The organism is Pseudomonas syringae pv. cilantro (assembly GCF_001293775.1).
Classification (GTDB): Bacteria; Pseudomonadota; Gammaproteobacteria; order Pseudomonadales; family Pseudomonadaceae; genus Aquipseudomonas; species Aquipseudomonas syringae_P.
The window spans coordinates 364534-420156 of the sequence record NZ_LGLN01000013.1 but is presented as its reverse complement, the minus strand read 5'-3'; the positions used below and the strand labels follow the sequence as shown (position 1 = coordinate 420156).

55 protein-coding genes, 1 other RNA gene and 3 pseudogenes are annotated in these 55623 nt (G+C 59.1%); 29 read left to right on the top strand and 30 right to left on the bottom strand.

Annotated elements, in window-relative coordinates; translation table 11 throughout:
* Nucleotides 1–17: 17 nt before the first annotated feature.
* Both ABJ99_RS03280 and ABJ99_RS03275 read right to left on the bottom strand, forming a co-directional pair.
* Nucleotides 18–1406 carry a GTPase/DUF3482 domain-containing protein gene (locus ABJ99_RS03280; protein ID WP_054084589.1) on the bottom strand — a complete coding sequence of 463 codons (1389 nt, stop codon included), beginning with the start codon at nt 1404–1406 and terminating at the stop codon, nt 18–20.
* Entirely contained in the window at nt 1399–2778 is a 1380-nt protein-coding gene (locus ABJ99_RS03275) for a DUF2868 domain-containing protein (protein ID WP_054084588.1), read from the bottom strand. Before ABJ99_RS03275 ends, ABJ99_RS03280 begins: the two co-directional genes overlap by 8 nt.
* A gap of 109 nt (nt 2779–2887) precedes the next feature.
* Between ABJ99_RS03275 and ABJ99_RS03270 the strand changes: the two genes are divergently transcribed.
* Both ABJ99_RS03270 and ABJ99_RS03265 read left to right on the top strand, forming a co-directional pair.
* Entirely contained in the window at nt 2888–3442 is a 555-nt protein-coding gene (locus tag ABJ99_RS03270; RefSeq protein ID WP_054084587.1) for a dihydrofolate reductase, read from the top strand.
* A gap of 145 nt (nt 3443–3587) precedes the next feature.
* Nucleotides 3588–4646 carry an HAD family hydrolase gene (locus tag ABJ99_RS03265; protein WP_054084586.1) on the top strand — a complete coding sequence of 353 codons (1059 nt, stop codon included), beginning with the start codon at nt 3588–3590 and terminating at the stop codon, nt 4644–4646.
* 61 nt (nt 4647–4707) lie between these two features.
* On the opposite strand, the gene trmB is transcribed toward ABJ99_RS03265, so the two are convergent.
* From trmB to ABJ99_RS03245, 4 genes are all read right to left on the bottom strand, one after another.
* A complete protein-coding gene (gene trmB / locus ABJ99_RS03260; RefSeq protein ID WP_217997719.1) occupies nt 4708–5355 on the bottom strand; it encodes a tRNA (guanosine(46)-N7)-methyltransferase TrmB in 648 nt (215 codons plus the stop codon).
* A gap of 97 nt (nt 5356–5452) precedes the next feature.
* Nucleotides 5453–6247, bottom strand: coding sequence for a thiazole synthase (locus ABJ99_RS03255; RefSeq protein ID WP_005896373.1), 795 nt, complete (start codon nt 6245–6247; stop codon nt 5453–5455).
* A gap of 51 nt (nt 6248–6298) precedes the next feature.
* Nucleotides 6299–6499: a sulfur carrier protein ThiS gene (gene thiS / locus ABJ99_RS03250; RefSeq protein WP_007248095.1), complete on the bottom strand. Its 201-nt coding sequence runs from the start codon at nt 6497–6499 to the stop codon at nt 6299–6301.
* A gap of 98 nt (nt 6500–6597) precedes the next feature.
* Complete coding sequence (locus ABJ99_RS03245; RefSeq protein ID WP_054084584.1) at nt 6598–6978, bottom strand: DUF423 domain-containing protein; 381 nt, start codon at nt 6976–6978, stop codon at nt 6598–6600.
* Between the two features lie 80 nt (nt 6979–7058).
* On the opposite strand from ABJ99_RS03245, the gene mtgA reads away from it, so the two are divergent.
* The gene (mtgA, locus tag ABJ99_RS03240) at nt 7059–7769 is read left to right on the top strand and encodes a monofunctional biosynthetic peptidoglycan transglycosylase (protein ID WP_054084583.1); all 711 of its coding nucleotides are present in this window, start codon (nt 7059–7061) and stop codon (nt 7767–7769) included.
* Nucleotides 7770–8015: 246 nt separating this feature from the next.
* Here the strand turns inward: mtgA and rpoH are convergent, their stop codons facing one another.
* From rpoH to ftsY, 4 genes are all read right to left on the bottom strand, one after another.
* Nucleotides 8016–8870: an RNA polymerase sigma factor RpoH gene (gene rpoH, locus ABJ99_RS03235; protein ID WP_003402233.1), complete on the bottom strand. Its 855-nt coding sequence runs from the start codon at nt 8868–8870 to the stop codon at nt 8016–8018.
* Between the two features lie 119 nt (nt 8871–8989).
* Nucleotides 8990–10024 (bottom strand): permease-like cell division protein FtsX, encoded by a 1035-nt coding sequence (gene ftsX / locus ABJ99_RS03230; protein WP_054084582.1) that lies wholly within the window; start codon nt 10022–10024, stop codon nt 8990–8992.
* Nucleotides 10021–10692 (bottom strand): cell division ATP-binding protein FtsE, encoded by a 672-nt coding sequence (gene ftsE / locus ABJ99_RS03225; protein ID WP_007248099.1) that lies wholly within the window; start codon nt 10690–10692, stop codon nt 10021–10023. The genes ftsX and ftsE overlap by 4 nt, the downstream gene beginning before the upstream one ends.
* The gene (gene ftsY / locus ABJ99_RS03220) at nt 10689–12194 is read right to left on the bottom strand and encodes a signal recognition particle-docking protein FtsY (RefSeq protein WP_054084581.1); all 1506 of its coding nucleotides are present in this window, start codon (nt 12192–12194) and stop codon (nt 10689–10691) included. Before ftsY ends, ftsE begins: the two co-directional genes overlap by 4 nt.
* 256 nt (nt 12195–12450) lie before the next feature.
* On the opposite strand from ftsY, the gene ABJ99_RS03215 reads away from it, so the two are divergent.
* Genes ABJ99_RS03215 through rsmD form a run of 3 tightly spaced genes read left to right on the top strand, consistent with a single transcriptional unit; the run spans nt 12451 to nt 15877 of the window.
* The gene (locus ABJ99_RS03215) at nt 12451–13803 is read left to right on the top strand and encodes a M16 family metallopeptidase (protein WP_054084580.1); all 1353 of its coding nucleotides are present in this window, start codon (nt 12451–12453) and stop codon (nt 13801–13803) included.
* A complete protein-coding gene (locus ABJ99_RS03210; RefSeq protein WP_054084579.1) occupies nt 13800–15293 on the top strand; it encodes a M16 family metallopeptidase in 1494 nt (497 codons plus the stop codon). Before ABJ99_RS03215 ends, ABJ99_RS03210 begins: the two co-directional genes overlap by 4 nt.
* The gene (rsmD, locus tag ABJ99_RS03205) at nt 15293–15877 is read left to right on the top strand and encodes a 16S rRNA (guanine(966)-N(2))-methyltransferase RsmD (RefSeq protein ID WP_054084578.1); all 585 of its coding nucleotides are present in this window, start codon (nt 15293–15295) and stop codon (nt 15875–15877) included. Before ABJ99_RS03210 ends, rsmD begins: the two co-directional genes overlap by 1 nt.
* Before the next feature lie 66 nt (nt 15878–15943).
* Here rsmD and ABJ99_RS03200 read toward each other — a convergent pair whose 3' ends face one another.
* Nucleotides 15944–16531 carry a hypothetical protein gene (locus tag ABJ99_RS03200; protein ID WP_054084577.1) on the bottom strand — a complete coding sequence of 196 codons (588 nt, stop codon included), beginning with the start codon at nt 16529–16531 and terminating at the stop codon, nt 15944–15946.
* On the bottom strand, nt 16524–17576 hold the full coding sequence (locus ABJ99_RS03195) for an AAA family ATPase (RefSeq protein ID WP_054084576.1): 1053 nt from the start codon (nt 17574–17576) through the stop codon (nt 16524–16526). Before ABJ99_RS03195 ends, ABJ99_RS03200 begins: the two co-directional genes overlap by 8 nt.
* Before the next feature lie 366 nt (nt 17577–17942).
* Between ABJ99_RS03195 and ABJ99_RS03190 the strand changes: the two genes are divergently transcribed.
* A complete protein-coding gene (locus ABJ99_RS03190) occupies nt 17943–18971 on the top strand; it encodes a hydrolase (RefSeq protein WP_080377988.1) in 1029 nt (342 codons plus the stop codon).
* Here the strand turns inward: ABJ99_RS03190 and ABJ99_RS03185 are convergent.
* Both ABJ99_RS03185 and ABJ99_RS03180 read right to left on the bottom strand, forming a co-directional pair.
* Nucleotides 18968–19825: a sulfurtransferase gene (locus tag ABJ99_RS03185; protein ID WP_054084574.1), complete on the bottom strand. Its 858-nt coding sequence runs from the start codon at nt 19823–19825 to the stop codon at nt 18968–18970. The two genes, ABJ99_RS03190 and ABJ99_RS03185, sit on opposite strands and share 4 nt — an antisense overlap.
* A gap of 55 nt (nt 19826–19880) precedes the next feature.
* Nucleotides 19881–20543 (bottom strand): TetR/AcrR family transcriptional regulator, encoded by a 663-nt coding sequence (locus tag ABJ99_RS03180; protein ID WP_054084573.1) that lies wholly within the window; start codon nt 20541–20543, stop codon nt 19881–19883.
* 290 nt (nt 20544–20833) lie between these two features.
* Here ABJ99_RS03180 and coaD point away from each other — a divergent pair, with 290 nt between their 5' ends.
* Complete coding sequence (coaD, locus tag ABJ99_RS03175; RefSeq protein WP_054084572.1) at nt 20834–21313, top strand: pantetheine-phosphate adenylyltransferase; 480 nt, start codon at nt 20834–20836, stop codon at nt 21311–21313.
* A 102-nt stretch (nt 21314–21415) separates the two neighbouring features.
* The gene (locus ABJ99_RS03170) at nt 21416–21667 is read left to right on the top strand and encodes a YfhL family 4Fe-4S dicluster ferredoxin (protein ID WP_003316325.1); all 252 of its coding nucleotides are present in this window, start codon (nt 21416–21418) and stop codon (nt 21665–21667) included.
* A 4-nt stretch (nt 21668–21671) separates the two neighbouring features.
* Here the strand turns inward: ABJ99_RS03170 and ABJ99_RS03165 are convergent, their stop codons facing one another.
* From ABJ99_RS03165 to ABJ99_RS03155, 3 genes are all read right to left on the bottom strand, one after another.
* A complete protein-coding gene (locus tag ABJ99_RS03165) occupies nt 21672–22010 on the bottom strand; it encodes a hypothetical protein (protein WP_054084571.1) in 339 nt (112 codons plus the stop codon).
* A gap of 94 nt (nt 22011–22104) precedes the next feature.
* Entirely contained in the window at nt 22105–22917 is an 813-nt protein-coding gene (mutM, locus tag ABJ99_RS03160) for a bifunctional DNA-formamidopyrimidine glycosylase/DNA-(apurinic or apyrimidinic site) lyase (protein ID WP_054084570.1), read from the bottom strand.
* Nucleotides 22918–22962: 45 nt separating this feature from the next.
* Nucleotides 22963–23775 carry an HDOD domain-containing protein gene (locus ABJ99_RS03155; RefSeq protein ID WP_174518453.1) on the bottom strand — a complete coding sequence of 271 codons (813 nt, stop codon included), beginning with the start codon at nt 23773–23775 and terminating at the stop codon, nt 22963–22965.
* 239 nt (nt 23776–24014) lie between these two features.
* Between ABJ99_RS03155 and ABJ99_RS03150 the strand changes: the two genes are divergently transcribed.
* Both ABJ99_RS03150 and ABJ99_RS03145 read left to right on the top strand, forming a co-directional pair.
* Nucleotides 24015–24554 carry a type 1 glutamine amidotransferase domain-containing protein gene (locus tag ABJ99_RS03150; protein WP_054084569.1) on the top strand — a complete coding sequence of 180 codons (540 nt, stop codon included), beginning with the start codon at nt 24015–24017 and terminating at the stop codon, nt 24552–24554.
* Nucleotides 24555–24635: 81 nt separating this feature from the next.
* Nucleotides 24636–25832 carry a class I SAM-dependent rRNA methyltransferase gene (locus ABJ99_RS03145; protein WP_007248113.1) on the top strand — a complete coding sequence of 399 codons (1197 nt, stop codon included), beginning with the start codon at nt 24636–24638 and terminating at the stop codon, nt 25830–25832.
* A gap of 89 nt (nt 25833–25921) precedes the next feature.
* Here ABJ99_RS03145 and ABJ99_RS03140 read toward each other — a convergent pair whose 3' ends face one another.
* Nucleotides 25922–26668 (bottom strand): TraX family protein, encoded by a 747-nt coding sequence (locus ABJ99_RS03140; RefSeq protein ID WP_054084568.1) that lies wholly within the window; start codon nt 26666–26668, stop codon nt 25922–25924.
* A 100-nt stretch (nt 26669–26768) separates the two neighbouring features.
* Between ABJ99_RS03140 and ABJ99_RS03135 the strand changes: the two genes are divergently transcribed.
* The 6 genes from ABJ99_RS03135 to msrA all read left to right on the top strand — a co-directional run bounded on the left by ABJ99_RS03135 (nt 26769) and on the right by msrA (nt 35867).
* Nucleotides 26769–27809, top strand: a complete 1041-nt coding sequence (locus ABJ99_RS03135; RefSeq protein ID WP_054084567.1) for a threonine aldolase family protein — start codon at nt 26769–26771, stop codon at nt 27807–27809.
* A 127-nt stretch (nt 27810–27936) separates the two neighbouring features.
* The gene (locus ABJ99_RS03130) at nt 27937–29379 is read left to right on the top strand and encodes a TldD/PmbA family protein (RefSeq protein ID WP_054084566.1); all 1443 of its coding nucleotides are present in this window, start codon (nt 27937–27939) and stop codon (nt 29377–29379) included.
* Nucleotides 29379–30704, top strand: a complete 1326-nt coding sequence (locus ABJ99_RS03125) for a TldD/PmbA family protein (RefSeq protein WP_054084565.1) — start codon at nt 29379–29381, stop codon at nt 30702–30704. The genes ABJ99_RS03130 and ABJ99_RS03125 overlap by 1 nt, the downstream gene beginning before the upstream one ends.
* Before the next feature lie 9 nt (nt 30705–30713).
* Nucleotides 30714–32126: a multidrug transporter subunit MdtD gene (mdtD, locus tag ABJ99_RS03120; protein WP_054084564.1), complete on the top strand. Its 1413-nt coding sequence runs from the start codon at nt 30714–30716 to the stop codon at nt 32124–32126.
* 252 nt (nt 32127–32378) lie between these two features.
* Entirely contained in the window at nt 32379–35072 is a 2694-nt protein-coding gene (locus ABJ99_RS03115) for a sensor domain-containing phosphodiesterase (protein ID WP_054084563.1), read from the top strand.
* A gap of 147 nt (nt 35073–35219) precedes the next feature.
* Nucleotides 35220–35867 carry a peptide-methionine (S)-S-oxide reductase MsrA gene (msrA, locus tag ABJ99_RS03110; RefSeq protein WP_054084562.1) on the top strand — a complete coding sequence of 216 codons (648 nt, stop codon included), beginning with the start codon at nt 35220–35222 and terminating at the stop codon, nt 35865–35867.
* 283 nt (nt 35868–36150) lie between these two features.
* Here the strand turns inward: msrA and ABJ99_RS03105 are convergent, their stop codons facing one another.
* The 4 genes from ABJ99_RS03105 to ABJ99_RS03090 all read right to left on the bottom strand — a co-directional run bounded on the left by ABJ99_RS03105 (nt 36151) and on the right by ABJ99_RS03090 (nt 40215).
* A complete protein-coding gene (locus ABJ99_RS03105; RefSeq protein WP_054084561.1) occupies nt 36151–36933 on the bottom strand; it encodes a MetQ/NlpA family ABC transporter substrate-binding protein in 783 nt (260 codons plus the stop codon).
* Nucleotides 36934–37103: 170 nt separating this feature from the next.
* Nucleotides 37104–38054 carry a sigma 54-interacting transcriptional regulator gene (locus tag ABJ99_RS03100; RefSeq protein WP_054084560.1) on the bottom strand — a complete coding sequence of 317 codons (951 nt, stop codon included), beginning with the start codon at nt 38052–38054 and terminating at the stop codon, nt 37104–37106.
* 82 nt (nt 38055–38136) lie between these two features.
* Nucleotides 38137–38718, bottom strand: coding sequence for an alpha/beta hydrolase (locus tag ABJ99_RS03095; RefSeq protein ID WP_054084559.1), 582 nt, complete (start codon nt 38716–38718; stop codon nt 38137–38139).
* A 213-nt stretch (nt 38719–38931) separates the two neighbouring features.
* Nucleotides 38932–40215, bottom strand: coding sequence for an MFS transporter (locus tag ABJ99_RS03090; protein ID WP_054084558.1), 1284 nt, complete (start codon nt 40213–40215; stop codon nt 38932–38934).
* A gap of 652 nt (nt 40216–40867) precedes the next feature.
* On the opposite strand from ABJ99_RS03090, the gene ABJ99_RS03085 reads away from it, so the two are divergent.
* On the top strand, nt 40868–41860 hold the full coding sequence (locus ABJ99_RS03085; RefSeq protein WP_054084557.1) for an AraC family transcriptional regulator: 993 nt from the start codon (nt 40868–40870) through the stop codon (nt 41858–41860).
* 71 nt (nt 41861–41931) lie between these two features.
* Here ABJ99_RS03085 and ABJ99_RS03080 read toward each other — a convergent pair whose 3' ends face one another.
* The 4 genes from ABJ99_RS03080 to ABJ99_RS03065 form a co-directional block, all read right to left on the bottom strand.
* Complete coding sequence (locus ABJ99_RS03080; RefSeq protein WP_054084556.1) at nt 41932–43161, bottom strand: 2-octaprenyl-3-methyl-6-methoxy-1,4-benzoquinol hydroxylase; 1230 nt, start codon at nt 43159–43161, stop codon at nt 41932–41934.
* 51 nt (nt 43162–43212) lie between these two features.
* On the bottom strand, nt 43213–44400 hold the full coding sequence (gene ubiH / locus ABJ99_RS03075) for a 2-octaprenyl-6-methoxyphenyl hydroxylase (RefSeq protein ID WP_054084555.1): 1188 nt from the start codon (nt 44398–44400) through the stop codon (nt 43213–43215).
* Nucleotides 44397–45731 (bottom strand): Xaa-Pro aminopeptidase, encoded by a 1335-nt coding sequence (gene pepP, locus ABJ99_RS03070; RefSeq protein WP_054084554.1) that lies wholly within the window; start codon nt 45729–45731, stop codon nt 44397–44399. The genes ubiH and pepP overlap by 4 nt, the downstream gene beginning before the upstream one ends.
* Before the next feature lie 77 nt (nt 45732–45808).
* Nucleotides 45809–46363 (bottom strand): YecA/YgfB family protein, encoded by a 555-nt coding sequence (locus ABJ99_RS03065; protein ID WP_054084553.1) that lies wholly within the window; start codon nt 46361–46363, stop codon nt 45809–45811.
* Between the two features lie 147 nt (nt 46364–46510).
* On the opposite strand from ABJ99_RS03065, the gene ABJ99_RS03060 reads away from it, so the two are divergent.
* From ABJ99_RS03060 to ABJ99_RS03050, 4 genes are all read left to right on the top strand, one after another.
* Nucleotides 46511–46720 (top strand): TIGR02449 family protein, encoded by a 210-nt coding sequence (locus ABJ99_RS03060; protein WP_007248131.1) that lies wholly within the window; start codon nt 46511–46513, stop codon nt 46718–46720.
* Nucleotides 46717–47046, top strand: a complete 330-nt coding sequence (locus ABJ99_RS03055) for a cell division protein ZapA (RefSeq protein ID WP_054084552.1) — start codon at nt 46717–46719, stop codon at nt 47044–47046. Before ABJ99_RS03060 ends, ABJ99_RS03055 begins: the two co-directional genes overlap by 4 nt.
* A 30-nt stretch (nt 47047–47076) precedes the next feature.
* A non-coding RNA gene (ssrS, locus tag ABJ99_RS26520) (6S RNA) lies at nt 47077–47255 on the top strand.
* Between the two features lie 90 nt (nt 47256–47345).
* The gene (locus tag ABJ99_RS03050) at nt 47346–47957 is read left to right on the top strand and encodes a 5-formyltetrahydrofolate cyclo-ligase (RefSeq protein WP_054084551.1); all 612 of its coding nucleotides are present in this window, start codon (nt 47346–47348) and stop codon (nt 47955–47957) included.
* A gap of 65 nt (nt 47958–48022) precedes the next feature.
* On the opposite strand, the gene ABJ99_RS03045 is transcribed toward ABJ99_RS03050, so the two are convergent.
* The gene (locus tag ABJ99_RS03045) at nt 48023–48175 is read right to left on the bottom strand and encodes a hypothetical protein (RefSeq protein ID WP_007248134.1); all 153 of its coding nucleotides are present in this window, start codon (nt 48173–48175) and stop codon (nt 48023–48025) included.
* A gap of 193 nt (nt 48176–48368) precedes the next feature.
* Between ABJ99_RS03045 and ABJ99_RS03040 the strand changes: the two genes are divergently transcribed.
* Nucleotides 48369–48818, top strand: a complete 450-nt coding sequence (locus ABJ99_RS03040; protein WP_054084550.1) for an EVE domain-containing protein — start codon at nt 48369–48371, stop codon at nt 48816–48818.
* 6 nt (nt 48819–48824) lie between these two features.
* Here ABJ99_RS03040 and ABJ99_RS03035 read toward each other — a convergent pair whose 3' ends face one another.
* Nucleotides 48825–49232 (bottom strand): flagellar basal body-associated protein FliL, encoded by a 408-nt coding sequence (locus ABJ99_RS03035; protein WP_007248136.1) that lies wholly within the window; start codon nt 49230–49232, stop codon nt 48825–48827.
* A 131-nt stretch (nt 49233–49363) separates the two neighbouring features.
* Here ABJ99_RS03035 and ABJ99_RS03030 point away from each other — a divergent pair, with 131 nt between their 5' ends.
* The 4 genes and pseudogenes from ABJ99_RS03030 (at nt 49364) to ABJ99_RS03015 (ending at nt 53561) form a co-directional block, all read left to right on the top strand.
* Nucleotides 49364–50341 (top strand): NADPH:quinone oxidoreductase family protein, encoded by a 978-nt coding sequence (locus ABJ99_RS03030; protein ID WP_054084549.1) that lies wholly within the window; start codon nt 49364–49366, stop codon nt 50339–50341.
* Nucleotides 50342–50771: 430 nt separating this feature from the next.
* Nucleotides 50772–52421: pseudogene (locus ABJ99_RS03025) on the top strand (S-type pyocin domain-containing protein).
* Nucleotides 52418–52690: a bacteriocin immunity protein gene (locus tag ABJ99_RS03020; RefSeq protein ID WP_054084547.1), complete on the top strand. Its 273-nt coding sequence runs from the start codon at nt 52418–52420 to the stop codon at nt 52688–52690. Before ABJ99_RS03025 ends, ABJ99_RS03020 begins: the two are co-directional and overlap by 4 nt.
* 49 nt (nt 52691–52739) lie before the next feature.
* A complete protein-coding gene (locus ABJ99_RS03015) occupies nt 52740–53561 on the top strand; it encodes a hypothetical protein (RefSeq protein WP_054084546.1) in 822 nt (273 codons plus the stop codon).
* A 96-nt stretch (nt 53562–53657) separates the two neighbouring features.
* Here ABJ99_RS03015 and ABJ99_RS29695 read toward each other — a convergent pair.
* Nucleotides 53658–53756, bottom strand: a pseudogene (locus ABJ99_RS29695) (energy transducer TonB); the annotation flags it as partial.
* Between ABJ99_RS29695 and ABJ99_RS03010 the strand changes: the two are divergent.
* Nucleotides 53746–54141: pseudogene (locus tag ABJ99_RS03010) on the top strand (zinc-binding dehydrogenase); the annotation flags it as partial. The pseudogenes ABJ99_RS29695 and ABJ99_RS03010 sit on opposite strands and share 11 nt — an antisense overlap.
* A gap of 80 nt (nt 54142–54221) precedes the next feature.
* On the top strand, nt 54222–55454 hold the full coding sequence (locus ABJ99_RS03005) for an MFS transporter (protein WP_054084545.1): 1233 nt from the start codon (nt 54222–54224) through the stop codon (nt 55452–55454).
* Here ABJ99_RS03005 and ABJ99_RS28950 read toward each other — a convergent pair.
* Nucleotides 55426–55623: hypothetical protein (locus tag ABJ99_RS28950; protein WP_230080977.1), on the bottom strand; the 198-nt coding region annotated here is incomplete at its 5' end. The genes ABJ99_RS03005 and ABJ99_RS28950 overlap by 29 nt on opposite strands.

Here is a 55623-nt window from a genome sequence, read left to right as displayed (position 1 = left end):
CGCGGCGCTGAAGCAGCTCAATCCTGCAACACCACACTCACCAGTTCATCAATCGCTTCCTGCCTCTCGCCCTGATTCGGCTTCGGATGCGGGTTGAGCGTCGACCACTGCGGATGGGCGCGGGCGCGGGAAAGGGGGTCGGGGATTTTGCCTTTGCGCCAGGTCTTGTCCTGCGGCGTGGTCAGTTCAATGCTGTGCATGGCCGCGTGCCCTCTCACACCCAGCGCCAGCAGCAACTGCCGTTGACGCAGGGCGAGCAGGCGCAGCACCGCGTCGTCTACCGTCAGTTCTCTGCGCCCTTTGAACTTGCCCAGCAACCGGCCGCCGTAGCTGCGCGCCGTCGATAACGCACCGCCCGCAATCGCCCCGACCAGCGCCGCTGCACCGAGGGTCACGCCACCGACCATCAAGTCCACCCCTGCCCCGGCCGCCGCACCCGCTGCCACACCGCCGCCGACGCGCACGCCCATCAATTTGAGGGTTTCCGGATTGAACAGGTCGTCGCCCCAGCGCCCATCCATCAACGGCAGATCGCTGGCAGACACATCGTCTTTGCGAAAGGCATGCAGTTTGAGCAGCGCTTCGACACAGCGCTGCTCACGCTGGCGAACGGCCTTGCGCAGCGCTTCCACGGCCTGCTGCTCCTGATCGGCAGTGGTCTCGACGCTGCGCCGACAGGCCGCGCAATCGATCAGCATTTCCGCGATCAGGCGGGCAGCGCTGTGGCGTCTGGCTGCGCGCTGTTTTTCCTGATCATCGATCAGGCGCTCCAGCCGTGACCGGGCGCTTTCCAGCAGCAGCGCCAGGCTTTCATACAAGCGACGGCCGCCGTCTTCCGGGGGCGCCACGCTGTCAAAGCGCACCAGCGCGTGCAGGCCCAGACGCGAAAGGGCTTCGCGCCATTCCGGCTCGCGATGCTGCGCGGCACTGACAAAGTTCAGCACCGGCAGCAACGGCTTGCCGCAACTGGCCAGCACTGCCAGTTCGTCGCGGTACTTGGCCAGCACCGGCTCGCGCGCATCGATCACGTACAACCCCGCATCCGAGTCGAGCAGTTGGCGCAGCACCTTGGCTTCCTGCTCGAAACGTTGGCGCGCTTCGCTGCCCTCAAGAAAGCGCGCCAATCGCGCCGGGCCATCCAGCCGCTCACCGGGGCGATCCAGTCGCTCCAGATAATCGAGCAGCGCAATGGCGTCTTCCAGACCCGGCGTGTCATACAGCTCGACCAACGCCTGGCCGTCCACCGACAGGCGCGCACCTTCTACGTGGCGGGTGGTGCTGGGCCGATGGGAGACCTCACCGAAACTCACATCGCCGGTCAAGGTGCGCAGCAGCGAGGTCTTGCCGACGTTGGTGTGACCGACTACGGCCAGCTTGATCGCGCGGGTGCGGTCTGCTTCAGTCATGGCCTGTCTCCAGCCAGTTCAACGGCGCGCTTTCTGTGCGGGGCAATTGCAGTTGATCCAGCGCGACATGCCAGTCGTCCAGGCGCTCCGGGTCGAGCGCCTGCCCGACGGGTGCAGGCAGCAGCCAGATGCGCGTCGCACCGGCACAACGCGCCAGTTCGGCAATCAGCGCCAGACTGCCACGATCCGGTGAACGGCGCGGATCGCAGGCGATGACCATACGCGCAGGCGGATAGTGAGCCAGTTGCTCGAGCAGCTTCTGGCGCGACTCGCGGCTGTCGAGCACGCCGGCATTGGCCACACCAGACGGCAACTGCGGCGGCCAGACCTGCTGATCATCCAGCTCGATTGCCACCAGCAGCGCGCCGTTGCTTTCAACAGCGCTCACGCCGGATTGAACCTGATGGAGCGCAGCGGGCTCGGCATCGTTGACGCCCAATCGCTCGCTGCTGGGCATCAGTCGTTCACGAAGTTCAACGTACTCCGGCAGCTCAAGATCAAGACGCAACGCCGCCCGCCCGCGCTTCCAGCGCCACAGGCAGAACGCCGCCAGCAAAAGACGCGGCAGAATGCCGTATACCAGCAGCACGCCCACCAGCCAAGCCGCCCACGCCTGCCGCGCATTCTCGATACTCAGCGCGCCATTGCCGCTGGCGCGGATCATGGATTCGTCGGGCACACTGAAACCCAGCCAGGCCGGGAGCGTACCGAGGGTCTGGGTCAGGCTGACAAAGGTGTCGCTGTTCAGAATGGTGGTTTCCCAGACAAAACCGTAGCGCCGGGTTGCCATCAGCATCAGCAGCACCACCAGCGCACTGAGCAACGCCAGCAACCAAAGGCTGTGAACCACTAGCCCGAGCACCCAGCGATTCAGGCGTTTGCGTTGCAGCAGCAGAACCAGCGCAGGCGCGAGTTGCGCGGCCTGCGCATCACGGGCGAGCTTTTCGCTCAGCCACAGCCACAGACGCCCCAGCCCGGTATGGCTGCGCCCGGCGAAGATCAAACCGACTGCCCAACTGGCCAACAGCAGCACATTTACGCCCAGCAGGCTACCCAGCGCCCAGAACACGTTGACCGGCGTCTGCCCGTCACCCATCGCGGCAAAGGCCAGCCCTGCCCCGCTGATGACGGCCAACACGGCCAGTGCCATCAAGGCCAGGCGCGCGCCTTGCTGCCAGCGATGCAGCGCCGCGAGCATGCCGTCGCGCTCTGCCAGCCCGAGGGCGCGGTGCGTGATTCGAGCGGTCAGATCGCCTCCGGCGGCGCGGGCTCGGCGGTTGGCTTCCTGATCGTCCAGCGCGCCCGCCTGCTGTTCACGCAGGCGCACGGCTTCGGTCAGCCAGAGGGTATCGAGTGGGGTCAGTGCAGTCACACGGCGTCTCTTGATTAAATGCTGCGGTGAGCATAACCGCTGTCATCGGACTGAGCACGGCGCGTATCAGTTCATTCGCCCGCCCCGCGACCTCTGATATCCTCGCGCCATGAACACTCATCTCCCGCTCAGCCTGATTGCCGCCCTTGGTGAAAACCGAGTGATTGGCGTCGACAATTCCATGCCCTGGCATCTGCCGGGGGATTTCAAATATTTCAAGGCCACGACCCTCGGCAAGCCGATCATCATGGGTCGCAAGACCTGGGATTCGCTGGGCCGCCCGCTGCCCGGCCGCCTGAATCTGGTGGTCAGCCGCCAGACGGACCTGCAACTCGAAGGCGCAGAAGTCCTACCGTCGCTGGACGCCGCTGTAGTGCGCGCCGAGCAATGGGCGCAGGGACAGGGCGTCGATGAAGTGATGTTGATTGGTGGCGCGCAGCTCTATGCGCAGGGCCTTGCGCAGGCGGACCGCCTGTATTTGACTCGCGTGGCGCTGAGCCCTGAAGGCGACGCGTGGTTTCCGGAATTCGATACGGCGCAGTGGGCATTGGTGTCCACTGCCGAGAACCCGGCCGTTGATGACAAGCCTGCTTACAACTTTGAGGTCTGGGAACGCGTCGGAGCGTGTTTAGCATCGAAAAAGGCTACCGACCAAAAACCGTAACAAAAGTGTCGCTTTTGGTTTTGCTGTCGCAAATAAAGGGGCAAACGGCGTCTTTTGGCCTTTTTCGGGTCGCTGGCGTACTTTTGCCTTCACAATAATTTGTTACGGTCTGCCCCTTCGTTTTTTTGACAAGGGGAAATCGCCTATGAAATTCGCGCCAAAATTGCTGGCAGTTGCACTCTGTGCCGGGCTTGCCAGCCAGGCTTTTGCTGCCACCGAATTGAAGCATTGGCCCGAGCCTGCCGCCAAGGCGCTCGACGCGATGATTGCCGCGAATGCCAACAAGGGCAATTACGCGGTCTTCGACATGGACAACACCAGCTACCGCTTCGACCTTGAAGAATCGCTGCTGCCGTACATGGAAAACAAAGGCCTGATCACCCGCGAAACGCTAGACCCTTCGTTGAAACTGATCCCCTTCAAAGACACCGCCGAGCACAAGGAAAGCCTGTTCAGTTACTACTATCGTCTTTGCGAAATAGACGACATGGTCTGCTATCCGTGGGTCGCTCAAGTGTTTTCCGGCTTCACGCTTCAGGAGCTCAAAGGCTACGTCGATGAGCTGATGGCCCTGAAAAAACCGATCCCTGCGACTTATTACGACGGCGATACCGTCAAGCAGCTCAATATCGAGCCGCCACGCGTGTTCACCGGGCAGACCGAGCTGTACAACAAGCTGATGGAAAACGGCATCGAGGTCTACGTGATGACCGCTGCGTCCGAAGAGCTGGTACGCATGGTCGCTGCCGATCCGAAGTATGGCTATAACGTCAAACCACAGAACGTGATCGGCGTCACCACGCTGCTCAAGGACCGCAAGACCGGCGAACTGACCACCGCACGCAAGCAGATCACCGCAGGCAAATACGATCCGAAAAGCAACATGGGCCTGGAGCTGACGCCGTACCTGTGGACCCCGGCAACCTGGATGGCCGGCAAGCAGGCAGCGATTCTGACTTACATCGATCAGTGGAAAAAACCGGTGCTGGTGGGCGGCGACACCCCGACCAGCGACGGCTACATGCTGTTTCACAGCGTGGACGTGAGCAAGGGCGGCGTGCACTTGTGGGTCAACCGCAAGGACAAATACATGACCCAGCTCAACGGCATGATCAAGGCCAATGCAGAAGCGCAGGCCAAGGAGAAGTTGCCGGTCACGGCAGACAAGAACTGGGTGATCGTCAAACCGGACGAGATTCAGTAAGCGGCGGAATACGCTTGATCCAGCAAGATCGTGCCCAGATGAGTGGGCACGGTCAGCTCGTTCAATCGACCTTTTCGAACTTCAGGTCCCAGACACCGTGGCCGAGTTTTTCGCCCCGGCGTTCGAACTTGGTGATCGGCCGTTCCGCCGGGCGCGGCACGTATTGGTTGTCTTCGGCCTGATTGCGATAGCCAGGCGCTACGCTCATCACTTCGAGCATGTATTCCGCGTACGGCCCCCAGTCGGTGGCCATGTGGAACACACCGCCAACTTTCAGCTTGCTGCGCACCAAGGCGGCAAACTCGGGCTGCACGATACGGCGCTTGTGGTGACGGCTCTTGTGCCATGGGTCCGGGAAGAACAGCATCAGTCGATCAAGGCTGTTATCAGCGATGCAGCGGTTCAGGACTTCAATGGCGTCGCAATCGTAGACGCGCACGTTGGTCAGCCCCTGGGTCAGCACGCCATTGAGCAGCGCGCCCACGCCCGGGTAATGCACTTCGACGCCGATGAAATCCTGCTCCGGTGACGCTGCGGCCATTTCCAGCAGCGAGTGGCCCATGCCGAATCCGATCTCCAGCGTGCGCGGCGCAGAGCGGCCGAAAACCTGATCGAAATCCACAGGCGTGTCGGTAAGCGACAGGCCGAATAGCGGGCGGCCCTGATCCAGACCACGCTGTTGGCCTTCGGTCATGCGGCCGGCACGCATCACGAAGCTTTTGATGCGGCGGTGCGGGCGCTCTTCGCCTTCTTCGGTAGCAGGCGACTCTGGGTGCGGAACGTGCGAATCAGTCATCAACGGGCTCTTACTTGATCAGGCCATCCAGCGGCGAAGATGCGCTGGCATAGAGTTTTCGTGGCATGCGCCCGGCGAGGTACGCCAGACGACCGGCAATTACAGCGTGCTTCATGGCTTCGGCCATCATGACCGGCTGTTGCGCATGGGCGATGGCCGAGTTCATCAACACCGCCTCGCAGCCCAGCTCCATCGCGATGGTGGCGTCGGACGCGGTGCCAACACCGGCATCGACGAGCACCGGGACTTTGGTTTCTTCAAGGATGATCTGCAGGTTGTAGGGGTTACAGATCCCCAGACCGCTGCCGATCAGACCGGCCAGCGGCATGATCGCGATGCAGCCGATTTCAGCCAGCTGGCGGGCGATGATCGGGTCATCGCTGGTGTAGACCATGACGTCGAAACCGTCCTTGACCAGTATTTCGGCGGCCTTGAGGGTTTCGATCACGTTCGGAAACAGGGTTTTCTGATCGGCCAGCACTTCCAGCTTGACCAGATTGCGCCCGTCGAGCAGCTCGCGGGACAGGCGGCAGGTGCGCACAGCCTCCACCGCATCGAAGCAGCCAGCGGTGTTCGGCAGGATGGTGTAGCGGTCCGGCGGCAACACGTCGAGCAGATTCGGCTCGCCCGGGTTCTGGCCCAGGTTGGTGCGGCGCACGGCGACGGTAACAATTTCGGCACCGGAGGCTTCGATGGCCAGACGGGTCTGCTCCATGTCGATGTACTTGCCGGTGCCCACCAGCAGGCGCGACTCGAAAGTCCGACCAGCCAGAACGAAGGGCTTGTCGCTGCGAACATTGCTCATCGGTAATCCTCTTTGGAGTGCAGATTGGGGGCGACGCAGTGCAAGTGCCGACTAGCCACCGCCGATGGCATGAACCACTTCGACCTGATCGCCTTCGCGCAGGACCGTCGCGTCATGCTGGCTACGCGACACGATCTCCAGGTTCAGTTCCACCGCGACCCGGCGTCCGGCAAGGTCCAGGCGGGTCAATAACGCCGCGACGGTCTCGCCATCGGGCAGTTCAAAGGGTTCACCGTTCAACTGAATGTGCATGCGACGGCAGCCATCATTTTAGGGGCCAGCATTCTAGCCCGATCGGCCGGTATGACCAAGGCAAAGCCACGCCATTCGTCTCAAGCGTGGCCTGTCGTTCAGGGCGCGGAACCCAGTCGCCACGCCGCCAGCCCCAGCATCGACCAGCCAAACAGAAACGCCAGACCGCCGAACGGGGTGATGATGCCCAGCTTGCTGATGCCGGTCAGGGTCAATGCGTACAGGCTGCCGGAAAACAGCAGAATACCGATGGCGAATGAAAACCCGGCCAGATTGATCAGACGTCCCGGGACCTGCGTCGCCAATACCGCCACTCCGAGCAAGGCCAGCGCGTGGACCAGTTGGTAAAGCACACCGGTATGAAAAACCGCCAGATACTCAGCGCTCAGGCGTTCTTTCAAGCCATGCGCCGCGAAGGCACCCAAGGCCACGCCGGTGAAGCCGAAGAAAGCGGCCAGCATCAAAAAGCTACGAAGCATCAGGAACTCCAGGGAAAAATCGTCGGAAAGCGCACGGTCTGTATAATGGCCCGCTCAACGGGTTCGGCCAAGCCATCTCTATGCTGCAAATTATTCTTCGTCGCATCGTCAAAGCCCTGCTGTGGTTCGCCGCGGGCAGCTTTCTGGTGGTTTTGGTCCTGCGCTGGATACCGCCACCGGGCACCGCGCTGATGGTCGAGCGCAAGGTTGAATCGTGGTTCGACGGCGAGCCCATCGACCTGCAACGCGACTGGGAACCGTGGAACAAGATCTCCGACAACCTGAAGATTGCCGTGATTGCCGGCGAAGACCAGAAGTTTGCGGAACATTGGGGCTTCGATGTTGAAGCGATTCAGGCCGCCATTCTGCACAATGAACTAGGCGGCTCGATCCGTGGCGCCAGCACCCTGAGCCAGCAAGTGTCGAAAAACCTGTTTCTTTGGTCGGGTCGCAGCTACCTGCGCAAAGGCCTGGAAGCCTGGTTCACCATGCTCATCGAACTGCTGTGGTCCAAGGAGCGCATCCTTGAGGTGTACCTGAACAGCGTCGAATGGGACGAAGGCGTATTCGGCGCCCAGGCCGCTGCGCAACACCACTTCCGCACCAACGCCAGCGCCCTCTCCGCGCAACAGGCCAGCTACCTCGCCGCCGTTCTGCCCAACCCACGACAGTGGAGCGCCAGCCACCCCGGCAGCTACGTCTCCCGCCGCGCCGGCTGGATTCGCCAGCAGATGCGCCAGCTGGGCGGGGATGAGTATTTGCAGGGGTTGAACAACAGCCGTCGGTGGTGAGGGTTGCGCTCTGTTTCAACGGCCTCTAGCTCCCTACGCGCGAGCATGGGGGCCGGGGGCTTTTGGAGCGACCGGGGCGGCGATCCGCATTGTTCGCGAAGGCATTGTTTTGAACGCCAAATCTTCTGCGACTGTACGGCCCCCTTCGCGGACAAGTCCGCTCCCACCGCGAAGCGTCGCACGATAGTTGATATACAAATAAAAACGCCCCGATCATCTCGGGGCGTTTTTCGTTGCCGGGTAGCCTTACGCGGCGATCGACGTCTTGAGCTTGTTCATCGCGCTTTTTTCCAGCTGACGAATACGCTCGGCAGATACGTTGTACTTCTGCGCCAGGTCGTGCAGCGTGGCCTTCTCTTCTGCCAGCCAGCGCTGGTAGAGAATGTCGCGGCTGCGCTCGTCGAGTACGTCCAGCGCCTGATGCAGGTTGGCGGTGGAGTTGTCGGTCCAGTCGGAGTCTTCCAGTTGACGCGCCGGGTCGTAGCGGTGGTCTTCCAGATAATTGGCTGGCGACTGGAACGCGCTGTCGTCATCCGCTTCGGCTGCCGGGTCGAAGGCCATGTCATGGCCGGTCAGGCGGCTTTCCATTTCGCGGACTTCTCGCGGCTCGACGCCCAGGCTTTCGGCGACGCGATGTACTTCGTCGTTGTTCAGCCAGGCCAGACGTTTCTTCTGGCTGCGCAAGTTGAAGAACAGCTTGCGCTGCGCTTTGGTCGTGGCAACCTTGACGATGCGCCAGTTGCGCAGGATGAACTCGTGAATCTCTGCTTTGATCCAGTGCACGGCAAACGACACCAGACGCACGCCCATTTCCGGATTGAAGCGCTTCACGGCCTTCATCAGGCCGACGTTGCCTTCCTGGATCAGGTCAGCCTGCGCCAGACCGTAACCCGAATAACTGCGAGCGATGTGCACAACAAAGCGCAGGTGGGCGAGGACCATTTGTCGGGCCGCGTCCAGATCCTGCTCATAGTAGAGACTCTCAGCCAGTTCACGCTCCCGCTCGGGCGTCAGCAATGGAATGCTGTTGACCGTTTGCACATAGGCCTCAAGGTTTGCACCCGGGACTAAAGCATAAGCAGGTTGCAAAGAAGTGGTCATACGAAAAAACCTCCAGCGCACATAGGATGTGCAGTTCAGCACTAGCCAGATTGACTCGGAACCGCTAACCAAGTTCCTTGATTGTCAAAAGCCGATCTGGTGAAACATTATTTTAGGCCTTATCGGGGCGCCAGCTCACGCAAGTGACGGGCGACCGCAATCCAGGCACCGATATACCCTAACAGAACCGCTCCAAGCAAGAGCGAAAAACCATCGGCCAGCGGTACGCCAGCCAGTGCAAAGTCGCTACCGTACAAGCCTGCCAGCCCGATGACTGCACCATTCAGCCAGTCCAGGCCATACGCCAGAACGCCCCAGGACAGGATTCCCGCCCCGAAACCATACAGCGCGCCCATATAGAGGAAGGGTCTGCGCACGTAGCTGTCAGTACCGCCCACCAGCTTGATGACTTCGATTTCGGTGCGACGGTTTTCGATGTGCAGACGTATCGTGTTACCAATGACCAACAGCAAAGCCGAGACCAGCAGAACCGTCAAGCCGAAAACGAACCGATCACCCAGTTTGAGGATCGCCGCCAGTCTTTCGACCCAGACCAGATCCAACTGCGCCTGCTCCACTTTCGGCAGGCCGGCGAGCCGGGTGCGCAAGGCTTCCAGCGCGGGCTTGTCCACTTCGTCCGGCGTGACCAGCACCACGCCCGGCAGCGGATTCTCTGGTAATTCTTTAAGTGCCTCGCCCAGACCGGACTGTTGCTTGAACTCGCTCAACGCCTGATCGCTGCTGATGTACTCGGCATCTGCCACACCGGGCATCGCCTTGATCTCGTCGCGCATCCGTGTGCCGTCGGCAGCGCTGGCATCCAGATTCAGGTAGATGGATATCTGCGCCGCTCGCTGCCATGAACCGCCAAGACGCTCGACGTTGCTCAGCAGCAACGACAGCCCCATGGGCAAGCTCAGGGCAATCGCCATGACCAGACAGGTGAAGAAGCTGCCGATCGGCTGCTTGCCCAGACGACGCAAGCTGTCCACCAGACTGGAACGATGGCTTTCCAGCCAGGCCGACAACAGCATGCTGAAGTTCGGGCCGTCATCGTCGTGATCTTGACGCTGCTTGTTCTTTTTCGGCGGCAACGGGTCGGCCGCTTTGGGCGCGACGCGCTCCGAAACCTTGGGGCTACGTGTAGCACTCATACTCCGGCCTCCCCGTCACCGATCAAGCGACCGCGTTGCAGAGTCAGCATGCGATGACGCATGCGGGCGATCAACGCCAGGTCGTGACTGGCGATCAGCACGCTGGTCCCCAGTCGATTGATGTCTTCGAACACGCCCATGATTTCTGCTGCCAGACGTGGATCGAGGTTACCGGTCGGCTCATCCGCCAGCAGCAAGGCCGGGCGATGGACGATGGCGCGGGCGATACCGATGCGCTGTTGCTGGCCGGTGGACAGGTCACCGGGGTACAGCTCGGCCTTGTCGGACAAGGCCACGCGATCCAGCGCCGAATCGACCCGTTTGGCGATCTCTGGCTTGGACAGGCCGAGGATCTGCAACGGCAAGGCGATGTTATTGAACACCGTGCGATCAAACAGCAACTGGTGATTCTGAAACACCACACCGATCTGGCGGCGCAAAAAGGGGATCTGCGCATTGCTGATCTGCCCAAGGTCCTGACCGGCCAGCATCAGTTTGCCGGTTGTCGGGCGCTCCATGGCCAGCAACAGGCGCAGCAGCGTGCTTTTGCCCGCACCGGAGTGACCGGTGACAAACAGAAACTCGCCGCGACGTACTCGAAAGCTCAGTTCATGCAACCCGACGTGTCCATTCGGATAGCGCTTACCGACCTGCTCGAATCGAATCATGGACGCTCCCGCTCCGCAAACAGAGCCTGAACAAAGGGTTCGGCTTCGAAGGTGCGCAGATAGTCGATCCCTTCACCTACACCGATGTAGCGAATTGGCAGGCCAAACTGCTTGGCCAGGGCGAAAATCACACCGCCTTTGGCTGTGCCATCCAGTTTAGTGAGCGCCAGCCCGGTCAGGGTGACCGTCTGGTTGAATTGTCTGGCCTGATTGATAGCGTTTTGACCAGTACCGGCGTCAAGCACCAGCAGGACTTCATGAGGGGCGTCGGCGTCGAGTTTGCCGATCACGCGGCGCACCTTCTTCAATTCCTCCATCAGGTTGTCTTTGGTGTGCAGGCGACCGGCGGTGTCGGCGATCAACACGTCGATACCACGCGCCTTGGCAGCCTGCACGGCATCGAAGATGACCGAAGCGGAATCGGCACCGGTGTGCTGGGCAATGACCGGAATATGGTTACGTTCGCCCCACACCTGCAGTTGCTCGACAGCGGCAGCGCGGAACGTGTCGCCCGCTGCCAGCATGACCTTCTTGCCTTCCAGCTGCAGCTTCTTGGCCAGCTTGCCGATGGTCGTGGTCTTGCCTGCGCCATTGACGCCCACCACCAGAATCACGAACGGTTTGTGCTCGGCCTTGATCACCAGCGGCTGCTCGACCGGCTTGAGCATCGCAGCCAGCTCACCTTGCAACGAGGTGTACAAAGCCTGCGCGTCGGTCAGTTGCTTGCGGGCGACCTTCTGGGTCAGGCTCTGAATGATGACCGAGGTGGCCTCGACGCCCACGTCTGCGGTCAGCAGACGGGTTTCGATTTCCTCCAGCAGGTCATCATCGATGGCTTTTTTGCCGAGAAACAGGCTGGCCATACCTTCGCCGATGCTGGCGCTGGTTTTCGACAAGCCTTGTTTGAGGCGGGCAAAGAAGCCGACCTTGGTATTTTCGGGCTCCTGAACCGGGGCCGGTGCAGGAACGGGCGCCGGAATGGCATCCTGAACGGGTGGCACGACTACAGGAGCAGGTTCTGGCTGGCGGGGCGCTGGCTGGACCGGTTCCAGCGCGGACATACTGGCCGGAACGCTCTCGACTACAGGCTCGGAGACAACCGGTACAATCTCGACCGGCTCAGCCACTTCGGGCTCGGCGCCCTTATAAAAGTGGGTCTGCTCCGGGAGCACCGGGACGACATGCGGTGCGCGGTCATCACGGAGTGCCACCGGTTCTTCCGCAACCGGCAAGGTCAGCCACGGCTGCGGCGACGGCTCACCTGGCTCGACCGGCGCTTGCGGTGCAGCAGCGGCGCCTTCAGCTACCGTTTCCGGCACAGACGGCGAGGCGACAGAAGGCTCTGCCTGCGGCGTCGTTTCGACAGTCGGTTCAGGCTGCGTCGGGGTCGACTCGGGTGGCGTTGGCTCGGCTTCCTGCGGCTTCTTGCGCAGCCATCCGAACAGGCCTTTCTTCTCTCCAGCCGCAGCTGGGGTCTTCTTGTCGTCGTTGGAACCAAACATGGAGGACGGCTATCTCAAGGTTGCGGAACGCCAGAGGGCGACCCGGAAAAATTTTGACATGCAAAACAGACTGCATTCAGGACGTCTTGTTCACTCAGCGGCCGCTTGTGCAGCTACCTTTACCTGCGTTTCAGACAGGTTTCACTCGCAATCGGCCAGTGAAGGCTGTCTCTGAAGCAAACGGATCAGTATCCTAACACCCCCGCGCCCGCCGACGCTAAGTTCACGCGGGCCGTCTTACAGGTTCGAACTACGAATGAATGCTCTAGCCCGCCGCGCCGCAGGCCTGCTGCTCAGCACAGTTTGTCTGCCATTGACAGCACTGGCTGCTGATCCGCAACCGACCCGTGAATTCACCCTCGACAACGGATTGAAAGTCGTTGTCCGCGAAGATCACCGCGCACCGGTGGTCGTTTCCCAGATCTGGTACAAGGTCGGCTCCAGCTACGAAACGCCGGGCCAGACCGGTCTGTCCCATGCGCTTGAACACATGATGTTCAAAGGCAGCAGCAAGACCGGACCGGGAGAATCCTCGCTGATTCTGCGCGATCTGGGTGCCGAAGAGAATGCTTTCACCAGCGATGACTACACCGCCTACTATCAAGTGCTGGCCCGTGACCGCCTGAGCGTGGCGCTGGAGCTGGAAGCCGATCGCATGGCGACGCTGAAGCTGCCGCCCGACGAGTTCAGTCGCGAAATTGAAGTCATCAAGGAAGAGCGTCGCCTGCGCACCGATGACAAGCCGATGGGCAAGGCCTTCGAACGTTTCAAGGCGATGGCCTACCCGGCCAGCGGCTATCACACGCCGACCATCGGCTGGATGGCGGACCTGGAGCGCATGAAGGTTGAAGAACTGCGCCATTGGTATGAATCCTGGTACACCCCGAACAACGCCACGCTGGTGGTGGTCGGTGATGTGCAGGCAGATGAAGTCAAGGCGCTGGCAGAACGCTTCTTCGGGCCGATCCCGCGCCGCGATGTGCCGCCCTCGAAAAAACCGCTCGAGCTGGCCGAACCCGGCGAGCGCAAGATCACCCTGCACGTCAAAACCCAGCTGCCTAGCCTGATTTACGGCTTCAACGTGCCGAGCGTCGCGACCGCTGAAGATCCACGCTCGGCCAACGCCCTGCGTCTGATCGCCGCCCTGCTGGACGGTGGCTACAGCGCCCGCATTCCGGCACGACTGGAACGGGGCGAAGAACTGGTCTCCGGTGCCTCGTCGCGTTATGACGCCTTTGCCCGTGGCGACAGTCTGTTCATGATCAGCGCCACGCCGAACATGCAAAAGAAGAAGACCCTGGCCGATGTCGAAGCTGGCATCTGGCGCCTGCTCGATGATTTGAAAACCAAGGCACCGTCCGCTGAAGAACTTGAGCGCGTCCGCGCCCAGGTGATTGCCGGCGTGGTGTACGAGCGCGATTCGATCACCAGCCAGGCGACCATGATCGGCGAGCTGGAAACCGTCGGCCTGTCCTGGAAACTGATGGACAAGGAGCTGGAAGACCTGCAGAGCGTGACCCCGCAGGACATTCAGAAAGCTGCCAATACCTACTTCACCCGTGAGCGCCTCAGCGTTGCGCACGTTTTGCCTGAGGAGAAAGCCAAATGATCAAGCGCAATGCTCCACGTCATGCGCTGCTCGGCCTGATCCTGGCTAGCTCGCTGGGGGCCTTCATTGCCCAGCCGGTGCTGGCCGATAACGCCGCTGTTGCCGAACCAGCCCAGACCACGCCGACACTGGGCAGCAACCTGCAAACCCTGAAAGAACTGGATGGCAAGGCGCCCGCCCGCCGTGCGCTGAACATCCAGACCTGGAACACCGCCGAAGGCACCAAGGTGCTGTTCGTCGAGTCCCGCGAGCTGCCGATGTTCGACATGCGCCTGATCTTTGCCGCTGGCAGCAGCCAGGACCAGAAATCACCCGGCATCGCCCTGCTCACCAATGCCATGCTCAACGAAGGCGTGAAAGGCAAGGACGTCAGCGCCATCGCTCAGGGCTTTGAAGGCTTGGGCGCAGATTTCGGCAACGGTTCCTATCGCGACATGGCCGTTGCCTCGCTGCGCAGCCTGAGTGCGGTCGACAAGCGTGATCCGGCCTTGAAGCTGTTCGGCGAAGTGGTCGGCAAACCGACCTTCCCTGCCGACTCGCTGGCGCGTATCAAAAACCAGTTGATCGACAGCCTCGAAAGCCAGAAACAGAGCCCGGCCGCTATCGGCAACAAGGCGCTGTTCGAGCGTCTGTATGGCGATCATCCTTATGCTCACCCGAGCGAAGGTGATGTCAAAAGCATCAATGCCATTACGCTTGCCCAGCTCAAGGCCTTCCACAGCAAGGCTTATGCGGCGGGCAATGCGGTCATTGCGCTGGTCGGCGACCTGTCACGGGATGAAGCGCAAGCCATCGCCGCGCAGGTTTCCGCTTCGCTGCCAAAAGGTCCGGCGCTGGCCAAGGTGGCCGATCCGGTCGAGCCCAAGGCAGGCCCTACGCACATCGAGTTCGCTTCCAACCAGACCCACCTGATGCTCGCGCAACTGGGCATCGACCGTAACGATCCGGATTACGCAGCGCTGACCGTCGGTAACTCGGTACTCGGCGGCGGTGGCTTCGGCAGTCGCCTGATGACCGAAGTGCGTGAGAAACGCGGCCTGACCTACGGCGTCTCGTCCGGTTTCACGGCCATGCAAGTCGCCGGGCCGTTCATGATCGGTCTGCAAACCCGTGCGGAAATGAGCGAAAACACCCTCAAGCTGGTGCAGGACATCGTCCGCGATTTCCTCGCCAACGGTCCGACCCAGAAAGAACTCGATGACGTGAAACGTGAGCTGACCGGCAGTTTCCCGCTCACCGCCGCCAGTAACTCGGCCATCGTCGGCCAGTTGGGCGCTATCGGCTTTTATGACTTGCCGCTGACTTACCTGGAAGACTACATGACCGCCGCGCAGAGCGTGACGGTCGAACAGGTCAAAGCGGCGATGAGCAAGCATCTGAGCGCCGACAAGATGGTCATCGTCAGCGTTGGCCCGACGGTGGAGCAAAAGCCGCTGCCCGCGCCGACCGACAAACCTGCTCGCCAACCTGTAGGGGTCCCGGAACACTGATGGCCAATCCACGTCCGAAGGGCCATAACGGCCTGGGTCAGCTTCGTATCATCGGGGGGGAATGGGGCAGCCGCCGCCTGACCTTCCCGGACGCCCCCGGCCTGCGCCCGACGCCGGATCGCGTGCGCGAAACGCTGTTCAACTGGCTCGCGCCGCACATTGCCGGCGCCAAAGTGCTGGATGTCTTCACCGGCAGCGGCGCGCTGTTTTTCGAAGCCCTGTCGCGTGGCGCCAGCATGGGCCTGGCGCTGGACAACAACGCAGCGGCCATCGCCAGCCTGCGCCAGAACCTCAACGCCCTGAACTGCACCAGCGGCCAGGTTTCCCAGACCGACGCTCTGCGCCATCTGGAAACCGCTGTCGCAACGCCTTTCGACCTGGTCTTCCTCGACCCGCCCTTCCACCAGGGCTTGCTGGCCTCCGCCTGCAACCTGCTGGAAACCCGAGGCTGGCTGGCCGACACGGCCTGGATCTACACCGAAAGCGAAACCCCGCCATCGACCACCGGCCTGCCCGGCAGTTGGCGATTGCACCGCGAGAAAAAGGCTGGTCAGGTGTATTACGCGTTGTGGCAGCGGGGGTAATCAGGGCTCACAGACTTCTCATGGAAGTCTGTGAAGTTTCACTGCGCTGATAGCTGTGAATGTCTGTCAGACAGCTCTACTTACGATCAGATCGAGCCCAGGGACTCTACAGGTCTCGTCCACTACAAAGCCCGTTAAGCCGTAGGGTTTCAACGCCATATCCAGCTTCATCTTCAAACGAGCTGCCAGACGACCATAATCTCGAGCTGACCATGTAAGAAGCAGAACAATTACCAACCCCTGGCCACTTCTGGCTGGCGCTGTGTAGGAAGACAGCTCGCCATCGATTTCCCTGTGTGCCACTACAACAGATACCAATGTATCTCGAAACTTCTGCATGACCTCATCGATAATAAACAGCTTCCGTCGCTGTACTTTCACTTGCGCCGCAAATGCCTGAGCATCAAGCCATTGTTTGGCCGTCACCACCGAGACCGGTAGGGTTTCTGACATTCTTGGCAAGTTGTCCGGCTCGTAACCAACGCAGTCCTTAATCTCTATCCACCAATGGCTATTTTCTTTTGCAGCAAGAATATCCATGCCTTTGAGGCTTCTCTTCATGCGTTCGGTGTACCAGAGAGTCTCGTCGAACTTGATGACCTGCCAGTCATCAGGAAATGAAAATGTTAACGTGCCTTCAACTACATCAGCCATTGGCAATATCAAGCTCACGATCGTACTGAGCAAGCTCCTCATCCAGCATGACCAACTTTGAAAGGCCATCCAGCGCATCGGCTTGCTCGACTGAAACTCCCTCCGCACCGTCCTCTCTTTTAAGCCCCCAGTACTGAAGTGGAAAAGGCTTTTGCCTGGAGAGCAGATCAAGCTCCTTGAGCAGGAAGAAGCTGTGTGTCGCGATGAATACTTGAACACCCTGACTGGAAAGCGCATGTATCACGCTTGCCACCAACCGGATCAAACGCGGATTAAGATTCGCCTCTGGCTCATCCCAGAAAAGATACCCTTTGTCGAGAACAGAGCCTGTGGCAATCAGGCGGGCCAACATCGCCAGTTTTCTAAGCCCCTCCGCTACCAGCGGCATTTCCATGGATCCGCTGCCCGGGATGTTCAAATAAAAACGCCCGTTGTTATCCAGAACAACTTTCCCGCCCAGTGCCTGCTCGATCGGCTCCAATATTTGAGCGGCCCATTTCTCCCGCGACCCCTTCAAGGTCGGGGAGCCAAGATGCAAGCATGTGTCTCGCCAGGTCTCCTCGAATTCAAGGTAGTGCCCCTCATAAACAGAGACAAAGCCGGGGAAAATTGTCAGCAGTTCCCGAGTCGGCAGATAGAGCGGACTCTGCTCATCCCATTTTTCGGAAAGCTTTTCTATCTGGACATCCGTTTTAGCGCTCGTCGCAAAACTGATACGGGTATCAAGAGCGCTTTGATCGAACGTCAATGAAATTTCGCACCTGCCACGACCCTGCTTGCGGCGTGCCAGTCTGCCAACCGATTCAGGCCTGAAAACACCTGTCAGTTTTTCCGCATAGGCTTTCTGCAGATAGGTCTTGGTGGGCTCTGCCACGCTGCCCTTTTTTGCCGCCTCGGCACTAGTGGCGATCAGTGCATAGGCAACCTTGAGCAAGTGGGTTTTACCCATGCCATTTTCCCCGACGATGACATTGAGACCGGGGCTACAGATGAGGTTCAGCTCTCGGAAAACCGTGAGATTTTTAACGCTCAGGGTCTTGAGCATCAGAGGTTTCCTTTATGCGTGTATTCAGAGAGCGCACAGTATCGCCTGACTGAGGTGATGTGTAGTACTCGATACCTTGAAAGCGCTCATATTTGTGCTTTATCCGCTCAAGACCAAATTCGTGCAGGCATTAAAGATTCGTCTTACGCTGCAGCCGTTGACTCGGCTCAAATGCCGCAGTTTTAATTTGTTGGGCAATGGCACCTCTACCGGACTCACCAAATGCCCGAGAACTGCCCCCATGGAAATGTTTGTCCTCCCCGTCCGGGGGAAATCCTCCTGAAGAGGTCATTCCCCCACTTACATCCCGGCCCACTTAGTGGCAACGTATCGCGCCAGCCCTTGAATTGATCGTCGAGCAATACCGTGCCTACACGCGCCACTTTTCTGTCCCATGCACACCCTTTCACTCCGGCTACCGGGATGAGCAACCCGCATCTGCAAACCCTGTGGGGACCGCTGTTACGCAAGCCGACGCTGCTGGCGCGGACGCGCGAGCGGTTGTGGCTGAAGGACGGGGACTTTCTGGACATGGACTGGCACGGACCGGATGCAGCCGATGCGCCGCTGGTGCTGGTGCTGCATGGCCTGACCGGGTCGTCCAACTCGCCCTATGTCGCGGGGCTGCAAAAAGCCATGGCGGCGCGGGGCTGGGCCAGCGTGGCGCTGAACTGGCGGGGCTGCTCGGGCGAGCCGAATCTGCTGTCACGCAGTTATCACTCCGGGGCCAGCGAGGATCTGGCTGAAGTGATCGCCCACTTGAAAACAAAGCGCCCGTTGGCAAAGCTGTACGCCGCCGGCTATTCGCTGGGCGGCAATGTGCTGCTCAAATACCTGGGCGAAACCGGCAGACACAGCGACTTGCTGGGTGCGGTTGCCGTGTCAGTGCCATTTCGCCTGGATGAATGCGCCAACCGTATCAGCCAGGGCTTTTCCAAGGTTTATCAGCGGCATTTCATGCGCGCAATGCTCGCCTACGTTCGCGAAAAACAGCAGCGCTTTCAGCATGAAGGGCTGACCGAAGGGCTCGCCGAGCTGGCAGCCCTCGGCTCGCTGGAGAACATGCGCACGTTCTGGGACTTCGATGGCCGAGTGACCGCGCCGCTGCACGGTTTCGCGGATGCCACGGATTATTACCGCAGAGCGTCCAGCCGCTACTACCTGGGGCAGATCGAGACGCCGACGCTGATTATCCAGGCCAGTGACGACCCGTTCGTCTTCCCTCACAGCCTGCCCGAACCGAGCGAGCTGTCGTCCTGCACCGAATTCGAACTGCATGCCAAAGGCGGACATGTCGGTTTCGTCGAGGGCTCGCTGCGCAATCCGGGCTATTACCTCGAACGGCGCATTCCCCTGTGGTTAAGCGCTGCCCACGAGCGCAACGCCCACGCTTAATCGGCGCCAGTGGCGACTTCTCGGGACGGGTCGGTGATCCACTCGCTCCATGAGCCCGCATACAGCGTCCCCAACGGATAACCGGCCAGACACAGAGCGAACAGGTTGAGGCACGCCGTCACGCCCGAGCCGCAATAGGACACCAGGCTTTCCGGCGGGCGACCTTGCAGCTTTTCAGCGAACCGCTGCCTGAGCTGTTCGGGTGGCAGAAAGAGCCCGTCCGGCCCGAGATTGTCGCTGCACGGCGCACACTGCGCGCCGGGAATATGCCCGGCCACGGGGTCGAGAGGTTCTACGTCGCCGCGAAAACGGGCTTCGGCGCGGGCGTCGATCAAGGTCATTTCCGGACGTCCGAGACGCCCCTGCAATCGGCTGGCGCTCAGCAACAGCGACATGTCCGGTTCACTGCGGAACTGTCCGGGAGCATGGCTGGGCGCGTCGAGACTGAGCGGTAGCCCCGCCGCGTGCCAGGCTTTCAGGCCACCATCGAGCAAGTACACGCCCTCGCGCTTGCCCAGCCAGGCCAGCAACCACCAGGCACGGGCGGCAAACATGGCGGGGCCGTCGTCATACAGCACCACATCGCTGTCAGCGTTGATGCCCCACGCCTGAAAGCAGTGCAGCAAGGCGTCCGGGTCCGGCAACGGATGGCGTCCGGTCTTGCCCTTGACCGCAGGCCCGCTAAGGTCGCGCTTCAGGTCGGCAAATGACGCACCTTCGATATGCCCCTGCGCATAGCTGCGCTGCCCGTAATCGGAGTCTTCCAGGGCAAAACGGCAATCCAGAATCACCAGCCCGGGACGTTTCTGGCGGGCGACCAGCTGCTGCGGGCTGATCAGTTGCGCGATAGACATGACACACTCCTGCGACAGAAAACCTGCTAATCAGGCCGCTGAACGACCCGTAAATTCACTCCAGAATCTTTGGCAGCGACGCATGAAACGTTGCGCACAAGGCGTCGAACGCTTCACGGGCCTGCGGTGCGACAAAGGAGGATTCGAGCATAAGCACCTGATAGACACCGCGTCGAATCGCTTCGTCGTTCACGTGCGTGGAATTTTCACGATTCGTGCACAGGAAACGCACCCATGATGTCAACACGATCCAGGTGTTGAGGCTGGTCCACTCGATCTGCGACTCCTCCATTTTCAGAATGCCCGCCTTGATAAACCCGCGATAGAGTGTCATCGCCTGCATCAGACAGCGATACGAGAAGCGCCGATAGCGCGCTGCCAGCTCGACGTCCGAGGTCAGCAGGTGCTCGAGATCGCGATGCAGAAAACGGTAGCGCCACATGGCATCGATAATCGCCAGAAAATAATCGCGCTTGTCTTCCATGGTCGGCGGACGGTCGGCGGGTAAGGTCAGAAAGCTGCCCACCAACATTTCGTACTCCCGAAACAGCTCGGCAATGATCACCTGCTTGTTGGCGAAGTGGTAATAGAGATTGCCGGGCGAGATGTCCATGTGTGCAGCGATATGATTGGTGGTCACGCTGCGCTCACCCTGCTGGTTGAACAGCTCCAGGCTGGTTTGCACGATTCGTTCACGGGTTTTGGTACGGGGTGCCATGCTGGGCCGGGCCGCTCTGCTGAGGAGATGGTGGCGATAGTAGCGCAAGCGTTTGGGCAACGGGATAGGCCAGCAGTGGCAAATCGACATAACGCCTGACCTGCAAACTATTACCGTATTTAACAGATTAATATCAGAACGTCAGATACCCCCACAATCAGGGCATTTCGTGCGAAACATGGCCGATAATCGGCACAATACGATCTTCAGCGCATGTCGGGCAGCTTGGCCCGTCGGGAAGGCTGCGATACCATCCGAGTCCCACAACGGACTCCGACCAGGACGACGCGATGAACCGAGTGTTGTACCCAGGCACCTTCGACCCTATTACCAAGGGCCATGGAGATCTGGTCGAACGCGCCTCGCGCCTGTTCGACCAAGTGGTCATTGCCGTTGCCGCCAGCCCGAAGAAAAACCCGCTGTTCCCGCTGGAACAACGGGTCGAGCTGGCTCGCGAGGTCACCAAGCACTTGCCCAACGTGGAAGTCGTCGGGTTTTCCACGCTTCTCGCGCATTTTGCCAAGGAGCAGAATGCCAACGTCTTTCTGCGCGGTCTTCGTGCAGTGTCGGACTTCGAATACGAGTTCCAGCTGGCCAACATGAACCGCCAACTGGCACCGGACGTCGAAAGTCTGTTCCTCACACCGTCCGAGCGTTACTCGTTCATTTCCTCGACGTTAGTGCGTGAAATCGCTGCATTGGGCGGAGATATCACCAAGTTCGTCCACCCTGCCGTCGCTGATGCGCTGACTGAGCGCTTCAAACGCTAAGCCCTGACGCTGCAAGTCAAGGTGCATCCCGAGGCCTAATGCGGCACAATTCGCCGCATTGGTTTTCATATGCCCCGGCGTCGGCTGCGGCAGGAGCAATTCATGTCCCTTATCATCACTGACGATTGCATCAACTGCGACGTCTGCGAACCCGAGTGCCCGAACGAGGCGATTTCACAAGGCGAAGAGATCTACGTGATCAACCCGAACCTGTGTACCGAATGCGTGGGCCATTACGACGAGCCACAGTGCCAGCAGGTCTGCCCGGTCGACTGCATTCCGCTGGACGAAAATCACGTCGAAAGCAAAGAGCAACTGATGGACAAGTACCGGATCATCACCAGCAAGGCCTGATCCTTTATCGCTGCTTTGCGTATCCGTCACCGGTGCAGCCCAGGCAGCGCACAAAGGCCGCCTTGCCCGGATCGACCACCAGCGCCTTGCCCGTCGCCCCGAGGTTGCCGCCCGCGGCCGCAAATGGCGAAGCGATCACGAACAGACCGGTGCCGATAACCGTCGCCACGATCAGCAGTGGCCTGGCAATGAGCAGGTCACCGATCATGGCGTAGGCCGGCGGATTCTGGATGGCATAGACCGGGTCACCACTGCCTTCGTTGACGTCGCCCGCGATGGCGGGCATCGCCTGCAAGCCTACGAACAACGCCAGCGTGGCAGCAAGAATACGAAACAGGCTCATGGCGTGGTCCTTCAGGCGTAGCGAATTGAGGTGCCATCACTATAAACAGGGATGGGGGTAACGCAAGTGGCCCAAGGTCTACGGTCCGGGTATTTCAGCGCTGGCACTTCGGGCAGTAGACGCTGGCACGCTGGCCCAGCTTGATCTCGCGTAGCGTCGTCCCGCACACCTTGCAGGGCTGCCCGCCACGGCCATAGACAAACAGCTCCTGCTGAAAGTACCCCGGCTTGCCGTCGCCGCCGATGAAATCCCGTAGCGTCGTGCCGCCGCGCTCGATGGCGTAGGCCAGAATGCGTTTGATCTCTATCGCCAGTTGCAGATAGCGCGCCCTGGAAATGGTTTTGGCCTCGCGACGCGGATCTATGCCCGCCGCGAACAGTGCTTCGCTGGCGTAAATATTGCCCACGCCCACAACCACAGCGTTGTCCATGATGAACGGCTTGACGGCAATCGATTTGCCACGCGAGCGCTCGTAGAGCCGCTCGCCGTCGAACAGATCGGTCAGCGGTTCCGGCCCGAGGCGAATCAGCAGTTCATGGTTGTGCGGATCATGACTCCAGAGCATCGCGCCGAAACGACGCGGATCGGTGTAGCGCAGGGCCAGACCCGACTCCAGTTCGATGTCGACATGCTCGTGCTTGAGGGCCGGCAAGCCGGCTTCGACCAGACGCAAGTTGCCGGACATGCCCAGATGACTGATCAGGGTGCCGACCTCGGCCTGGATCAACAGGTACTTGGCGCGCCGCTCAACCTGCACAATGCGCTGCCCGGACAGGCGCACATCCAGGTCTTCGGGGATCGGCCAGCGCAGACGACCATCACGGACAATGACGCGGCTGACACGCTGACCTTCAAGATGCGGCGCAATGCCCCGGCGGGTGGTTTCGACTTCTGGTAATTCAGGCATGGATAACTCGGTCGTGCGGAAAGAAAAGCCCGGCGGTGCGCAGGATCAGCGCGCACCCAGTTCGCGAATGCTTTCCCTCAGGTATTCAAAGTCGTATTCGGACAGCGCAACGTAATCGAGCACCAGCGGCCCGACACTCTCCCACTCGTGATCGACATCCTGACTGCCCAGAACACGATAGGACTGACAGATATGTTCGGCCATTTTCAGCGGCGCCAGCAGGTTTTTGAGCGTGGGATCGCGGCTGGAGTCGTCCTGGAAAATTGCCAATGCATTGTGATGATTGGCGATGGCGTTGGTGACATGCTCCGGCAGACGCCAGGATTTGGCGGTGTAATAACCCACCACCGAATGATTGGTGTCGTACGCACGATTTTCGGTGTCGACAACACGGCAGTCAGGCCCGGCATTGGCGTAGGCGTCTTCCAGCACCGTCATGTAATTGGGGAAGCGCTTGAGCATCAGCGGGATGCCACAGTCATGAAACAGGCCCAGTGCGTAGGATTCATCGACGGTCTGCGAGCCGATGCGCTTGGCCAGCGTCAGACTGGTCATTGCCACGTCCTGCGCCGTATCCCAGAAACGGTTCAGGGCGACGATGGTCTCGTCCGTCATCTCGCCCCGTATCGACTGCGCGTTGATCAGGTTGATCACGGTCCGACTGCCCAGCAGGTTGACTGCCTTCTCGATCGAGGCGATCTTGCTGGACAGCCCGTAGTGCGCCGAATTGACGATCTTCAGCAGCGCTCCGGACAGCCCCGGGTCTTGCGCAATCAAGCGCGCAATGACGCCCAGATCCGGATCAGGCATGTATTGTTCCATCTGCAGATCCACCATGATCTGCGGCTGGGGCGGCACGCTGATGCCCTGCAATGCCAGCTGTATCTGCTCGGAGGTAAGCTCTTCGGACATAGGTATTCACTCGCGATAATGGCTGGATTCTCCGCTCTTGAACGTGAACGGTCCATCTCCACCGACGAAGATTTTCTCGGAACTTTGGCGTGCGTACAGCTTCGGGCCCTGTGTACGTGGCGCAGACGGCAGCCTCATAAAGGCTCGCCGTGCGCCATTCATGAAGCCTGACACTGGAGGATCCCATGTCCAAAGCACTGACTGGCAAGCGCATCGCAATTCTTGTAACCGACGGTTTCGAGCAGGTCGAATTGACCGGCCCCAAAGAAGCCCTGGAGCAGGCAGGTGCCACCGTGGAAATTCTTTCTGCAGGAGAAGGCCAGGTCAAAGGCTGGAATCACGACAAACCGGCTGACGACTTCAACATCGACCGGACCTTCAAGGCGGCCAATGCCAGCGACTATCACGGCGTGGTCTTGCCGGGCGGCGTGCAAAACTCCGACACCATTCGCACCGACGTCGACGCACAGCAGTTGGTCAAGGACATTGATGCGTCCGGCAAACCACTGGCGGTCATCTGTCATGGCGGCTGGCTGCTGATTTCTGCAGGCCTGGTCAAAGGCAAGACGCTGACCAGCTTCAACTCATTGAAAGACGATCTGGTCAACGCCGGTGCCAAATGGGTTGATCAGGAAGTTGTAACGGACGGCACGCTGATCAGCAGCCGCCAGCCTGATGACATCCCGGCCTTCAACAGCACGCTGATTGAAGCGCTGTCTGCATAATACATCGCGTTAATCGTCGTCATCCCGGTGCACAACCGGGATGACGCGCTATAATCCCGCTCTTTTTTCAGGAGCGACGTCATGTCCCTGCCTAGCTTGCGCCTCAAAGCCAACGCCGACCGCCGCCTGCGCGCCGGTCACCTGTGGGTCTACAGCAACGAGATCGACGTAGCCGCCACGCCACTGAATGGTTTTGCGGCCGGCGATCAGGCACTGCTGGAAGCCGCTGGCGGCAAACCGCTGGGCATCGTCGCCATGAGCCCCAACAACCTGATCTGCGCCCGCCTGCTGTCGCGCGACATCAAACTGCCGCTCGACAAGTCGCTGCTCGTTCATCGCATCAATGTCGCGCTGTCACTGCGCGAGCGTCTGTTCGACAAGCCGTTCTATCGCCTGGTGTTCGGCGATTCCGACCTGCTGCCGGGTCTGGTGGTCGATCGTTTCGGTGACATCCTGGTGGTCCAACTGGCGTCGGCCACCATGGAAAACCACAAGGAAGACATCGTCGCGGCGCTGGTTCAGGTCATCAAGCCCAGCGGCATCCTGTTCAAGAACGACTCGGCAGCTCGCGACGCCGAAGGCCTGAATCGTTACGTCGAGACTGTATTCGGCCTGGTGCCGGAATGGGTCGCGCTGGAAGAGAACGGCGTGAAGTTCGAAGCGCCGGTCATGGCCGGGCAGAAGACTGGCTGGTTTTATGACCACCGCATGAACCGCGCGCGTCTGGCACCGTATGTCAAAGGCAAGCGCGTGCTTGACCTCTACAGCTACATCGGTGGCTGGGGCATTCAGGCAGCTGCATTCGGTGCCGCCGACGTGACCTGCGTCGATGCCTCGTCTTTCGCCCTCGATGGCGTGGAGCGCAATGCGGCGTTGAACGGTTTTGCCGAAAAAATGACCTGCATCGAAGGCGACGTGTTCGAAGCCCTGAAGGAGCTAAAGGCCGGTGAAGAGCGTTTCGACGTAATCGTGGCCGACCCGCCGGCGTTCATCAAGCGCAAGAAAGACATGAAGAACGGCGAAGGCGCCTATCGTCGCCTGAACGAACAGGCCATGCGCCTGCTGTCCAAGGATGGCATTCTGGTCAGCGCTTCGTGCTCGATGCACCTGCCGGAAGACGACCTGCAGAACATCCTCCTGACCAGCGCCCGCCACCTGGACCGCAATATCCAGCTGCTGGAACGCGGCAGCCAGGGCCCGGACCACCCCGTCCACCCGGCGATTGCCGAAACGCGCTACATCAAAAGCATCACCTGCCGTTTGCTGCCCAATAGCTGATACCGGAAGGGCTGCTCTGCGTCGCAAAGAGGACGCGGAGCGTCCAGAACGGCATGCCGACGCAGAGCGTCGCACGATAGTTGCGGCTGTCAAACCCGCCCCACCACTGCCCGCACTCCCAGCAACAGCAGAAAATGCAGCGGGTAGATCGCGTAGGCCCAGCGCCGCATCGGGATCACTGAGAAAACCGGTTTACTGCGCAGCAATGTCATGCCCAGCGCGGGTGCCAGCAAGCACGCAACTATCGACCCCAAAGAAATCGGATCGCCCCAGCTCGCGCCGGCAAACATCTGCGGCCAGGCGTTGCCTGCCAGACAGAAAATGGCCGGAAAAAACGAATACCAAAGGCGCTTTTGCAGCACCAGCACAAAGACCAGCGGCAACAGCACACCGGCAAATCCGAACATCAGGTATTTCTGAAACATCGCCGTCAACAACAGTGCAACGATGGCCATGACTCGAGTGGTCGGGTTGCGCTGTTGCCAGCCCTGCGCAATCACCAGTCCCAGCAACAAGGTCGGCATCACGTTCAGCACCGTCGCATCGGCCATGAACAGCCGATACGGAATCTCCGCCAGCCCGGCAAACGCCAGTAACCAGCCCAGATAACGCCATTGCACGCGCGGGGCCACAATCGCCGCACTGCGCCGCGACAGATTCACCGCAATCGCCAGGCAGAACCAGGGAAAGGCAAAACGCCCCGGCACGTATAGAAAATCAACCGACCAGCCCACATAACGCAGATGATCGAGCACCATGCTCAGCATCGCCAGCCACTTGAGCAGGTCCAGCGCCTTGTTGCGTGCCGGCAGAAAAGGCGGGTTGGAAAGATCCATATCACTCCTGATCGGTTCAGTCAGTCATGCAGCCAACACATGACCGCACCCCGTATTGTCGCTAAAGTGCGCAGCCTAATAGGTCCACAAGGAATCGGCCATGACAGACCAAAGCCAACAGTTCGCCAGTGACAACTATTCCGGTATCTGCCCAGAAGCCTGGGCCGCCATGGAACAGGCGAACAAGGGCCATCAGCGTGCCTACGGCGACGATCAGTGGACTGCGCGTGCTTCAGATGATTTCCGCCGTTTGTTCGAAACCGATTGCGAAGTGTTTTTTGCCTTCAATGGTACGGCGGCCAACTCGCTCGCCCTGTCTTCGCTGTGCCAGAGTTATCACAGTGTCATCTGTTCGGAAACGGCCCACGTCGAAACCGATGAGTGTGGCGCGCCGGAGTTTTTCTCCAACGGCTCGAAACTGCTGACGGCCCGCAGCGCTGGCGGCAAGCTGACCCCGGAATCGATCCGGGAAGTGGCGCTAAAGCGTCAGGACATCCACTACCCCAAACCTCGCGTCGTGACACTGACCCAAGCCACCGAGGTGGGCGGCGTCTATCAGCCGCAAGAGCTCAAGGCGATCAGCGCCACCTGCAAGGAACTGGGCCTGCATCTGCACATGGATGGCGCGCGATTCTCCAATGCCTGCGCGTTCCTGGACGCTTCCCCGGCCGAGCTGACCTGGAAATCGGGTGTCGATGTGCTGTGTTTTGGCGGCACCAAAAACGGCATGGCGGTGGGTGAGGCGATCCTGTTTTTCGACCATGACCTGGCCGAGGATTTCGACTACCGCTGCAAGCAGGCCGGGCAACTGGCGTCGAAAATGCGCTTCCTGTCTGCGCCCTGGGTCGGGCTGCTGGAGAACGACGCGTGGCTCAAGCACGCACGCCATGCCAACCGCTGCGCGCAATTGCTGGCTGAGCTGGTCAAGGACATTCCGGGCGTGGAACTGATGTTCCCGGTGCAGGCCAACGGTGTGTTTCTGCAACTGTCGGAACCGGCCATCGCGGCGTTGACGGGCAGAGGCTGGCGCTTCTACACCTTCATCGGCAATGGCGGCGCACGCTTCATGTGTTCGTGGGACACCGAAGAAGAGCGCGTGCGTGAACTCGCCGCGGATATCCGGCTAGTGATGCAGGGCTGATGCGTCTGGCTCAAAGCTTGCAGGTGCAGTCTGGCAATCCTGGAGGGTAATCTCCCTCGCAAAGGCAATCGGCTCAAAAGGCCGTCCGGACTTCACCGACCACCCCCTCAAGAAGGAGCTTGTCTGCATGTTCGATTTCTCCGCCCGGCTCAAGCAGCACTTCGCGGCCCTGCACAGTGAGGCGCAATTCTTTTCCGTACGTTACGTGCGTCGCACCGGCCAACGGCTGTGCGTGCGCAAAAACGTGGCCGAACCGCCATCGCTGAGCAGCGACGAAGGCGCAATGCTGACCGTGCGCCTGAACGGCGTCGAGGCCTACGCTGCCACCAACGATATTTCCCGCCAGGGTTTGCAAGCGGCCCTGCAAAAGGCCGAGGCACTGGCCCGGCGTCTGGCACCGCATGCCTTGCTGGACCTGAGCACGCAAGCCGTGTCGACCGCCAGGGCTGATTACCAGTCACCGAACATGGATCAAGCTTTCCCGCCGCTGAGCGACTGCATCGGCCTGCTGATGGCTGAGTCCAGCGCAGTCCCGAAAGACGAGCGCCTGGTCAACTGGCAAGCCACGCTGGGGCTGGAAACCGTCGAACAGATCTACTTCAACAGCGCGGGCGCCGAGCTTCGTCAGGCACAGCGTTTTGTATTTCCCGGCATGAGCGTGACCGCCTACGACGGCCGCGACAGCCAGACGCGCAACCTCGGCGGTGACAATTTCGGCCAACAGGGCGGCCTCGAAGTGCTGAGCAATTGCGGGCTGATCGGCTCTGCCGCACGCGTGGCCGATGAGGCCTTGCAGTTGATCCTCGCACCCAATACGCCTTCCGGCCCGCGCGATCTGTTGTTGATGCCGGACCAGATGGTCCTGCAGATTCACGAGTCCATCGGCCACCCGCTGGAACTGGACCGCATTCTCGGTGACGAGCGTAATTACGCTGGCACCAGCTTCGTCAAGACGTCGGATTTTGGCACGCTGCAATACGGCTCCAGCCTGCTCAACGTGACCTTCGACCCGGAGATTCCCGAACAACTGGCCAGTTACGCGCACGATGACGACGGCACCCCGGCGAACAAGCAGTTTCTGATTCGCGAAGGCCTGCTGCTGCGTCCGCTTGGCGGCGCGCTGTCGCAATACCGCAGCGGCCTGGACGGCGTGGCCAACAGCCGCGCCTGTGGCTGGAATCGCGCGCCCATCGATCGCATGGCCAACCTGAATATCGAGCCTGGCGATCAGTCGATGGAGAGCCTGATCGGCACTATCGAGCACGGCATTCTGATGTCGAGTAATCGCTCGTGGTCCATCGACGATGCGCGAAACAAGTTCCAGTTTGGCTGTGAATGGGGCCAGTTGATCGAAAACGGCGAGCTCAAGGGCGTGGTGAAGAACCCCAACTATCGGGCGATTTCTGCGCAATTCTGGAAAAACCTCAGCGCCGTTGGCGATGCGAGCACCTTCAAAGTGCTGGGCACCCCCAACTGCGGCAAGGGTGAGCCAAACCAGGTGATCCGGGTCGGCCACGCCTCCCCGGCGTGTGTGTTTGCCAATGTCGATGTATTCGGAGGGGACGCCTGATGTCGCACCAACAGCAATTCGAGGCGCTGGTCGCCATGCTCAGGGCGGCGCTCAGCCCGACCGAACAGTTCACCCTGGCCTACGACGCCGAAGCGTCGGATTTCATCCGTTTCAACCACGGTCAGGTCCGGCAGGCCGGTTGCGTGCAGCAGGTGATCCTGACCTTCAAGCTGATTGACGACGGACGTCATGCCAATCTGGAAGTGACACTGTCCGGCGATACCGAAACCGACACCAGGCGCCTGACCGAGGCCTTGCAGCAGTTGCGCGACACGCTGCCATCGTTGTCGAAAGACCCGTATCTGCTGCCCAACACCCAGGCCTGGCAGAGCAGCAACGTGCAAGACCTGCCGCTGCCGGACAGCGCCCAGGTCGTGGAGCTGATCAGCGCATTGGCTCAAGGTCTCGATCTGGTGGGCTTTTATGCGGCAGGCCCGTTGTATCGCGGTTTTGCCAGCTCGTGGGGCGCACTGGGCTGGCATCAGGCCAACAGCTTCAATTTCGACTGGAGCCTGTTTCATGAAAACGGCCAGGCGGTGAAAGCCAATTACGCCGGTCACGACTGGAGCAACGAGGCCTTCGTGCGTCGCTTCGAACAGGCACGCGAGCAACTGGAGTTTCTCGGTCGCCCGCTGCATGTGCTCGAACCGGGGCAGTACCGTGCCTACCTGGCTCCGGCGGCAATGGACGAAGTGATCGGCATGCTCACCTGGGGCGGGTTTTCCGCTCAGGCGCTGGCCAGCAAACGCAGCCCGCTGCAACGGCTGTATGACGGCGACACGCCGTTCAGCCCCATGGTCAGCATCGACGAGCAGGTCACCGGCTCGCTCTCGCCTGCGTTCTCGCGCGAAGGCTACCCGCGCAAGGATCTGGCGCTGATCGGCAACGGGCAAGCCCGCGAGCGGCTGGTGGATTCGAGCAGCGCAGCCGAATATGGCTTGCCCGCCAACGGCGCGGATTATGGCGAAGGGCCCAGCGCCCTGAGCATGGCCGGGGGTTCGCTGGAACTGGATCAGATCCTTGAAAAGCTCGGCACCGGTCTTTACATCAGCAACCTGTGGTACTTGAACTTCTCGGACCGCGCCGCCGCACGTCTGACCGGCATGACACGCTTTGCAACTTTCTGGGTCGAAGATGGCCAGATCGTCGCGCCGGTCAGCACCATGCGCTTCGATGACAGCGCCTACAGCCTGCTGGGCAGTGCGCTGGAAGACCTGACCCGCGAGCGGGAGCTGATCCTGCAATCAAGCACCTACAGCCAGCGTCAGACCGGCTCTACCCACTTGCCCGGCGCGCTGATCAGTCGAATCACCTTCACGTTATAGCAGGAGCCTATGTCGAACTCAGCGGCGCCCATCACGGACGATAAAACCCTGCGCTGGATGCCCTGGGTTATCGCAATCGCGTTCTTCATGCAAAGCCTGGACGGCACGATCCTCAACACGGCCCTGCCGTCCATGGCCCTTTCGCTGGCAGAAGACCCGCTGCGCATGCAGTCGGTGGTCATCGCCTACATGCTGACCATCGCGCTGCTGATTCCGGCGTCGGGCTGGATTGCCGACCGTTTCGGAATCAAACGGATTTTCTTCAGCGCGATTCTGCTGTTCAGTTTCGGCTCGCTGCTGTGCGCGCTGTCTCATTCACTGAGCGTACTGGTCGCAGCACGGATTGTTCAGGGGCTTGGCGGCGCGCTGATGGTGCCGATCGGGCGCCTGATTGTGCTGCGCGCCTACCCGCGATCGGAGCTGATGCGGATCATGGGCTTCATCACCATACCCGGTTTGCTTGGCCCGCTACTGGGTCCGACGCTGGGCGGCTGGATGGTTGAGTACCTGAGCTGGCACTGGATTTTTCTGATCAACATTCCAGTCGGAATTCTGGGCTGTTACGCGGTCAAGCATTTCATTCCAGATCTGCCTGGCGGAGGCCGAACGCATTTCGACGGCGTCGGTTTCATCCTGTTTGGCGCCGCGATGGTGCTGATCACTATCGCGCTGGAAGGTCTGGGCGAGCTGCACCTGCCGCACATGCGCGTGGTGCTGCTGTTATTCGCCGGAATGGGTTGCCTGGCAGCCTACTGGCTACGCGCCGGTCATATCGAATCTCCGCTGTTCGCCCCTTCACTGTTCCGCACCCGCACGTTCGCGGTCGGCATCATGGGCAACCTGTTCGCCCGCCTGGGCAGCGGCGCTCTGCCGTTTCTGGTGCCTTTGCTGCTGCAAGTGGCGCTGGGTTACTCGCCGTCCCAGGCGGGGATGAGCATGCTGCCGCTGGCGGCAGCCGGCATGTTCGCCAAAACCGTGGCACGCTGGCTGATCGAACATCTGGGGTATCGCTTAATTCTTACCGGCAATACGCTTTTGCTGGGTATCCTGCTGGCCAGTCTGGCGCTGGTCGATATGCAAACCCCTTACTGGGTCTTGCTGATGCAACTGGGCCTGCTCGGCGCTGTGAATTCGTTGCAATTCACGGCCATGAATACCGTCACCCTGATCGATCTCGATGACGCCAGCGCCGCCAGCGGCAACAGCCTGCTGTCGGTGGTCGCCCAACTGTCCCTGAGTCTCGGGGTGGCGAGCGCGGCCGCCTTGTTGGGCGGTTTCAGCGAAGACGTTGCCGCAGGCGAGGTCAGCAGCGTGCTGGGGGCATTCCAGCTGACATTCCTTAGCGTAGGCGTGCTCGCTATGTTCGCCGCCGGTATTTTCCTGCAGTTGCCTGAAAAGGAGGCCAAAACAGCAAAAATCTGAAGCCTGAGGCCAGGCTTCGGCCACCAGAAGGTGTTCACCATCAGCGCATGAAAAAAGCGCTTTTAACCCCGAAAACACTGCGCTTTAGGTAACCGACCAGATACATTGAAGAAGTAAGATAACTGGCCGACACATTTATAGCACTAAGCCATCGTGGTCTCTTGTAAGCACGGCCTGCATGATGCAACCTTGCCATACGCGAAAAGAGGGTTCACGCCCGTCGCGACTAGTATTCGGGAAGCGAGTTTGTTCATGAAAAGCCAAACCGATGCTGCCGGTAGAACCGCAGCCGAGGTAGTGACGCAATTGCCAGTGCCCTCGCGCCTGGGAATGCTGCGTTTCGAGAGGCTGAATGAAGCCAATTGGGCGCTATTGTTCCTCGATCCAAATTGCGAAAAGCAGTTCGGACTGCCCGCCGTTGACCTTTGCGCCTTGATTGGATCCCCTTATGCCAGTCTCATGGAGCCGGAAGTACGCTATCAATTACACGACAACGTTCAACTGCAACTGTCATCATCGCCGAATTACCTGATTCGCTACACCCTGCATACGCCCAAAGGTCCGCTGGGCCTGCTGGAAATAGGCGAAGCCTACAAGCAGCACAACCGTCACTTGCTGCGCGGCTATTTCATGATCGTCGACGAGCAAGTCATCGAAAGCGAGCAACCTGTCGATTCCGATCTGGAAACCCGCAACTCCCGATTGCAGATTGCACTGGAGCTCAATCAGCGTGCCCAGCGTGACCAGTTCGCACACCTTGAGCGGGTGCGCGCCCAGCAGGACCTGATCCTGCGCCTGACCCGGCATCGCTACACCACCGCCAACACCCTGCTTGAGGCGGCACAGCTGATCACCCGAAGCGCCTGCGATATCTACGATGTCGACCATGTCAGTCTCTGGAACCTGAACGACAAGCGCCTGGAACCGATTACTGACTATGACCGGGAGAGCGGTGATTATCGGACGCGCACGCCGATCGATATCAGTCCTTATCCATCGTATCTCCAGGCCTTGCACACCAGCAGAGCCATTGACGCTGGCAATATCCAGACTGACCCGCGCACCCGGGAAATGGCCGAAAGCCTGACCCCTCTGGAAAACCGTGCCGTGCTGGACGCCAGCATTCGTATCGACGGGCAGGTGGTGGGCGTGCTGTGCCTGGAACAGACCGGCTCGACACGTGAATGGCAGTCCGACGAGATCGCCTTCGCTGGCGAACTGGCTGACCAGTTCGCGCAGGTGATCAACAACCACAACCGTCGGGCCGCGACCAACGCGCTGCATCTGTTCCAGCGTGCGGTCGAACAGAGTGCCAACGCGTTTCTGCTGGTCAACTGTGATGGCGTGGTCGAGTACGTGAACCCCAGCTTCACGGCCATCACTCAATACAGTTCCGAGGAGGTTTCCGGGCGTAAACTCTCGGAATTGCCGGCACTGGAAAATCTCAATCAGTTGCTTCTGGAAGCCAATTCCAGCCTGACCACCAGCAACAGCTGGCAGGGCGAATTCAAAAGCCGCCGCAAGAACCTCGAACCCTATTGGGGCCAGCTGTCGATATCCAAGGTCTACAGCGACACACGCGAGCTGACGCACTACATCGGCATTTACGAAGACATCACCGAGAGCAAACTGGCTCAGCAGCGCATCGAGCGTCTGGCTTACACCGACAACCTGACCAACCTCGGCAATCGGCCGGCGTTCATCCGCAATCTGGACGAACGCTTTGCCCGCGACACTGACACACCGATGAGCCTGCTGCTGGTCGACATCGACAACTTCAAGCGCATCAACGACAGCCTGGGTCACCAGACCGGCGACAAACTGCTGATCAGCCTTGCGCGCCGCCTGCGCAACACGCTGAGCCCGACCGATGTACTGGCGCGCTTCGCCAGTAACGAATTTGCCGTGCTGCTGGACAATACCGGTCAGGAAGCCGGGCAGACGACTGCCGCCGAGGTTCTGGCGACGCTGGACAAGCCGATGTTCGTCGATAACCAGTTGATCAGCGTTACGGGCTCGGTGGGCCTGGCGTGCGCTCCATTGCATGGCCGCGACCCGCAGACCCTGATGAAAAACGCCGGGCTGGCGCTGCACAAGGCCAAAGCCAACGGCAAGCATCAGGTTCAAGTGTTCACCGAAGCACTGAATGCCGAAGCCAGCTACAAGCTGTTCGTCGAAAACAACCTGCGCCGCGCCCTGACCCAGAACGAGCTGGAGGTGTTCTACCAGCCGAAACTGTGCCTGCTGACCGGACGCCTGCTGGGCATGGAGGCGCTGCTGCGCTGGAATCATCCCGAAAAAGGCATGATTCGACCGGATCAGTTCATCAGCGTGGCGGAAGAAACCGGGCTGATCATTCCTATCGGCAAATGGGTCGCCCGCCAGTCGTGCCGCATGAGCAAGGATCTGACTGCTGCGGGCTTCGGTCATCTGCAAGTGGCGATCAACGTCTCGCCCAAGCAGTTCTCCGACCCGGAGCTGGTGTCGTCGATTGCCGCAATTCTCCGAGAAGAAGCGCTCGATCCCTCGCTGCTGGAGCTGGAACTGACCGAAGGCCTGCTGCTGGAAGCGACCGAAGACACCCGCCAGCAGCTCGACTCACTGAAGAAACTGGGCCTGTCTCTGGCCATGGATGACTTCGGCACCGGCTATTCGTCGTTCAGTTACCTGAAGAAATTCCCCATCGATGTGATCAAGATCGATCGCAGCTTCATCCGCGATATTCCGGATGATGAAGACGATATGGAAATCACCTCGGCGGTCATCGCCATGGCTCACAACCTCAAGCTCAAAGTGGTTGCCGAAGGCATCGAAACCGCCGCCCAGCTGGCGTTTCTGCGTCGCCATCGTTGCGATGTCGGCCAGGGTTACCTGTTCGACAAGCCAATCCCCGGCGAAGAGCTGATCGAAAAACTGCAACGTTACCCTCGTCGGCCGTCCGCCTGACCAGCTTCCCTGCACCTTGCTCACTCGGGCACACTGTTAATCTGTTTTTACACGGCAGCCCTTGTTTCTACGTGTAACGGGACCTATGTAACTCTATTCATCCGTCCCGGGCTTGCTGCCTGTCTCTAAATAGAGAGGATACGGTTCATGACTCTGCGCTCGGAAATTCTAGTGAACAAAAACGTACTGCCTACTGCCGAACAAGCTCTGCCGGGGCGTGAAACACCTATGGCGCTGCCGGAAACTCACTTCGTCAACGGCAATCCGCTGCTGGGTCCGTTCTCGAGTAACGTCGAATTCGCCATCTTCGGAATGGGTTGCTTCTGGGGCGCAGAACGTCGCCTGTGGCAACAGGAAGGTGTCGTGAGCACCGTAGCGGGTTACGCGGGCGGGTTTACGCCGAACCCGACCTATGAGGAAGTCTGCTCTGGCCTGACCGGGCACACCGAAGTGGTGCTGGTCGTCTACGAGCCTGAGAAAATCAGTTATGAATCACTCCTCAAAGTGTTCTGGGAAGCGCACAACCCGACCCAGGGCATGCGTCAGGGCAACGATATCGGTACTCAATACCGCTCGGTGATCTATTGCACAACACCTGAGCAGCTCGCCACCGCCAAGGCCAGTGCCGAGGCATTCCAGGCTGAACTGAGCAAGGTGGGTCTGGGCGAAATCACCACTGAAGTCGAGGAAGCGCCGACGGTGTACTTCGCTGAGGCATACCACCAGCAATACCTGGCCAAGAACCCGCAGGGCTACTGCGGCCTGAAAGGCACAGGGGTTTGCGTGCCGGCGTGAGGTGACGGGTTGGCATGCCGTTCTGGACGCTCTGCGTCCGGTCTTGACGTTGGAATGCGTCGTTTGAACGACCGTCTTCGCGGATAAGTCCGCTCCCACTGGAGCGGGAGGTCGCGCTCATGAGGCTTGTGTATAGCTTTGAATGCTGGAGCGGGAGGAATGATCACGAGGCTTGTGAACTATTGTGCGACGCTCCACGTCGGCATGCCGTTCTGGACGCTCTGCGTCCGGTCTTGAATAACGGCCCCGCATCGACACATGGGGCCGCTCTTCAATCCAGTAATCAGAACGCGGGCAATACGGCGCCTTCGTACTTCTTGTTGATGAAGTCTTTGACTTGCTGGCTGGTCAGCGCTTTCGAAAGTTTCTCGATGGCATCGGTGTGGGCGTTGTCTTCGCGAGTGACGAGGAAGTTCACGTAGGGCGAATCCGGGCCTTCGATGATCAGCGCGTCTTTCTTCGGATTGAGCTTGGCTTCCAGCGCGTAGTTGGTGTTGATCAGAGCGAGGTCAACCTGGCCCAAAGCACGTGGCAATACAGCCGATTCCAGTTCGCGGAACTTGAAGTTATGCGGGTTGGCAGCAATGTCCTTTGGCGTGGACAAGGCATTGTTCTTGTCCTTGAGTGTGATCAGACCGTTCTTGTCCAGCAGGATCAGCGCACGACCTGCGTTGCTGCCTTCGTTTGGAATGGCGATGGTTGCGCCTTCAGGCAGATCTTTCACGCTCTTGTACTTCTTGGAATAGCCACCAAACGGTTCGACGTGCACGCCAACACCCGTCACCAGGTTGGTGCCCTTGCCCTTGTTGAAGCCATCCAGATACGGCTTGGTCTGGAAGTAGTTGGCGTCCAGACGCTTCTCGCTCAACTGGACGTTAGGCTGCACGTAGTCCGTGAAGACCTTGATTTCCAGGTCGACACCTTCTTTGGCCAGGGTTGGCTTGATCAGCTCAAGGATTTCCGCATGGGGCACAGGCGTCGCGCCGACCACCAGCTTTTCGCCTGCGTGTGCCAGGCCAATCGAGAACGCAGCCGCCAGAGCGGTCATCAGAAACGTCTTTTTCATGCGGTGTCCTTAAGGAAAATCCGACCGCGTCATCCGGAAATGACGCCTTATTATTCAATGATTTGCGGCAGACTGATCGACTGCGGCAACATCATGCTGACATTACCTAGTTTTTATATTCCGAGAAAATACTTTTTAATCGAGTAGTTATATCTTTTTGTCTCAAACCGTCACGCAGGGCTTTGCTCCAGCTGCGACGTCACGCTTTCCAGCAATTGCCGTAGCGCAGACAGCTGCTCGCGATCCCCGCGGCTGATCAATACCTTTGCCTGGCGCTCGATCAGGGTCAGCGGGCTGGCGATGTCCGGCAGGTTGATGTGTTCGGCCTGGATCTCGTCGCCACTGCTGACCAGCAGCGCAAAATGAATGACGTTTTCCAGTTCTCGGGTGTTGCCCGGCCAGCTATGAGCCTCAAGTACGCGCTGCGCAGACTCGCTGATCAGCTGCACCGGCAGGTTCAAACGCTGGCTGTAAATGCCGACAAAATACTCGGCCAGCGGCAGGATGTTACCCGGTTGCTCGCGAAGCGCAGGCAGATCGAGCCGTCCTTCGCTCAGGTAGTGATAAAGCCGCTCATGGAATTTGCCGGCGGCCACTGCCTGCGCCAGATCGATGCTGGTGGCAGCGACCAGGCGCACGTCGACCGGGCTGGGTTGGTGCGCACCGACCCGGGTGACTTCGTGATTTTCCAGCGCGGCGAGCAGCTTGACCTGAATCGGCAGCGGCAAGTCACCAATCTCATCGAGGTACAACGTGCCGCCATTCGCTGAACCAAACCAGCCTGCCCGGCTGCTGACCGTGCCGCTGTGGGCACCCGCCGCGTAGCCGAACAGCTCGGCATCCGCGTAAGTCGGGCTGATCGCCCCGCAGTTCACCGACACGAACAAACCCGCGCGATCACTGCCGCGATGGATGTGCCGCGCCAGCAACTCCTTGCCGGTCCCGGACTCGCCACGGATAAGAACCGGCAATGAACGCGGCGCCAGCTGCTCCATTTCCTCGCGCAACCGACGTGAGCGTGGATCAATGAACACCAGTGCCTTGGCGCGAATGCTGAGGGGGCTTTTTTCCGCATCGGGGAAGGTCAGCAGCGGCTGACCGAAGGTTTCTTGAAGGCTCATGACACACTCCCGCCTGAGCCCTTGCGACGGCTCAAGCGTTAAAAAGACAGGACCCGACGGGCCTTGTAAAAAAATAGCCCGGTCATGCGCGACGACGCGAGTGCTGCTCCAGACGGCTTTGCAGTCGGTACAGGTAGGCGAAACCCTGTTCCCAGCGTTGATGACCGGATTTGACGTTGATATGCCCGGCCTGACTGAGAAATCCGAGTTCGGCGCCCCAGTGCCGTGCCATCTCCATGGCCCGCTGGGAGCTGACCGCAGGATCGTTGTCAGAGCAGACAATCTGCGTCGGAAACGGCAGCAGGTCGGTCGGTACAGGTGCGAAATTGCGTAGCGCAGGCGGGCAGTTCGGACGTTCTACGTCGGCAGGCGCAACCAGCAGTGCGCCCTGCACCTGACGCAGGGTTTCCAGTGGCGCCAACTGCGCCCAATGCGCAACCGTCACGCACCCCAGGCTGTGAGCGATCAGGATCACGGGCGTGTCATGCTCGGCAATCGTGCGTTGCAACTCGCCCACCCAGTCTTCACGGCGGGGCTTGAGCCAGTCGGCCTGCTCCACGCGGGTGCTGTTGGGCAGGCTGTTTTGCCAGTGGGTCTGCCAATGATCATCAGGAGACCCTTGCCAGCCTGGCACGATCAGATACCGGATCGACTCGTTATGCATGGATTCGCCTCCTGCACGTATGCGTTCATGAGGCGAGTATAGGGAGTGAAGCTATATCCGCTAAGGAATAAGAAGCTATTTATTAATTCCCAAAATGAATATGAAGTCACAGGCAAAAAAAAGGACCACTCCCTGCCTTCGAGGAGCGGCCCTTAACAAAATCACTTTCAGAGCAAAGATTAACCGCATTTCATGACAGGAATACGACGTGCCTCATGTCGCTGGAACCGGGCGAATGCCTGGCTCGGCAGGGTTCAGCATCACTGGCTCTTCTGTCTGCGGGACTTCGCGGGCGACGTTCCACACCACAATCGCCGCGATCAGATCGAAGATCGCCAGCACTACAAACAGCGGGCTGTAGCCGATTTTGGTGACCAGCACGCCGAATACCATTGTGAACGCTGCGGCACCAAAAAAGCCGAACATCCCGCCCATGCCGGTGGCTGTCGCGACTTCGTTTTTACCGAATGAGTCCGAGGTGATCGAGTACAGCGCACCCGACAGGGTCTGGTGAGCGAAGCCGCCCACACACAACAACGCGATCGCAGTGTAGGGGCTTTCGACCAGGCCGATGCAGGCCGGTCCGATCATGCAAGAGCAACCGAACAGCATGACCATCTTGCGCGAGGTGAACAGCGAAACCTTGCAGTATTTGTGGAACAGCGGGCTGAGATAACCGCCCAGCACACAGCCGATATCCGCTGCCAGAAACGGCAGCCAGGCGAACATCGCCACTTCCTTGATGTTCATGTGACGCTCGGTCATCAGGTACAGCGGAATCCACGCATTGAAAGTCTGCCAGGCGGGCTCGGAGAGGATGCGTGCCGAGGCAATCGCATAAAAGTTGCGGTTTTTGAACAGCCGTTTCCAACTGCCTTTTTGAGCAGGGGCATCCTTGAGGCGTGATTCCTGGCCGCTGAGGATGTAATCGCGCTCGGCATCGCCCAGACGTTTCTGGTCACGCGGGTGCTTGTACAGCAACAGCCACAGTCCACTCCACACAATGCCCAGGCCGCCGACAATCAAAAATGCCAGCTCCCAGCCGCTTTGCAGAATCGCCCAGACCACCAGCGGCGGCGCCAGCAAGGCGCCGAACGATGAGCCGATGTTGAACCAGCCAATGGCGACCGAACGTTCTTTGGCGGGAAACCATTCGGTGGTCGCCTTGACGCCCGCTGGCAGGCCCGCCGCTTCGGTCAGGCCGAGCATGCCACGGAAGATCGCCAGGCTCTGCCAGCCGGTTGCAAACGCGGCCGCAGCGCAGGCCGCCGACCAGGCCACTGCAAAAATCGCAAAGCCCATCTTGGTGCCGATGGCATCGATGATGTAACCCGCCACCGGTTGCATGATCGCGTAGCACACCTGCCAGGCGACGACGATATGCGCGTACTGCTCGGTAGAAATGCTCAACTCGCTCATGAGCGTGGGCGCTGCAACGGACAGCGTGTTACGTGCGAGGTAGTTGACGACCAGACCGGCCGTGACCAGCCCGACCATCCACCACCGGATGCCTTTTACTTTCATCTCTTCACCCTGTTTATTTTTAGATTGGCGATGAGCGTCCCGCGGCCAAAACCGTGAGGCGGCTTATTTTATGTAACGTTAGGTTTCGATTGCTCGACAGAGGCCTATCGACGAATTTCGCTGCTTTTCGTGGGTTAAAGCTGATTTAGAGAGCCATTCTGGCTTAGGGAATGCGCGGATGAGAAGGTTGATCATGAGCCTGTCACTCTTTGAATTATTTTTATGGTTGTAATTTTTTAAAAGCCATATGTTGTCGTACAACATAACGCACTTATAGTCACTTGGGACGGCAGTGTCAATCAGCAGAAAAGCCTATAGCGCCCGTATGAAGCCTTTGGCGACGACAGACCACTTGACACCGAAACACCTAGTTATACGACGACTCGAAAAAATTCAGCTTTTTGCAACGCCACTTTCTGAAGGCAACGTCATACGCAGCCGCTACCGGCCGAGGTGGCCAAACGAGCGCGACCTGTAAAGATTCAGGAATTGCATCAGGGGGCTTGCACAACTGTCACAAAAGCTTTCATTCTCTGAGGGGGCATCGGGCAAGGGAATGTCTCTTGATGCTCTGTCGGCAGTGCGCCGACGTTGAACGACAACCCAATCCAGGAAGGGTGCTCACATGCCTGAGCCAAGCAGTCTCGCCAGCTGGACACGCGCTCTGCGCAAACAACTCGATGCGCTAGGCGCGGACAGCAACGCGCTGTGCCAGAGCGCAGGTATCGACCTGCGCCAGCTTGATGATCCGGATGCGCAGTTTCCGGCAGCCACCACTGCCCTGCTCTGGGAACTCGCGGTGCAAACCAGTCTCGATCCGACCCTGGGGCTGCGTGTATCAAGGTTTGTCAGCCCGACCACCTTCCATGCGCTGGGCTATACGCTGGTTGCCAGTGGCTCATTGCGCGAGGTATTCGAACGCATCGTGCGTTACCACTCGGTGGCCGAAGACTCGCTGGAGCTGGATTTCAGGGCAGCCGGCGAGCGTTATGAGTTTCGTTTCAGCGCGCCGAAATCCTGTCCGTCGCCCATCCATGAGCTGCTGGATGCATTCGCCGCAATTTACCTGCGTACCTGTCGCAATCGGCTCGGCAGAGGTTACGCGCCCCTCGCCGTACACCTGCAACGGCCGGCGCCCGACAACCCGCAGCCCTGGCACGATCTGTTTCGCTCAGCGCTGAATTTCTCGGCAGGAGAAAACATGCTGCAATTTGGCGCTGATGATTTCGACGGCCATCTGCACGACGGCCCGATTCAGCTGACCGAGCACAACACCAACGGCGACCCGCTGCCATCGCTGATCTGGGAGCAGCGCGTGCGCTCGGCGATCGAAACCCTGCTGCCGGATGGCGAGCCCACTGCGCAAAGCATCGCCGAAGCCCTGCACCTGAGCCCGCGCAGCCTGGAGCGGCACCTGGCGGATGAAGGATGCTGTTACGACCTGCTGCTCAATCAATGCCGCCAGAACCTGGCACTGCTGCACATGAGCGAGCCACAGACTTCACTGAGCGAAGTCGCGTATTTGCTGGGCTTCGGCGACACCGACAGCCTGAGCCGCGCGTTCAAACGCTGGACCGGGCTGACGCCGGAGCAGTACCGCAATGGGCTGGTGCGGTAAGGCGACTATCGTGCGACGCTCCGCGTCCGATCTTGAACAGGCGTAACGCCATTGGGCTGTGGAGTGATGCCCTAACGAGCATCAATCCGCGCCAGTTCCGGCAGATCCCCGGACAGCCCTAATGCTTCGCGCACAAACAGTGCCTTGGCTTCCGGCATCTGGTTGACCATTTTCAAACCGGCGTTGCGCAGCCAGCGCAGGGGCAGCGGATCGGCCTGGAACAGGCGTTCGAAACCTTCCATCGCCGCCATCAGCGTCAGGTTGTGCGGCATGCGACGGCGCTCATAGCGCCCCAGCACGCGCACATCCGACCAACGCTCGCCACGCCGGGCAGCATGAGTCAGCACCTCGGCCAGCACCGCAGCATCGAGAAAACCGAGGTTCACGCCCTGCCCGGCCAGCGGATGGATGGTGTGCGCGGCGTCGCCAATCAGGGCCAGCCCCTTGGCGACGTAGCGCTTGGCATGACGCTGACGCAGCGGCACACACAGACGCGCGTCGGCAGTCATGACCTGACCAAGTCGCCCCTCGAACGCGCTTTCCAGCTCGCGACAAAACAGATCGTCGTCCAGCACCATCAGACGCTCGGCCTCAGCCGGCGTGACCGACCAGACGATGGAGCACCAGTGCTCACCCTCACGATCCAGCGGCAGAAACGCCAGCGGGCCGTCATCGGTGAAACGCTGCCAGGCGGTTTTCCTGTGCGAGTCGGCCGTGCGCACGCTGGTAATGATCGCGTGGTGCTGGTAATCCCACTCTCGCGTCGGCGTTTCCGTCAGACGGCGCACAGCGGAGTTCGCGCCGTCGGCCGCAACCACAAGAGGTGCGCGCAACAAGCGGCCGTCTGCCAGAGTCAGCAGCCAGTCATCGCCTGAATGGCGCATCTGCTCAAGTCGCGAATTGGCCAGCAAGCCGATATCGCTGTCATGCAGGCGATCAAGCAGCGCGTCCTGCACCACGCGATTTTCGACGATATGCCCCAGTACATTGGCGTGCACGCTGGAGGCCGAAAAGTGAATCTGCCCGGTGCCGCTGCCATCCCAGACATGCATGTGCGCATACGGGCTGATGCGCCGCGCAGCGATGCCTTCCCACACGTCCAGGCGTTGCAGAATGCGCTGGCTGGCAGCCGAGAGGGCGCTGACCCGCGGCTCGAATGTCGATTGCGGGTCGAAGGGTTTGACGCTCAGCGGCCCGCCATCGACCACCAGCACGTCCAGGCCACTGCCCTGCAAGGCCAGTGCAAGGGCGCTGCCGACCATGCCGGCTCCGATAATCAGCACATCCGCGCGTGTTTCCATGCTCAAACCGTTCTCGCTTGCGGCCGAAGCCAGGTATTTAAAGGGCGTGCGTCACACATCGGTTCGAGTCCCCAGCCCCATCGCCTGACGGGCGAACCAGCGTTTGGCGACCGGCAGCAGATCAAGGCCCAGCAATCCCAGATTACGTCCCGTGGCCACTGCCGACTGAGTGCTGCCGAACAGGCGCGTCACCTTGTCGGAGAAACCGACGGTCAACTGCTGATCCATAAACTGACGTTCGCGGTAGCGCTGCAAGGTCGGCAGATCACCCAGCGGGGCATCACTGTCGAGCAGCGTCTCGGCCAGCGCATCGGCGTCCCGCAGCGACAGATTGAACCCCTGCCCGGCGATTGGATGCAGGCTGTGCGCTGCGTTGCCCAGGATCACCAGATGCGAGCGCACCTGCTCTTCGGCTTCGACCAGCGCCAACGGGTAGACATAGCGCGCCCCGACCTGCCGCAGCGTGCCCAGGCGGTAGCCAAACACGCCCTGCAGTTCTTCAAGAAAACGCCGGTCATCGAGATCGGCGAGACGCTGGGTGTCATTTCCCGGACGGGTCCAGACCAACGCGCAGCGGTTGTCCGGCAATGGCAACAAGGCCATCGGGCCATCGTCGGTAAAACGCTCGAAAGCCTGCCCGCAATGAGCTTCGCTCGGCGTGATGTTGGCGATCAGAGCGCTCTGGTCGTAAGGCCGCTGGCGCACACCGACGCCCAGTTGCTCACGCAGGCTGGAACGACCGCCGTCGGCGAGCACGGCCAGATCACACTCCAGCTCGGTCTCATCGTTCAGCGTCAGGCGATAGCCGTCAGGCAGCGGGTGCATCTGCTTGACCTCTGCCGGCACGCGCCAACTGACGACATCTCGGTCCAGAGCGGCCCAGAGCGCCTGACCCAGCCAGGCGTTTTCCACGACATAGCCGAGCGCGGGCACGCCTTCTTCAATCGCCGCAAGACGGGTCGCGCCAAAGCGCCCGCGGTCCGAAACCTGGATTTGCAGAATCGGCTCGGCACGCCGTGCAATCTGCTGCCAGACGCCGAGCCGCTCGTAGATACGCCGAGCGCCGAACGACAATGCAGACGAGCGTGCGTCATAACTGGGTTGCCAGCTTTCGCCCGGAGCAAACGGCTCGATCAGCACGATGCTCCAGCCCCGAGCCTTGGCACCGGCCTGTAGCGCAAGGGCGAGGCTTGCGCCTACCAGCCCTCCGCCAACGATTGCGATATTGAACCGGCTCATACGATGGGCTCCTGTGCGCCAGCCATCAGCGCCTCGATCTCGGCGACGGTCTTGGGCACGCCGCCGGACAGGATTTCACAGCCCCGCCGGGTTACCACCACGTCATCCTCGATTCGCACACCAATACCTCGCCATTTCTTCGCGACATCCAGATTATCGGGGGATATGTAAATCCCGGGTTCGACGGTCAGCGTCATGCCGGCCTCCAATACTCGCCACTCGCCGCCGACCTTGTATTCGCCTACATCATGCACGTCCATGCCCAGCCAGTGCCCGGCGCGGTGCATGTAAAAAGCCTTGTAGGCCTCGCTTTCGATCAATTGCGCGACATCGCCTTGCAGCAGGCCAAGCTCGACCAGCCCGGCGGTAATAACCTGGACCGTCGCTTCGTGCGCCTGGTTCCAGTGTTTGTCCGGGCCGATGGCGTCAAAGGCGGCGTACTGCGATTTCAGCACCAGCTCATAAATGGCTTTCTGCTCGGGTGAAAACCTGCCACTCACTGGAAAGGTACGGGTGATGTCGCTGGCGTAACAGTCAATTTCGCAGCCCGCGTCGATCAGCACCAGATCGCCGTCCTTGAGCACCGCGTCGTTCTGCTGGTAATGCAGGATGCAGCCGTTGCGCCCCGAGGCGACGATGGAGCCGTAGGCCGGCATCTTCGACCCGCCCCTGCGGAATTCATAATCCAGCTCGGCTTCCAGGCTGAACTCATGCAGACCGGCGCGACAGGCCTGCATTGCACGCACATGGGCACGCGCGGAGATTTCCGCCGCATGGCGCATGACTTTGATTTCCGCCGCCGACTTGTACAGACGCATGTCGTGCAGCAGGTGATCCAGCGCCACGAACTCTTTGGGCGGCTGCGCGCCGAGGTGCGCCTTGGAGCGGATCACGTTGATCCAGTCCATGACGTGCCGGTCGAACTCAGGGTTGCTGCCCATCGCCGAATACACTCGGTCGCGGCCTTCGATCAGGCCCGGCAAAATGTCGTCGATGTCGCTGATCGGGAACGCATCGTCCGCGCCAAAATCGCGAATCGCACCTTCCTGCCCGGCGCGCAGACCATCCCACAGCTCGCGCTCGGGGTTGCGCTCGCGGCAGAACAGAACGTACTCGCCGTACTCGCGTCCGGGAATCAGCACGACCACCGCTTCGGGCTCGGGAAAGCCGCTCAGGTACTGAAAGTCGCTGTCCTGCCGGTACACGTGCTCGACATCCCGATTACGAATAGCCACCGCAGCGGCGGGCAGAATCGCGATGCTGTTCGGCTCCATCTGAGCCATCAGCGCCTTGCGGCGGCGGGCGTATTCGGACTTAGGGATCTGAATCATTGGCAGCTTGAGTCCTGATGGAGTCTGCCGGCCAGGGCGGTATCAGCCCGGACCGGTGTCGCAGTGATTGCTGTCGGTCAGTGCAGGGAAGGCTTGGGTTCCGGCGCGGCCGGCTCGTTGAACTCGGTGAAGAGCAGCAACGGCGCTACGCGCATATACTCCATGACTTCCATGTAGTCGGTCTCGCCGTCTTCGGACTCTTCCAGCGCATCCTGAACCTGAGCGATGGCTGCCAGGTCTTCGAGAACGGCTCTGGCTTCGCTGCCGAGCGTCTTGTCACCAATGCCCAGACCAAAACCTGACAGGAAACCCTGACACCACTGGCCCAATGCGGCAGCGCGCTCGGTCAGCGGTTCGTCGTCGCCCGGCAGCAACAGCACAACGGTCATGTCTTCGCCGGTGAGTTCGCTTTTGGCCATCTCTTGCAAGCCGACAAGCGCGGCGCGGATGTTATCCTGCGGCTCGGTTTCGAGCAGCACCGAGGCGTCGGCGAACCAGCCTTCGTTGTCGAAACCGGCACCCGCACAACTGCGGCCCAGCAACAGACCGTGCAGCTCGGCGGGGGAGACTTGATGACCGCCACTGTTGAGTAATGTGGCGAATGCTTTGTACGGAGAATTCTGAATGGGCATGTGCTGGTCGCCAAACGGCGCAATGTCTAGAATGAAGGCCTTGTATCCTAGACTATCCGCGCGACAAGATCACCCGGACGGCGGTTCTGGCTTGAGCATGAGCATCGCCTCCCCTGCCATTCATCAGAAAGTACTCAGTGGAAAACAATGGAAGACACCGACCTGCAAGCGCTGATGAAACGTGTAGAGCTGCTCCTGAAGTTCGCCGAGCAACTTAAAGGCGAAAACGCACTCCTATTAGCTCAGGAAAAATCCTGGCGCGAGGAACGCGCCCAACTCATTGAAAAGAACGAAATCGCCCGGCAGAAGGTCGAGTCAATGATTTCGCGCCTCAAAGCCCTGGAGCAAGACTCATGAGCAATGGCAACAGCGTTACCGTTCAGATCCTCGACAAGGAATACTCGATCATTTGCCCTCAGGAAGAGCGCACCAACCTGGTCAGCGCCGCGCGCTACCTCGATGGCAAGATGCGTGAAATTCGCAGCAGCGGCAAAGTTATCGGCGCTGATCGCATCGCCGTGATGGCTGCCCTGAACATCACTCACGACCTGTTGCACAAGGAGCACGTGCCTGACGTGCAGACCAGCGGATCGACCCGCGAACAGGTCCGCGACCTGCTCGATAAGGTCGATCTGGTGCTGTCCACGGACACGCCCGGCACACCAGGCTCAACTCGGGGCTGATTATTGTGGGGCATTTCTGTATACTTGCGCCGCTCCCTGGAGTGCTTGCCAGTCGGTCATGTCCCTGAGCCGATACGCACAACCACGGGGGTTGCACGTTGGGGTTGGTGTGCATGTCCGCTCGACGGAAAGCCTTAAAACCTCCTGCAATCTCCACCTTGAACTTTCGGGTTCAAGGGCTACACCGACAGCGGTTCGTCGGGGAGTCCTTATTCAATGCATTGCCGGACGACCTGTCTGGCAATGACGATCCAGCTCTGGTTTTTACCTCTCGGATCAGCCTGCATGACCTCTCTCTCATGATCAGCGCCCAATCGCTCACACGCCTGCAACTGCGTCGCCAACTGCGCCATGCACGCAGGTCGCTGAGTCATGGTCAGCAGCGTCAGGCGGCGCGTGACATCTATCGTCAGTTGGCCCAACACCCTCTGTTCCGACGCGCCCGGCATGTATCGCTGTATCTGCCGATGGATGGCGAGATCGACCCACGCCTGCTGTTGCGCGAAGCCCAGCGTCGCGGCAAGGCCACTTACCTGCCGGTCCTCAATGCATGGCCGCGCACGCGCATGGTGTTCCAGCGCGTGCGCCCCGGTGAGCGATTCATGCCCAACCGCTTTCGCATTCCCGAGCCGCGCATCGACCGGGCGAAGCAACGTAAAATCTGGGCACTCGATCTGGTACTGATGCCGCTGGTCGGGTTTGACGATCAGGGCGGGCGTCTGGGCATGGGCGGTGGTTTCTATGACCGCAGCCTGGCTTATCTGGCGCGCAGAAAAGCCTGGCGCAAACCCGTTTTACTGGGGCTGGCGCATGAGTGTCAGAAAGTGGATCGACTGGCGCAGGCCAGTTGGGATGTACCGCTGCAGGGCACGCTGTCTGATAAACACTGGTATTTGAGCGAAGGTGTCTGACTGATGGCACTGAAGAGCGCGCTCTGATCGTTTGAAGTGCTCAACGACCAGAGCAGAAGCAGGGCTTAATGCCTGCCTGGGACTTTCTGTTGCTGCTGGGTGATTTCGACAGGAGCATCTTCCTTGGTGGTCCATAAACTCTGCGCATAACCGGTTGTCACGACACCCAAGCCAAACAGAATAACCAGAATCCAGAGTAAATCAGGCTTGCGTTTCAACGACTGCCCTCCATAGGCAAATCAATACGCTGTCCACAGCGGTCTTTCGAGAACTGTGCAGCAACGTGGAACTTTGAAGGGCGGCATTTTGCGGTAACGTGAACCAGTACGCAAATACTGGCACAAGCCGACTGTCGGTTTGTCATACAACTTTTCGCCCTACGGCAAACTTTATGTTTCTGGAGCACCCGCAATGGCCTACTGGCTGATGAAGTCCGAGCCTGACGAATTCTCGATCAGCGACCTGCAAAAACTGGGTAAAGCCCGCTGGGACGGCGTGCGTAATTATCAGGCGCGTAACTTCCTGAGGGGCATGGCAGTGGGCGATGAATTCTTTTTCTATCACTCCAGCTGCCCTGAGCCAGGCATCGCCGGTATCGGCAAAATTGCCAAGGCGGCTTATCCGGACCCCACTGCGCTGGACCCTGACAGTCACTATCACGATGCCAAGGCCACCACGGAGAAAAACCCGTGGAGCGCCATCGACGTCGAGTTTGTGGATATGTTCAAGAAGGTGCTGGGGCTGGGTTATCTGAAACAGCAAAGCCAACTGGAACAACTGCCACTGGTGCAGAAAGGCAGCCGGCTTTCGGTCATGCCGGTGACCGCCGAACAGTGGTCGGCGATCCTGGCACTGCGCTGATCCGCGTTATTGAACGATGAAGTTGTTGAACAGCAAGTCTTCGACAACCGGCTTGCCTTCTTCGTCGTTCATGACGCGCTGAACCTGTTTGAGTGCTTCCTGACGAATATTTTCCTTCGCCTCGGCGCTGCTCATCGAATCGACCGTCTGCTGAGTAAACAGCGCCACCAGTTGATTGCGGATCAATGCGTCATGGCGTTTGACCGCCGCTTCGGCGTCGGCACCGGTTACGCGCAACGCGATATCGGCTTTATAAACGCGCAGTTTCGGGCCGCCATCCAGTGCGTAGTTACCCACGAACGGAGGCGTCAGCGAAACATACGATGCTTTGGGAGGACCGCCCTCTTCCTTGGCTTCTTCCTGCGCCATGGCGGGCAACGACAAGGCCAGCAATATCAGAATCCACGCTTTCACAGTCCACTCCTTAATACGGTTTGCCACGCAGCTTACAGCTTATGTGTGCTTATCAGGCAGGGCCATGCTTATTGACCTGTGCGCCCGGTTAACTGACTTTATCGGCCATTACCGGAAAAGGAATAGCCCCGATGAAAGCCCTGCTCTGCAAAGCCTTTGGTCCCGCCAACACATTGGTGCTTGAAGACGTCCCCGGCCCGGAGATCAAAAAGAACGAAATCCTGCTCGACGTCCACGCGGCCGGGGTCAATTTCCCCGACACTCTGATCATTGAAGGCAAATACCAGTTCAAACCGCCCTTTCCGTTTTCGCCGGGCGGCGAAGCGGCGGGCGTGGTGTCGGCCGTCGGTGAAAAAGTCACCCACCTCAAACCCGGCGACCGGGTCATGGCCCTTACCGGGTGGGGCAGCTTTGCCGAGCAGGTCGCCGTGCCGCACTACAACGTACTGCCGATTCCGGAGGGCATGGACTTCACCACCGCCGCCGCGTTCAGTATGACCTACGGCACTTCCATGCACGCCCTCAAACAGCGCGCTAACCTGCAACCCGGCGAAACACTGCTGGTGCTCGGCGCATCCGGCGGCGTCGGCCTGGCCGCCGTGGAAATCGGCAAAGCCCTCGGCGCGCGCGTCATCGCCGCCGCCAGCAGCGCCGAGAAACTGGAAGTCGCCAGAACCGCAGGCGCCGACGAACTCATCAACTACAGCGAAACCAGCCTCAAGGACGAAATCAAACGCCTCACCCACGGCAACGGCGCCGACGTGATCTACGACCCGGTCGGCGGCGACCTCTTCGACCAGGCCATCCGCGCCATCGCCTGGAACGGCCGCCTGCTGGTCGTCGGCTTCGCCAGCGGCCGCATCCCGGATCTGCCCGTCAACCTGACGCTGCTCAAGGGCGCCTCGGTGGTGGGCGTGTTCTGGGGCTCATTCGCCCAGAGACAACCGCAGGACAATGTGGCGAACTTCAAGCAGCTGTTTGCGTGGTTTGGCGAGGGGAAGTTGAAGCCGCTGGTGTCGACGGTTTATCCGCTGGAAAGGGCCGGGGAGGCTATTGATTTGTTGGGGGGGCGCAGGGCGGTGGGGAAGGTGGTGGTTTTGATTAATTAACACTCGTAATACACATATGAGGCAAAAAAATATTTATGTACCACACTAACGGAGAAAAAGCGGATTAATTAGTCGCCATACAGCTAACAAGGAGAACTGTATGGCAGACGACCAAGAAAAACATATATATGTAAAATACTGGCCCATTCCAGATTTAGGGTCTGCAGACCGGGCAGCGGCTGAGGCAGCTGCTAATAAAGCGAATAATGGAGGTAACTCCGGCTGGAGCATTGGAGTCGGTGGTGGTGGCGGCGGACCCAGCACTACCGGCCTAGGCCCTGGGCGCGGCCGCAGGAGAGGCATCACTAATAAACAGCTGAGACGCCTAATAAGACGACAAGCAGCGGAGGCAAGAGCGACGGCCGAACGTAACGCAGCGGAACATGCAGCTCACCAACTGAGATTACAGGCTGAGGCACATGCTCAGGCAATGGCAGAAGCTGCCGAGCGGTCACGTATCGAAGCACAAGTGCGCGCACAGGCTGAAAAGGATCAAGCCCATCGACAAGCACTTGAAACGCTGACAGCAACCTATCCATCGCTACACTCTGGATTGGCACAAAGCTATTTACTGGCTTCCGCATCGCTGCCGAATACTGTTCAAGAAGAAATGGCGTCTGGCTAAGACCAGAATATCGATCACTCAAGCGATCGACATTTACTCGACCTGATACTTCACAAAAAAGTCAGGATTAACTATTTACTCGCGTCTAAACAAAGCTTATTGGAAGAGCGCCTCGTCCAAACTTTGCAATTGACTGGGCAAGAGCTTGATCATGCGACACCAAAGGATTATCTGAACTACCTTGTGCACTACAGCCAAGGCGATCCTCCACGCGTACATCAGGCTCACGAGGCGTGGATAAGCACTTTATCTCAGACCTACGAAGCTAAACTTCTTGCTGAGTCGATCACACTGCTCAATGAGCAGTCGGCAGCGCTGTCCATTCGTCATGCCGAGCTGTCGCTGGCCAATAAAACGGCGAGTCAGGACGCTGAGCGGACATCATCCCGACAGGCTGCCGGCGTCGACAAACTGTGGTCAGTTATCGCTCCAGCAGCAACGACTAGCACAGCGTCGAGCATCAGAACCGTCGCGACCAACATCGCGAAAGACCAGCTCATCAGGATTGCGACCAGAACGCTGGGCAGCAATCTGGTTACGTTGCTGGCGATGTATCCACAACCGTTGGGCGATGCAGAACTGCCGCCTGCTGTCGTCGCCACTCCCCTGTCGCAGCTCAACCTGCCGCCGCATATCGATCTGGAATACGTTGCCAGCGTCAAAGGCACGCTCGACGTCCCTCATCGTTTGGTCTCGACCCAAGCTGGAACAAGCGGCGCTGTGCGCTGGGTGGATGCGGATGGTGTGAACGTTGGCACCAAAGTGCGTGTAAGAACGTTCACCTATAACGCAGAGAACAATTCCTACGAATTTATCCGCGACGGGGAGTCCACCCCGGCACTGATATGGACGCCAATAAACCGACCGGGGGACAGTTCGACCCACTCACCCGTGGGACCACCGGCGCTGCCGGCAGATCCAGGCGCTGCGGTGACACCTTTTGTACCGGAGCTCGAGGCTTACCCAGAGGTTGATCGAGATGATCCCGATGACTACATTCTCATCTCCCCCATTGATTCAGGGCTGCCGAACACCTACCTGCTGTTCAAGGACCCAAGGTCGATTCCGGGGGTTGCGAGTGGGTATGGTGAGGCGGTGACAGCTACCTGGCTAGACGCTAGAACTCAAGCTGAAGGCTCTCCAATTCCCTCACAAGTTGCAGATCAGTTGCGTGGGGTCCGTTTCAGCAATTTCGGCCGTCAGAGAGAGGCCATCTGGAAAGCTGTGGCAAATGACTCAGAAATTAGTCAACAGTTTAGTCAACGGAATCTTCAGTTGATGAAGGCAGGTAACGCGCCGCACCCAAAATTAGAAGACCAAGTAGGACGACGTACAAAATTCGAAATCCATCATAAAGACGAAATTGCAAACGGCGGAGCGGTGTATAACATGGATAATCTAGTTATCATGACACCGAAACAACATATAGCGCACCATAGGAATCGACCACAATGATTATGAAAGAAAAACTTGAAGACTATACCGAAGAAGAATTTCTCGATTTCTTAAGAGAGTTTTCTCCTGAGCGCAATAAGCTTGAAGGAAAAGAATATGGAGCCTATGTCGACGTGCTATTGCAGCACTTCATTAGGATAACCGAACATCCTGCGCAGTCTGACGTAATATTCTATCCTGAAGAAGGCCAAGAGGACAGCCCAGAGGGAGTCCTGAAAGTCATAAAAGAATGGCGAGCAAAAAATGGCAAGCCTGGATTCAAAAGCTAGATACCCAACACGCTATTGGCGAGACACTATATAAAAAGGGAAATCACCCATGGAAGAATTACATCATCATCTGCAGCAATTACCCGACTTCCTTCGAGCGGAACTTGCTGCTCAGGTTGGCGACTGGGGAGGATTGGAATATATCGACATAACCGATCGACATATACAAGCCATTAATAGCCTGATCACAAACAAGCGCGCTCCGTTACGTCAAGATCATATCGACAATATACCTATTGAGTTGGACGCTACTCCGTGGACAAAGCCAGATATAGAGATGAACGCTCGGCTGAACTCTCTTAACCTTACTGGCATCATACCTATTGATTTTTTCTCGATGACGGTATACGCGCAGTTTCACATGGAAAGCATTCGCTTTTTAAACGAACTAAAAACCAACCTCGAATCGTTGCACGCTCGCATTAAAGAGCAGCACCGGCAGCACGTTGAGCGTTTGGCCCAGGAAGCAGCCGAGCGTCAAGCTCAAGAAACAGCCCGGCGCCAGGCAGAAGAAGCAGCTCGCGCACAAGCCGAGACTGAAGCGGCAGCGCAAAGAGTGGCAGAAGAGCAAGCTGCGCAGCAGAGAACCCGAGAAGCAGCACTGCAACTGGCCCAGCGCCAGATCGAGGAAGCCGAGCGTGCGTTTGCGCAGCGCTTGGCAGAAGAAGCCCGCACTCGTGAGGCGGAGTCTCGCCATGCAGTGCAGGTAACGTTCGGGCCTGATGTATCACAAGACGTTGAAGGTGCGATCAGGATATTGAAAGAATCTATCGAAATCGCGATCACCGACTTTTCGAATGCGATCAGCGTTCACGGGGCGCTCGACATGCGACAGCTTGACGCGATTCAAACTATGAGCGCGACTCACTGAGTTCCCCTGCAAGGCCGGGACCAAGGCAATGATGTTTTGGTCCCGGCACAGTGCATCAAGTAAAACCGACACAAGCCTTCAAAACAGACCAGCCCCCTACAACACCTTCCTGACACTCTCCGGCAAATAATCCACATATCTGCGCATCGGATTCTTTTGACATTGGGCGATAATGCCCGGTGTCGCCTCCAGCAGCGCCGAGAACCTGAAAGTCGCCAGAACCGCAGGCGCCGACGTGATCTACGACCCGGTCGGCGGCGACCTCTTCGACCAGGCCATCCGCACCATCGCCTGGAACGGCCGCCTGCTGGTCGTCGGCTTCGCCAGCGGCCGCATCCCCGACCTGCCCGTCAACCTTGCCCTACTAAAAGGCGCCTCGGTGGTGGGCGTGCACTGGGGCTCGTTTGCCCAGAGACAGCCACAGGACAACGCGGCAAACTTCAAGCAGTTGTTTGCGTGGTTTGAAGAAGGGAAGCTGAAACCGTGGGTATCGACGGTTTATCCGCTGGAGCGGGCTGGGGAGGCGATTGATTTGTTGGGTGGGAGGCGGTGGGGAAGGTGGTGGTTGCCATCATTCTGATCTGGTAGCGTATTGCCGTAAAACGGGACTTGATGGCTTCGTGATACATGGCAGCGCGTTTATAAAAAAGGATTTTGGCAATGACAAGTGGCACTACTACTGGATTATTGAAGATACCGGCATACCTTGTCGTACTTATCACCAGGGTCGTTAGTTCTTGTGCTATATGGATTGACTTTGTTCTTATTTTCTCTCTAGCCTCGTACTTTTGGCATTCAACCCCTACTACTGTCGGAGCTACGGCTGCACTTTATGGATTACCTGGCCTGCTTATTGGTCCCTTCATCGGCCGATTAGCCGATCGAACGAGCCCTGTCAAAGTCTTATATATTAGTTATGTCGCGCGAGGCTTGACGTCTATTGGCTTGGCATTTGCGCCTTCATGGGAACTGTTTTTGTTATTCGTTTTCTTTAAAGGCGTATCCAATCTAGCTGCTACACCTGCGGAACAGATATTATTGAAGTTATCGTTAAAAGACGCCCAGATTGCCTCGGGAGTAAGTTTTCTTGCAGTGGTCGATCAAGTGGTAAAAATTGGAGCACCTTTAATTGCCGCAACAATGGCACAGTTTTTTTTCGCGCAATCTGGCTTTTTATTTTCTGCGGTATTGGCGATCATTGGAATGCTGATACTGCTCATGTTTTCACTGTTTTCCAAAGCGTTCGCTACAGCTGATCGCACTGTATCAAAGCCTATCAGATTTAGACTTCTACTGGCCACGATCCATAAGAATTTTTTCCTAAAGCTGGCTTTTTATGTTGCACTTACACAGAGTCTAATCCTGGGTATTTACGATCCCTTACTGGCGTTACTATTGAAACAGCTCGGCTTTACGTCTGGCAGCTTCGGAGTAATTGTAAGCTGCACTGCTTCAGGGGGCATCATAGGAGCCATTATCTTTAGAAAATATCTTTCATCTTTCAATCCAATAATATTAACAGCGGCATCACTTTGTGGGTTTGGATTTACGGTCTTCGTTCCTGGCGCAATTTACCTCGCTGGGTTTACTCCCCCCATGGCACTGTTGTGTTTTCTATGGGTCTTTAACGGAGCGTTCTACGCAATATCGGCGCTTTTTTTTGTAACGACGATGCAAAAGCAGTGCGCTGTTGAAATCATTGGAACGGTAAGCGCAAGTGCGAGAAGCATCATGATATCTGTAATGGTAATAGGTCCGATAATCGGTTCATGGCTGGCAAGTTTCACGTCCATTGGCTTTGTCTTCTTTGCAAGCGGCTTTCTTGCGATCAGTAGCGGCATATGCCTTCTGATCTCGCCACGATTTAAAAGCGTGCTATCGAAGACAGCTTAAGTGATGAAATGGTCAGCATTCGGTTGGTATGAATCCGGGGAAGCTGATCCAGCAACGTTTCATTTGGCTTTTCGGCGAGACGGGGCGTAAGCGCCTCATGAACCCCACATTCCCAACCAGCCATTGATAACCAGCCATTGAAGCTTGATGCTGTGCTCCCGATTCTTTT

Coding starts and splice junctions, on each gene's coding strand:
- ABJ99_RS03215 (WP_054084580.1), top strand. CDS start 12,451: ATGAATGCTCTAGCCCGCCGCGCCGCAGGCCTGCTGCTCAGCACAGTT.
- ABJ99_RS03140 (WP_054084568.1), bottom strand. CDS start 26,668: ATGGATCTTTCCAACCCGCCTTTTCTGCCGGCACGCAACAAGGCGCTG.
- rpoH (WP_003402233.1), bottom strand. CDS start 8,870: ATGACCACTTCTTTGCAACCTGCTTATGCTTTAGTCCCGGGTGCAAAC.
- mdtD (WP_054084564.1), top strand. CDS start 30,714: ATGTCGAACTCAGCGGCGCCCATCACGGACGATAAAACCCTGCGCTGG.
- ABJ99_RS03150 (WP_054084569.1), top strand. CDS start 24,015: ATGTCCAAAGCACTGACTGGCAAGCGCATCGCAATTCTTGTAACCGAC.
- ftsE (WP_007248099.1), bottom strand. CDS start 10,692: ATGATTCGATTCGAGCAGGTCGGTAAGCGCTATCCGAATGGACACGTC.
- ABJ99_RS03080 (WP_054084556.1), bottom strand. CDS start 43,161: ATGGAAACACGCGCGGATGTGCTGATTATCGGAGCCGGCATGGTCGGC.
- trmB (WP_217997719.1), bottom strand. CDS start 5,355: ATGCGTGCCGGCCGCATGACCGAAGGCCAACAGCGTGGTCTGGATCAG.
- ABJ99_RS03030 (WP_054084549.1), top strand. CDS start 49,364: ATGAAAGCCCTGCTCTGCAAAGCCTTTGGTCCCGCCAACACATTGGTG.
- ubiH (WP_054084555.1), bottom strand. CDS start 44,400: ATGAGCCGGTTCAATATCGCAATCGTTGGCGGAGGGCTGGTAGGCGCA.
- ABJ99_RS03060 (WP_007248131.1), top strand. CDS start 46,511: ATGGAAGACACCGACCTGCAAGCGCTGATGAAACGTGTAGAGCTGCTC.
- ABJ99_RS03125 (WP_054084565.1), top strand. CDS start 29,379: ATGTCGCACCAACAGCAATTCGAGGCGCTGGTCGCCATGCTCAGGGCG.
- ABJ99_RS03085 (WP_054084557.1), top strand. CDS start 40,868: ATGCCTGAGCCAAGCAGTCTCGCCAGCTGGACACGCGCTCTGCGCAAA.
- ABJ99_RS03050 (WP_054084551.1), top strand. CDS start 47,346: ATGATCAGCGCCCAATCGCTCACACGCCTGCAACTGCGTCGCCAACTG.
- ABJ99_RS03255 (WP_005896373.1), bottom strand. CDS start 6,247: ATGAGCAATGTTCGCAGCGACAAGCCCTTCGTTCTGGCTGGTCGGACT.
- ABJ99_RS03055 (WP_054084552.1), top strand. CDS start 46,717: ATGAGCAATGGCAACAGCGTTACCGTTCAGATCCTCGACAAGGAATAC.
- ABJ99_RS03165 (WP_054084571.1), bottom strand. CDS start 22,010: ATGAGCCTGTTTCGTATTCTTGCTGCCACGCTGGCGTTGTTCGTAGGC.
- ftsX (WP_054084582.1), bottom strand. CDS start 10,024: ATGAGTGCTACACGTAGCCCCAAGGTTTCGGAGCGCGTCGCGCCCAAA.
- ABJ99_RS03245 (WP_054084584.1), bottom strand. CDS start 6,978: ATGCTTCGTAGCTTTTTGATGCTGGCCGCTTTCTTCGGCTTCACCGGC.
- ftsY (WP_054084581.1), bottom strand. CDS start 12,194: ATGTTTGGTTCCAACGACGACAAGAAGACCCCAGCTGCGGCTGGAGAG.
- msrA (WP_054084562.1), top strand. CDS start 35,220: ATGACTCTGCGCTCGGAAATTCTAGTGAACAAAAACGTACTGCCTACT.
- mutM (WP_054084570.1), bottom strand. CDS start 22,917: ATGCCTGAATTACCAGAAGTCGAAACCACCCGCCGGGGCATTGCGCCG.
- ABJ99_RS03200 (WP_054084577.1), bottom strand. CDS start 16,531: ATGGCTGATGTAGTTGAAGGCACGTTAACATTTTCATTTCCTGATGAC.
- ABJ99_RS03065 (WP_054084553.1), bottom strand. CDS start 46,363: ATGCCCATTCAGAATTCTCCGTACAAAGCATTCGCCACATTACTCAAC.
- ABJ99_RS03270 (WP_054084587.1), top strand. CDS start 2,888: ATGAACACTCATCTCCCGCTCAGCCTGATTGCCGCCCTTGGTGAAAAC.
- ABJ99_RS03020 (WP_054084547.1), top strand. CDS start 52,418: ATGATTATGAAAGAAAAACTTGAAGACTATACCGAAGAAGAATTTCTC.
- ABJ99_RS03015 (WP_054084546.1), top strand. CDS start 52,740: ATGGAAGAATTACATCATCATCTGCAGCAATTACCCGACTTCCTTCGA.
- ABJ99_RS03265 (WP_054084586.1), top strand. CDS start 3,588: ATGAAATTCGCGCCAAAATTGCTGGCAGTTGCACTCTGTGCCGGGCTT.
- ABJ99_RS03170 (WP_003316325.1), top strand. CDS start 21,416: ATGTCCCTTATCATCACTGACGATTGCATCAACTGCGACGTCTGCGAA.
- ABJ99_RS03195 (WP_054084576.1), bottom strand. CDS start 17,576: ATGCTCAAGACCCTGAGCGTTAAAAATCTCACGGTTTTCCGAGAGCTG.
- ABJ99_RS03145 (WP_007248113.1), top strand. CDS start 24,636: ATGTCCCTGCCTAGCTTGCGCCTCAAAGCCAACGCCGACCGCCGCCTG.
- ABJ99_RS03095 (WP_054084559.1), bottom strand. CDS start 38,718: ATGCATAACGAGTCGATCCGGTATCTGATCGTGCCAGGCTGGCAAGGG.
- ABJ99_RS03100 (WP_054084560.1), bottom strand. CDS start 38,054: ATGAGCCTTCAAGAAACCTTCGGTCAGCCGCTGCTGACCTTCCCCGAT.
- ABJ99_RS03210 (WP_054084579.1), top strand. CDS start 13,800: ATGATCAAGCGCAATGCTCCACGTCATGCGCTGCTCGGCCTGATCCTG.
- mtgA (WP_054084583.1), top strand. CDS start 7,059: ATGCTGCAAATTATTCTTCGTCGCATCGTCAAAGCCCTGCTGTGGTTC.
- pepP (WP_054084554.1), bottom strand. CDS start 45,731: ATGATTCAGATCCCTAAGTCCGAATACGCCCGCCGCCGCAAGGCGCTG.
- ABJ99_RS03005 (WP_054084545.1), top strand. CDS start 54,222: ATGACAAGTGGCACTACTACTGGATTATTGAAGATACCGGCATACCTT.
- thiS (WP_007248095.1), bottom strand. CDS start 6,499: ATGCACATTCAGTTGAACGGTGAACCCTTTGAACTGCCCGATGGCGAG.
- ABJ99_RS03180 (WP_054084573.1), bottom strand. CDS start 20,543: ATGGCACCCCGTACCAAAACCCGTGAACGAATCGTGCAAACCAGCCTG.
- ABJ99_RS03280 (WP_054084589.1), bottom strand. CDS start 1,406: ATGACTGAAGCAGACCGCACCCGCGCGATCAAGCTGGCCGTAGTCGGT.
- ABJ99_RS03090 (WP_054084558.1), bottom strand. CDS start 40,215: ATGGTCGGGCTGGTCACGGCCGGTCTGGTCGTCAACTACCTCGCACGT.
- ABJ99_RS03105 (WP_054084561.1), bottom strand. CDS start 36,933: ATGAAAAAGACGTTTCTGATGACCGCTCTGGCGGCTGCGTTCTCGATT.
- ABJ99_RS03115 (WP_054084563.1), top strand. CDS start 32,379: ATGAAAAGCCAAACCGATGCTGCCGGTAGAACCGCAGCCGAGGTAGTG.
- coaD (WP_054084572.1), top strand. CDS start 20,834: ATGAACCGAGTGTTGTACCCAGGCACCTTCGACCCTATTACCAAGGGC.
- ABJ99_RS03040 (WP_054084550.1), top strand. CDS start 48,369: ATGGCCTACTGGCTGATGAAGTCCGAGCCTGACGAATTCTCGATCAGC.
- rsmD (WP_054084578.1), top strand. CDS start 15,293: ATGGCCAATCCACGTCCGAAGGGCCATAACGGCCTGGGTCAGCTTCGT.
- ABJ99_RS03185 (WP_054084574.1), bottom strand. CDS start 19,825: ATGTCTATCGCGCAACTGATCAGCCCGCAGCAGCTGGTCGCCCGCCAG.
- ABJ99_RS03135 (WP_054084567.1), top strand. CDS start 26,769: ATGACAGACCAAAGCCAACAGTTCGCCAGTGACAACTATTCCGGTATC.
- ABJ99_RS03130 (WP_054084566.1), top strand. CDS start 27,937: ATGTTCGATTTCTCCGCCCGGCTCAAGCAGCACTTCGCGGCCCTGCAC.